66 protein-coding genes and 1 tRNA gene (1 of these 67 only partly in view) are annotated in these 51720 nt (G+C 68.7%); 22 read left to right on the top strand and 45 right to left on the bottom strand.

The genetic code is table 11. The annotated features are described in order from the left end of the window. Positions 1-1757, bottom strand: partial view of an FAD/NAD(P)-binding protein gene (locus CJZ98_RS19445; protein WP_332835044.1) — the 5' portion only. It extends 601 nt beyond the left edge of the window; 1757 of the gene's 2358 nt are visible here — the first part of the coding sequence; it begins with the start codon at positions 1755-1757; its stop codon lies off the left edge, out of view. A 275-nt stretch (positions 1758-2032) separates the two neighbouring features. On the opposite strand from CJZ98_RS19445, the gene CJZ98_RS07065 reads away from it, so the two are divergent. From CJZ98_RS07065 to CJZ98_RS07050, 4 genes are read left to right on the top strand one after another with little or no spacing between them, the layout of a single operon-like run. Then, the gene (locus CJZ98_RS07065; protein ID WP_094589818.1) at positions 2033-2644 is read left to right on the top strand and encodes a hypothetical protein; all 612 of its coding nucleotides are present in this window, start codon (positions 2033-2035) and stop codon (positions 2642-2644) included. Beyond that, positions 2631-3029, top strand: coding sequence for a DUF1622 domain-containing protein (locus CJZ98_RS07060; RefSeq protein ID WP_094589816.1), 399 nt, complete (start codon positions 2631-2633; stop codon positions 3027-3029). The genes CJZ98_RS07065 and CJZ98_RS07060 overlap by 14 nt, the downstream gene beginning before the upstream one ends. 2 nt (positions 3030-3031) lie before the next feature. Next, the gene (locus tag CJZ98_RS07055) at positions 3032-3415 is read left to right on the top strand and encodes a YidH family protein (RefSeq protein WP_094589814.1); all 384 of its coding nucleotides are present in this window, start codon (positions 3032-3034) and stop codon (positions 3413-3415) included. Positions 3416-3467: 52 nt separating this feature from the next. Continuing rightward, the gene (locus CJZ98_RS07050) at positions 3468-4331 is read left to right on the top strand and encodes a bile acid:sodium symporter (RefSeq protein WP_094589812.1); all 864 of its coding nucleotides are present in this window, start codon (positions 3468-3470) and stop codon (positions 4329-4331) included. 48 nt (positions 4332-4379) lie between these two features. Here the strand turns inward: CJZ98_RS07050 and CJZ98_RS07045 are convergent, their stop codons facing one another. After that, positions 4380-5330, bottom strand: a complete 951-nt coding sequence (locus CJZ98_RS07045) for a helix-turn-helix domain-containing protein (protein ID WP_232756293.1) — start codon at positions 5328-5330, stop codon at positions 4380-4382. A 181-nt stretch (positions 5331-5511) separates the two neighbouring features. On the opposite strand from CJZ98_RS07045, the gene CJZ98_RS07040 reads away from it, so the two are divergent. Genes CJZ98_RS07040 through CJZ98_RS07030 form a run of 4 tightly spaced genes read left to right on the top strand, consistent with a single transcriptional unit; the run spans position 5512 to position 9081 of the window. Further along, positions 5512-7023: an arylsulfatase gene (locus CJZ98_RS07040; protein ID WP_094589808.1), complete on the top strand. Its 1512-nt coding sequence runs from the start codon at positions 5512-5514 to the stop codon at positions 7021-7023. Positions 7024-7046: 23 nt separating this feature from the next. Continuing rightward, entirely contained in the window at positions 7047-8051 is a 1005-nt protein-coding gene (locus CJZ98_RS07035) for a formylglycine-generating enzyme family protein (protein ID WP_094589806.1), read from the top strand. Then, a complete protein-coding gene (locus CJZ98_RS18230) occupies positions 8048-8476 on the top strand; it encodes a hypothetical protein (RefSeq protein ID WP_157910906.1) in 429 nt (142 codons plus the stop codon). The genes CJZ98_RS07035 and CJZ98_RS18230 overlap by 4 nt, the downstream gene beginning before the upstream one ends. Further along, positions 8473-9081, top strand: a complete 609-nt coding sequence (locus tag CJZ98_RS07030) for a helix-turn-helix transcriptional regulator (RefSeq protein ID WP_198537557.1) — start codon at positions 8473-8475, stop codon at positions 9079-9081. The genes CJZ98_RS18230 and CJZ98_RS07030 overlap by 4 nt, the downstream gene beginning before the upstream one ends. 20 nt (positions 9082-9101) lie before the next feature. Here the strand turns inward: CJZ98_RS07030 and CJZ98_RS07025 are convergent, their stop codons facing one another. Both CJZ98_RS07025 and CJZ98_RS07020 read right to left on the bottom strand, forming a co-directional pair. Further along, on the bottom strand, positions 9102-9302 hold the full coding sequence (locus CJZ98_RS07025) for a hypothetical protein (protein ID WP_094589802.1): 201 nt from the start codon (positions 9300-9302) through the stop codon (positions 9102-9104). 317 nt (positions 9303-9619) lie between these two features. Continuing rightward, positions 9620-9835: a hypothetical protein gene (locus CJZ98_RS07020; protein WP_094589800.1), complete on the bottom strand. Its 216-nt coding sequence runs from the start codon at positions 9833-9835 to the stop codon at positions 9620-9622. Positions 9836-10351: 516 nt separating this feature from the next. Between CJZ98_RS07020 and CJZ98_RS07015 the strand changes: the two genes are divergently transcribed. Further along, positions 10352-11065 (top strand): pentapeptide repeat-containing protein, encoded by a 714-nt coding sequence (locus CJZ98_RS07015; protein ID WP_094589798.1) that lies wholly within the window; start codon positions 10352-10354, stop codon positions 11063-11065. A gap of 69 nt (positions 11066-11134) precedes the next feature. Here CJZ98_RS07015 and CJZ98_RS07010 read toward each other — a convergent pair whose 3' ends face one another. Both CJZ98_RS07010 and CJZ98_RS07005 read right to left on the bottom strand, forming a co-directional pair. Continuing rightward, entirely contained in the window at positions 11135-12130 is a 996-nt protein-coding gene (locus CJZ98_RS07010) for a hypothetical protein (RefSeq protein WP_157910904.1), read from the bottom strand. A gap of 50 nt (positions 12131-12180) precedes the next feature. After that, entirely contained in the window at positions 12181-12675 is a 495-nt protein-coding gene (locus tag CJZ98_RS07005) for a hypothetical protein (protein ID WP_094589858.1), read from the bottom strand. Positions 12676-12714: 39 nt separating this feature from the next. On the opposite strand from CJZ98_RS07005, the gene CJZ98_RS18225 reads away from it, so the two are divergent. The 3 genes from CJZ98_RS18225 (at position 12715) to CJZ98_RS06995 (ending at position 15294) form a co-directional block, all read left to right on the top strand. Beyond that, positions 12715-12969 carry a hypothetical protein gene (locus tag CJZ98_RS18225; protein ID WP_157910903.1) on the top strand — a complete coding sequence of 85 codons (255 nt, stop codon included), beginning with the start codon at positions 12715-12717 and terminating at the stop codon, positions 12967-12969. 140 nt (positions 12970-13109) lie between these two features. Next, positions 13110-14792 carry a mechanosensitive ion channel family protein gene (locus CJZ98_RS07000; protein WP_232756290.1) on the top strand — a complete coding sequence of 561 codons (1683 nt, stop codon included), beginning with the start codon at positions 13110-13112 and terminating at the stop codon, positions 14790-14792. Between the two features lie 169 nt (positions 14793-14961). Beyond that, positions 14962-15294, top strand: a complete 333-nt coding sequence (locus CJZ98_RS06995; RefSeq protein WP_157910902.1) for a PilZ domain-containing protein — start codon at positions 14962-14964, stop codon at positions 15292-15294. 47 nt (positions 15295-15341) lie between these two features. Here CJZ98_RS06995 and CJZ98_RS06990 read toward each other — a convergent pair whose 3' ends face one another. Both CJZ98_RS06990 and CJZ98_RS06985 read right to left on the bottom strand, forming a co-directional pair. Continuing rightward, complete coding sequence (locus tag CJZ98_RS06990) at positions 15342-15707, bottom strand: hypothetical protein (protein ID WP_094589790.1); 366 nt, start codon at positions 15705-15707, stop codon at positions 15342-15344. 23 nt (positions 15708-15730) lie between these two features. Continuing rightward, positions 15731-16411, bottom strand: coding sequence for a hypothetical protein (locus CJZ98_RS06985; RefSeq protein WP_094589788.1), 681 nt, complete (start codon positions 16409-16411; stop codon positions 15731-15733). Between the two features lie 303 nt (positions 16412-16714). Here CJZ98_RS06985 and CJZ98_RS06980 point away from each other — a divergent pair, with 303 nt between their 5' ends. From CJZ98_RS06980 to CJZ98_RS06960, 5 genes are all read left to right on the top strand, one after another. Continuing rightward, on the top strand, positions 16715-17083 hold the full coding sequence (locus CJZ98_RS06980) for an AbrB family transcriptional regulator (RefSeq protein ID WP_094589786.1): 369 nt from the start codon (positions 16715-16717) through the stop codon (positions 17081-17083). A 242-nt stretch (positions 17084-17325) separates the two neighbouring features. Beyond that, the gene (locus CJZ98_RS06975) at positions 17326-18267 is read left to right on the top strand and encodes a cation diffusion facilitator family transporter (RefSeq protein ID WP_094589784.1); all 942 of its coding nucleotides are present in this window, start codon (positions 17326-17328) and stop codon (positions 18265-18267) included. Positions 18268-18317: 50 nt separating this feature from the next. After that, complete coding sequence (locus CJZ98_RS06970; protein WP_094589782.1) at positions 18318-18959, top strand: alpha/beta hydrolase; 642 nt, start codon at positions 18318-18320, stop codon at positions 18957-18959. An 80-nt stretch (positions 18960-19039) separates the two neighbouring features. Beyond that, entirely contained in the window at positions 19040-22537 is a 3498-nt protein-coding gene (locus CJZ98_RS06965; RefSeq protein WP_198537556.1) for an EAL domain-containing protein, read from the top strand. Positions 22538-22851: 314 nt separating this feature from the next. Further along, a complete protein-coding gene (locus tag CJZ98_RS06960; RefSeq protein WP_198537553.1) occupies positions 22852-25728 on the top strand; it encodes a sensor domain-containing protein in 2877 nt (958 codons plus the stop codon). Here CJZ98_RS06960 and CJZ98_RS06955 read toward each other — a convergent pair. The 3 genes from CJZ98_RS06955 to CJZ98_RS06945 all read right to left on the bottom strand — a co-directional run bounded on the left by CJZ98_RS06955 (position 25725) and on the right by CJZ98_RS06945 (position 27054). Continuing rightward, positions 25725-26231, bottom strand: coding sequence for a PilZ domain-containing protein (locus CJZ98_RS06955; protein ID WP_094589776.1), 507 nt, complete (start codon positions 26229-26231; stop codon positions 25725-25727). The genes CJZ98_RS06960 and CJZ98_RS06955 overlap by 4 nt on opposite strands. 171 nt (positions 26232-26402) lie before the next feature. Then, the gene (locus CJZ98_RS06950; protein WP_094589775.1) at positions 26403-26894 is read right to left on the bottom strand and encodes a photosystem I reaction center subunit XI; all 492 of its coding nucleotides are present in this window, start codon (positions 26892-26894) and stop codon (positions 26403-26405) included. A gap of 43 nt (positions 26895-26937) precedes the next feature. After that, on the bottom strand, positions 26938-27054 hold the full coding sequence (locus tag CJZ98_RS06945; RefSeq protein ID WP_094589773.1) for a photosystem I reaction center subunit VIII: 117 nt from the start codon (positions 27052-27054) through the stop codon (positions 26938-26940). Between the two features lie 166 nt (positions 27055-27220). Here CJZ98_RS06945 and CJZ98_RS06940 point away from each other — a divergent pair, with 166 nt between their 5' ends. Next, entirely contained in the window at positions 27221-27754 is a 534-nt protein-coding gene (locus tag CJZ98_RS06940) for a hypothetical protein (RefSeq protein ID WP_094589771.1), read from the top strand. Here the strand turns inward: CJZ98_RS06940 and CJZ98_RS06935 are convergent. Both CJZ98_RS06935 and CJZ98_RS06930 read right to left on the bottom strand, forming a co-directional pair. Then, positions 27712-28731 (bottom strand): glycosyltransferase family 2 protein, encoded by a 1020-nt coding sequence (locus tag CJZ98_RS06935; RefSeq protein ID WP_094589769.1) that lies wholly within the window; start codon positions 28729-28731, stop codon positions 27712-27714. The genes CJZ98_RS06940 and CJZ98_RS06935 overlap by 43 nt on opposite strands. 37 nt (positions 28732-28768) lie before the next feature. Beyond that, positions 28769-29524 (bottom strand): C40 family peptidase, encoded by a 756-nt coding sequence (locus CJZ98_RS06930; protein WP_232756292.1) that lies wholly within the window; start codon positions 29522-29524, stop codon positions 28769-28771. Between the two features lie 89 nt (positions 29525-29613). Between CJZ98_RS06930 and CJZ98_RS06925 the strand changes: the two genes are divergently transcribed. After that, on the top strand, positions 29614-30594 hold the full coding sequence (locus CJZ98_RS06925) for a serine hydrolase (RefSeq protein ID WP_094589766.1): 981 nt from the start codon (positions 29614-29616) through the stop codon (positions 30592-30594). Positions 30595-30659: 65 nt separating this feature from the next. Here the strand turns inward: CJZ98_RS06925 and CJZ98_RS06920 are convergent. Together CJZ98_RS06920 and alr are read right to left on the bottom strand one after the other, a co-directional pair. After that, positions 30660-30748 (bottom strand) — tRNA-Ser (locus CJZ98_RS06920). Between the two features lie 18 nt (positions 30749-30766). After that, on the bottom strand, positions 30767-32002 hold the full coding sequence (gene alr, locus CJZ98_RS06915) for an alanine racemase (RefSeq protein ID WP_094589764.1): 1236 nt from the start codon (positions 32000-32002) through the stop codon (positions 30767-30769). A 74-nt stretch (positions 32003-32076) separates the two neighbouring features. On the opposite strand from alr, the gene CJZ98_RS06910 reads away from it, so the two are divergent. Continuing rightward, positions 32077-32580, top strand: a complete 504-nt coding sequence (locus tag CJZ98_RS06910) for an HNH endonuclease (protein ID WP_094589762.1) — start codon at positions 32077-32079, stop codon at positions 32578-32580. A 27-nt stretch (positions 32581-32607) separates the two neighbouring features. On the opposite strand, the gene prfA is transcribed toward CJZ98_RS06910, so the two are convergent. The 30 genes from prfA to rplC form a co-directional block, all read right to left on the bottom strand. After that, positions 32608-33714, bottom strand: a complete 1107-nt coding sequence (gene prfA, locus CJZ98_RS06905; protein ID WP_094589760.1) for a peptide chain release factor 1 — start codon at positions 33712-33714, stop codon at positions 32608-32610. 82 nt (positions 33715-33796) lie between these two features. Beyond that, the gene (gene rpmE, locus CJZ98_RS06900; protein ID WP_094589758.1) at positions 33797-34060 is read right to left on the bottom strand and encodes a 50S ribosomal protein L31; all 264 of its coding nucleotides are present in this window, start codon (positions 34058-34060) and stop codon (positions 33797-33799) included. Positions 34061-34107: 47 nt separating this feature from the next. Further along, positions 34108-34509 carry a 30S ribosomal protein S9 gene (gene rpsI, locus CJZ98_RS06895; RefSeq protein WP_094589756.1) on the bottom strand — a complete coding sequence of 134 codons (402 nt, stop codon included), beginning with the start codon at positions 34507-34509 and terminating at the stop codon, positions 34108-34110. Next, entirely contained in the window at positions 34506-34958 is a 453-nt protein-coding gene (gene rplM / locus CJZ98_RS06890; RefSeq protein ID WP_094589754.1) for a 50S ribosomal protein L13, read from the bottom strand. The genes rpsI and rplM overlap by 4 nt, the downstream gene beginning before the upstream one ends. A gap of 285 nt (positions 34959-35243) precedes the next feature. Next, positions 35244-36137, bottom strand: coding sequence for a tRNA pseudouridine(38-40) synthase TruA (gene truA, locus CJZ98_RS06885; RefSeq protein ID WP_094589752.1), 894 nt, complete (start codon positions 36135-36137; stop codon positions 35244-35246). 136 nt (positions 36138-36273) lie between these two features. Next, entirely contained in the window at positions 36274-36624 is a 351-nt protein-coding gene (gene rplQ / locus CJZ98_RS06880; RefSeq protein WP_094589750.1) for a 50S ribosomal protein L17, read from the bottom strand. Between the two features lie 60 nt (positions 36625-36684). Then, entirely contained in the window at positions 36685-37623 is a 939-nt protein-coding gene (locus CJZ98_RS06875; protein ID WP_094589748.1) for a DNA-directed RNA polymerase subunit alpha, read from the bottom strand. A 74-nt stretch (positions 37624-37697) separates the two neighbouring features. Next, positions 37698-38090, bottom strand: coding sequence for a 30S ribosomal protein S11 (rpsK, locus tag CJZ98_RS06870; protein WP_094589746.1), 393 nt, complete (start codon positions 38088-38090; stop codon positions 37698-37700). Positions 38091-38207: 117 nt separating this feature from the next. Further along, positions 38208-38573, bottom strand: coding sequence for a 30S ribosomal protein S13 (gene rpsM, locus CJZ98_RS06865; RefSeq protein WP_094589744.1), 366 nt, complete (start codon positions 38571-38573; stop codon positions 38208-38210). Positions 38574-38725: 152 nt separating this feature from the next. Further along, on the bottom strand, positions 38726-38839 hold the full coding sequence (rpmJ, locus tag CJZ98_RS06860; RefSeq protein ID WP_006173336.1) for a 50S ribosomal protein L36: 114 nt from the start codon (positions 38837-38839) through the stop codon (positions 38726-38728). 69 nt (positions 38840-38908) lie between these two features. After that, a complete protein-coding gene (locus CJZ98_RS06855; protein WP_094589742.1) occupies positions 38909-39469 on the bottom strand; it encodes an adenylate kinase in 561 nt (186 codons plus the stop codon). Positions 39470-39600: 131 nt separating this feature from the next. After that, positions 39601-40920, bottom strand: coding sequence for a preprotein translocase subunit SecY (gene secY / locus CJZ98_RS06850; RefSeq protein ID WP_094589740.1), 1320 nt, complete (start codon positions 40918-40920; stop codon positions 39601-39603). A 121-nt stretch (positions 40921-41041) separates the two neighbouring features. Next, positions 41042-41494 (bottom strand): 50S ribosomal protein L15, encoded by a 453-nt coding sequence (gene rplO / locus CJZ98_RS06845; RefSeq protein WP_094589738.1) that lies wholly within the window; start codon positions 41492-41494, stop codon positions 41042-41044. Positions 41495-41502: 8 nt separating this feature from the next. Next, positions 41503-42150: a 30S ribosomal protein S5 gene (gene rpsE / locus CJZ98_RS06840; RefSeq protein ID WP_094589736.1), complete on the bottom strand. Its 648-nt coding sequence runs from the start codon at positions 42148-42150 to the stop codon at positions 41503-41505. Positions 42151-42164: 14 nt separating this feature from the next. Further along, complete coding sequence (rplR, locus tag CJZ98_RS06835; RefSeq protein WP_094589734.1) at positions 42165-42530, bottom strand: 50S ribosomal protein L18; 366 nt, start codon at positions 42528-42530, stop codon at positions 42165-42167. Between the two features lie 32 nt (positions 42531-42562). Further along, positions 42563-43102: a 50S ribosomal protein L6 gene (gene rplF, locus CJZ98_RS06830; protein WP_094589732.1), complete on the bottom strand. Its 540-nt coding sequence runs from the start codon at positions 43100-43102 to the stop codon at positions 42563-42565. A gap of 15 nt (positions 43103-43117) precedes the next feature. After that, on the bottom strand, positions 43118-43519 hold the full coding sequence (gene rpsH, locus CJZ98_RS06825; RefSeq protein WP_094589730.1) for a 30S ribosomal protein S8: 402 nt from the start codon (positions 43517-43519) through the stop codon (positions 43118-43120). Positions 43520-43538: 19 nt separating this feature from the next. After that, positions 43539-44078: a 50S ribosomal protein L5 gene (gene rplE, locus CJZ98_RS06820; protein WP_094589728.1), complete on the bottom strand. Its 540-nt coding sequence runs from the start codon at positions 44076-44078 to the stop codon at positions 43539-43541. 109 nt (positions 44079-44187) lie between these two features. Beyond that, positions 44188-44544: a 50S ribosomal protein L24 gene (rplX, locus tag CJZ98_RS06815; protein WP_094589726.1), complete on the bottom strand. Its 357-nt coding sequence runs from the start codon at positions 44542-44544 to the stop codon at positions 44188-44190. Between the two features lies 1 nt (position 44545). After that, positions 44546-44911 carry a 50S ribosomal protein L14 gene (rplN, locus tag CJZ98_RS06810; RefSeq protein ID WP_094589724.1) on the bottom strand — a complete coding sequence of 122 codons (366 nt, stop codon included), beginning with the start codon at positions 44909-44911 and terminating at the stop codon, positions 44546-44548. Positions 44912-44923: 12 nt separating this feature from the next. After that, the gene (gene rpsQ / locus CJZ98_RS06805; RefSeq protein WP_094589722.1) at positions 44924-45175 is read right to left on the bottom strand and encodes a 30S ribosomal protein S17; all 252 of its coding nucleotides are present in this window, start codon (positions 45173-45175) and stop codon (positions 44924-44926) included. A 17-nt stretch (positions 45176-45192) separates the two neighbouring features. Then, entirely contained in the window at positions 45193-45402 is a 210-nt protein-coding gene (gene rpmC, locus CJZ98_RS06800) for a 50S ribosomal protein L29 (RefSeq protein ID WP_094589720.1), read from the bottom strand. A gap of 2 nt (positions 45403-45404) precedes the next feature. After that, positions 45405-45863: a 50S ribosomal protein L16 gene (rplP, locus tag CJZ98_RS06795; RefSeq protein ID WP_094589718.1), complete on the bottom strand. Its 459-nt coding sequence runs from the start codon at positions 45861-45863 to the stop codon at positions 45405-45407. Between the two features lie 16 nt (positions 45864-45879). Next, positions 45880-46608 carry a 30S ribosomal protein S3 gene (gene rpsC, locus CJZ98_RS06790; RefSeq protein ID WP_094589716.1) on the bottom strand — a complete coding sequence of 243 codons (729 nt, stop codon included), beginning with the start codon at positions 46606-46608 and terminating at the stop codon, positions 45880-45882. 18 nt (positions 46609-46626) lie between these two features. Further along, positions 46627-46980 (bottom strand): 50S ribosomal protein L22, encoded by a 354-nt coding sequence (rplV, locus tag CJZ98_RS06785; RefSeq protein ID WP_094589714.1) that lies wholly within the window; start codon positions 46978-46980, stop codon positions 46627-46629. A 4-nt stretch (positions 46981-46984) separates the two neighbouring features. Then, positions 46985-47260 (bottom strand): 30S ribosomal protein S19, encoded by a 276-nt coding sequence (gene rpsS, locus CJZ98_RS06780; protein ID WP_094589712.1) that lies wholly within the window; start codon positions 47258-47260, stop codon positions 46985-46987. Between the two features lie 35 nt (positions 47261-47295). Continuing rightward, positions 47296-48159 carry a 50S ribosomal protein L2 gene (gene rplB / locus CJZ98_RS06775; protein WP_094589710.1) on the bottom strand — a complete coding sequence of 288 codons (864 nt, stop codon included), beginning with the start codon at positions 48157-48159 and terminating at the stop codon, positions 47296-47298. 15 nt (positions 48160-48174) lie between these two features. Then, positions 48175-48477: a 50S ribosomal protein L23 gene (locus CJZ98_RS06770; RefSeq protein WP_094589708.1), complete on the bottom strand. Its 303-nt coding sequence runs from the start codon at positions 48475-48477 to the stop codon at positions 48175-48177. Continuing rightward, a complete protein-coding gene (rplD, locus tag CJZ98_RS06765) occupies positions 48470-49105 on the bottom strand; it encodes a 50S ribosomal protein L4 (RefSeq protein ID WP_094589706.1) in 636 nt (211 codons plus the stop codon). Before rplD ends, CJZ98_RS06770 begins: the two co-directional genes overlap by 8 nt. A gap of 11 nt (positions 49106-49116) precedes the next feature. Further along, entirely contained in the window at positions 49117-49764 is a 648-nt protein-coding gene (gene rplC, locus CJZ98_RS06760; protein WP_094589704.1) for a 50S ribosomal protein L3, read from the bottom strand. Positions 49765-50271: 507 nt separating this feature from the next. Here rplC and CJZ98_RS06755 point away from each other — a divergent pair. Together CJZ98_RS06755 and CJZ98_RS06750 are read left to right on the top strand one after the other, a co-directional pair. Further along, on the top strand, positions 50272-50730 hold the full coding sequence (locus tag CJZ98_RS06755) for an NAD(P)H-quinone oxidoreductase subunit N (RefSeq protein WP_094589702.1): 459 nt from the start codon (positions 50272-50274) through the stop codon (positions 50728-50730). 4 nt (positions 50731-50734) lie between these two features. Next, positions 50735-51720, top strand: a 986-nt coding sequence (locus CJZ98_RS06750; protein WP_232756288.1) for a Light dependent period protein LdpA domain-containing protein, incomplete at its 3' end; no start/stop codon positions are given.

Raw genomic sequence — 51720 nt, 5'->3', positions numbered from 1 at the left:
CGGCGCAACTCGCCGGCGGCGGTGATGTGGTCGGCGTGCAGGTGGGTCTCCAGGCAGAAACTGAGCTGCAGCCCCAGCTCCTGGAGCAGCTGCAGATCCCGCTCCAGCTGCTCCAGCACCGGATCCACCAGCGCCGCCTCGCCGCTGGCCGGGTCGGCCAGTAGGTAGGTGAAGGTGCTGGTGTCGGGGTCGAACAGCTGGCGCCAGAGGAAGGCCGGGGGAGGGGGCGCCACCGCGGGGGCGGAGACCGCGGAACCAGCACCAGACTCCGCCGCGCCCACCTGGGGCAGCACCGGCTCCACCGGCAGCAGGAAGCGCGGCAGCGAGCGCAGCAGGGTCTCGGCCAGGGCCTGGGCCTGGTGGCGCAGCTCCGGCACGGCGATCGTCTCCCACAGGTCGCCCTTGCGGGGGGAGCCGATGGTGTAGAGCACCGGCGATGGCTGCCCGCTGCCATCGGCAGGGCTGCAGGGGACAGGGCTGCCGTGGACAGGGGCGGCGAACAGGGCGCCATTGGCGGCGCTGCGCACCCCCAGACCGAGGCCATCGCTGCGCAGCAGGCCGCGCTCGCGCAACTGGCGCAGCAGGGGCTCCTGGGCGCGGGCGTAGTCGAGGGGGATGCCGGTGCAGCGGATCAGCCGGTCCACATGCACCGTTTCGCTGGTGGTGTGGCCGCGGCGGCGCAGCTGCAGGGCCAGGCGCCCCGCCTGGGGCTCGACCCGCTCCAGCCGCGCAGCCCAGAGCCGCAGCTGGCCGGCTTCGAGCAGGGCCTGCAGCTGGCGCTGCAGCGGCTCAGCGATGCGGTGGCGGTGCACATCCCAAACCACGGCGGCATGGCGCAGGAAGCGGCAGCGCTCCCGCTCCCCCAGCTGGGCCCAGAGCCGCTGGCTCACCGGCCGCAGCGCATCGATCACGGCGCGCCAGTCGTCGCCTTCGCGCTCGGCCTGGGCCACCCGCCGGCGGATCAGGCGCCAGAGGCCCAGCACGGTACCGGGGGCCTCGGCGGGATCGAGCCAGGGGGCGATCGGCCGCACCCGGCGGTGACCGTTGGGAGCATGGCCGCGGCGCGAGAGGGCGATCACCGGGCCGCGGTGGCCCTGGCCCAACAGCGACACCACCATGTCCACCATGGTCAGGCCGGTGCCCAGCAGCGCCACCGTGGCGTCGGGATCCAGATCCGCCGTGGCGCCAGCCAGCCAGCCATGGCGTTGCAGCGGATCGGACGGGGCCTCGGGAGGGATCGCGGAGTTGCCCCAGGCCAGCACCACCCGATCGACCTGCAGCTGTTCGCCGTCCCGCAGGCTGAGGCGATAGGGCGCCCCCGCCTGGGCGCCGGGTTCCAGATCCACCACCTCGGCGGTCAGGCTGCGGAAGCGGATCTCCGGCGAGGCGTGGGCGATCGCGTCCTGCAGGATCGAGCTCAGGTACAGCCCGTAGACCTGGCGGGGGATGAAGCTGCTGGCGTCCAGATCCGCCGGCAGCAGGTCCGACAGACTCTCGCGGTTGAGCTCCAGCCAGCGCAGCAGATGGCTGGGATCGCTCGGCCAGGCGCTCATCGCCCCCGCCGACACGTTGAGCAGGTGGCCCGGATCGCCAGTGCCGTAGGCCAGGCCCTTGCCGAAGCCCCCGTTGCGATCGATCAGCAACAGCTCCAGCGGCCGGGCACTGCGGCGCAGCAGGTGGCTGGCGAGCAGGGTGCCGCTGAAGCCCCCCCCACGATCGCGATCACCGGTCGATCGGCTGCTGCGCTCAAGGGCCAGGGTCCATCAGGCCGCATGCCAGCTCTGCGCCGCCATCGGCAGCGGTCAAACCGGGAACAGCCCATGGTGATGCCCGCCACGCCAGCGGCGGACGGATCCACTCCAGCGCGGGCCGGCGGACGGAGCGTCTGGCCCGAACCGGCTCCCCTGCCGCTACCCGCAAACCCAGCCGAATTCGTCGACTTTGCAATCCTCACCAGCGGCGGGACAGGGGCCTGGGAGGTCGATACGTTGCGGCACGAGGGGCGTTGGGCTCCGCTCCGCCAGGCCAGGCCATGCGTCCTCTCCCCCTTCCCCGCCCCGCTCCGGTCCTCCAGCTGCAGCGGCTGGCCGGTGGGCTGCTGGGCGCCGTACTGGGCTACGGGCTCACCAGCAGGCTGCCGGAGGTTCCCGCAAGCCTGCTGGGCGCCCTGGCCCTGGCAGCCACGGCCCAGGTGAGCCGCCGCACCGTGGATCCACTGCGCTGGTGGGGCCTGCTGGGGGCTGCCACCGGATCGGTGCTTGGCACGGCCGCCGTACTGGCGAGCCGGCTGCAGGCCAGCGCCCCCACGGGGGATGTCACGGGCCGGGCCCTCACGCTGGGCTGCTTTGCCCTGGCCGGTGGCCTGGCCGGTCGACGCCTGAGCCGGGATGCCCGGCTGGGTGGCGGCCACCCGCCGCGGGATCTGCTGCGGTCGGCCAGCGCACTCACCACCGGCATCTTCGCGGTATTGGTGACCCTCACCTTCCTGCATTCCGGCCTCGATCCCGCCCGGGCCTTCTCCAGCCGTCTGAGCACCTCGCTCACGATCCTCGTGACCGCGATCGCGGTGCCAGGGTGGCTGATCCACCTGCTGGATCAGCCACCCCTGCGCTCCCCTCACCCGCAGCCCGATGCCGATCGCTGAGAGCGCCGAAACCCTGCTGCTGGCGCTGGCCGGCACCACCCGCTTCCTGCTCGAGACCCTCTCGGTGGGAACGGTGCTCGTGGGCCTGCTGGCCTGCGCCAACCAACTGCAACGGCCCTGGCGGCGGCGTGCCCAACCCGGGCCGCCCCTGGCGGGGGTGCGACTGCGCTTCGGGGCCTGGCTGTCGCTGGCCCTGGAATTCCAGCTCGGCGCCGACATCGTCGCCACCACCACCACCCCCTCTGGCCAGCACCTGATCCAGCTGGGCGTGGTGGCGGTGATTCGGACCTTCCTGAACCTGTTCCTGGCCCGGGAGCTGGAGGCGGAGACGCGCCTGGAGCGGCAGAAGGCCCCGCCGGCCCAGGGCCCCAGTGGGGAGCCCTGACCATGGTGAACGTCGCCAACGAACTGGCCAAGGAGCGCAACCGGGCGGCCGCCGACCGCACCCTGATGGCCTGGATCCGCACCAGCCTGTCGCTGATCAGCTTCGGTTTCGGCCTCGACAAGATCATCGCCGCGATCAACGGGCGCGGCGGCGGCATCGCCCACGCCGGGCTGGGGGTGCAGCTGGTGGCGATGGGCTTCGTGACCACGGGCGTGCTCGCCCTCGCCCTGGCCACCCTGCAGCACCGGCGCTATGTGCAGCGGCTCCAGCGCGATGAAATCGTTTACCGGGACCAGCTCTCGATCGCGACGGTGACAGCCGTGCTGATCACGCTGATCGGGGTGATCGCCCTGCTGATGCTCATGGCCGGCGCCTTCACCGCCTGACCACGACCGGCCGCTTCCCCCCTCCGTTTTTTCTCCCCCCACACCCGTCGCCATGGCCCAGGCTCCCGCCCTGATCGTGAGCGTCACCCTGTTCACGATCATGTTCGCCCTCGGCCTCGGCCTGCCGGGCGATGGGCTGCGCCTGATCCGCCAGCGCTGGGGCTTGGTGCTGCGGGTGCTGGTCGGCTCGTGCCTGCTGGTGCCCCTGGCGGCCCTGCTGCTGCTGAAGCTGCCGCTGAGCTTCGCCCTGAGTCCTGCGGCGCGCCTGGCGATCGGGCTGATGGCCGTCTGCCCCAGCGCCCCCCTGATCCTGCGCAAGGCCGGCAACCAGGGCGGTGATCGCCAGCTGGCGGCGCTGCTGCAGGGCTGTGCCGCCGGGGCGGCGATCGTGTCGGTGCCGCTGATGGCCGACCTCTACAGCTCCAGCTTCGGCCTGAGCGGCTGGGACGTGGGGCCGGCGGAGGTAGCCCTGCAGGTCGGCCAGGTCCAGCTGCTGCCCCTGCTGGCGGGCCTGGCGCTCAGGCGCTGGCAGCGCCGGCTCGTTGCGCGGATCCAGGGGCCGCTCGACCGGCTCGCCAATGCCCTGCTGCTGTTGCTGCTCGTGGTGGTGCTGATCAAGACCGCCCCGCTGCTGCTGCCCTTCGTGGGCCGTGAACTGCTGGCCCTGGCCCTGATGGCGGTGATGGTGCTGGTGGCCCTGGGCATCGGCCTGCTGCTGGCCGGCCCCCAGCCGCGGGAACGCACCACCGTGGCGCTCGTGACCTCGATGCGAAATCCCGGCCTGGCCCTGCTGCTGGCCACCACCCATGCGCCCAGCCAGCCGAGCGTGAAGATCGCCGTGCTGGCCTACCTGCTGGTGACGGTGCTGCTCTCGATGCCCGTGCTGCGCTGGCAACGGCGCCAGGGGGTGGCATGACCGACACCGGGCGCGATCCCCCCTTCCCTCCTGGCGGGAGGGGGCGATCTAGGCCGCCCGCAGCCGGGCCGCCAGGGTCTCGCGCGGCAGCTCGCCGAACAGGCGCCGGTAGTCACGCGAGAAGTGCCCGGCGCTGAGGAAGCCGAAGCGGGCCGCCACCGCCGCCACCGTGGTCTGCTCGGGGGCAGCGGCGAGCAACAGGCGGCGCACCGCGTGCAGGCGCTGCAGCTTCAGGTAGGCCATCGGCCCCATGCCCAGGTGCTCGCTGAAGCCCTGAATCAGGCTGCGGCGGCTGGCGTACACCTGGTGGCAGAGCTCCTCCAGGGTGATCGGCAGGTCGGGATGGCGATGCATCCAGTCCTGGGCCACCTTCACCAGCTCGAGGCGGGCGGGAGGGCGATCGAGCCGGGCGGCGCTGCCCTGGGCCAGGGCCTCCAGCAGCAGGGGCAGCAGATCCTGCTCGATCAGCCGCGCCATCCCCGGCTCAGCCAGCCGGCCCGGGCTGGCCTCCGCCAGGCCAAACAGCTGGCGCAGGTAGCTGCGCACCCGCGCGAACCGCAGGGGCTCCACCCGCAGCCAGTTGGCGGCAAACCCCTGCTGCTCCAGCTCGCTCCAGCCGAAGCCGCCGGCCAACCGCAGGAAACGGCTCTGATCCAGCACCACCAGGACCAGATCGGTGCGGTCGGCGGTGGTGAGATGCACGTCGCCATGGCTGGCGAGCCCGAAGACCGCCGTGGACGGCAGCAAGGTGCCGTGGGAACGGCAGGAGCGGGTACCGGGGCGCGCCGCCAGATCCAGGGCCAGGATCTGATGGCCCCGCAGCTTGGGCCCGGCGACATGCAGCTGGCGATCGAGGCGGCCCCGAAGCAGCAGCAGCGGACCGACGCGCAACAGCTGCAGGGTGCTGTCCAGGGGGCCGGGCGCGAGCTGGGTGAGGTGCAGCACCAGGCCACTGGCCGTGAGGCACTCGGCCAGCTGCTCCACGCAGCCCACGGACATCACGGCCACGCCGGCACGTCGAAATGCACTTTTCGAATGTACGAACCCCTCAGCGGCAGCACACTGGCTACAGGCACCTCCGCGCCCACGGCCCGAGCCATCCCAACGGGAGGCCAGCCCCGGGGAGCCGGTGTCCCGTCAGCCCGCCTGGGCCAGCCATTCTCCCGCGGCACCTGCTCCCATGCCCACCACCAAGCCCAACATCCTCATCCTCTGGGGCGATGACATCGGCCAGAGCAACCTGAGCTGCTACAGCCACGGGCTGATGGGATACCAGACCCCGAACATCGATCGCGTGGCCAAGGAAGGGGCCAAATTCATCCACTACTACGCCGAGCAGAGCTGCACCGCCGGCCGCGCCGCGTTCATCTCCGGCCAGAGCGTGTACCGCACCGGCCTCTCCAAGGTGGGACTGCCCGGCGCCGAACAGGGCTACAAGGCAGAGGATCCCACCATCGCCGAGCTGCTGAAGCCCCAGGGCTACCGCACCGGCCAGTTCGGCAAGAACCACTTCGGCGACCGCGACGAGCATCTGCCGACGATGCACGGCTTCGACGAATTCTTCGGCAATCTCTACCACCTCAACGCCGAGGAGGAGCCGGAGCTGCGCGATTACCCCAAGGAGGACGATCCGGAGTTCCCCAACTTCCGCAAGCGCTTTGCCCCGCGCGGCGTGCTGCACTGTTGGGCCAACGGCGATGGCACCCAGCGGATCGAGAGCACGGGCCCCCTCACCCGCAAGCGCATGGAAACCGCCGACGATGAGTTCATAGTGGAGGCCAAGCGCTTCATCCGCGATGCGGTGGCATCGGGCGAACCCTTCTTCGTGTGGTTCAACACCACCCACATGCACTTCCGCACCTATGCACGCCCGCAGGATGCAGGCCGCAGCGGCCGCTGGCAGTCGGAATACCACGACGTGATGATCTATCACGACGAGTGCATCGGCAAGATGCTCAACCTACTCGATGAACTGGGCATCGCCGATAACACGATCGTGATGTATGGCACCGACAACGGGCCGCACATGAACAGCTGGCCCGATGCCGGCATGACCCCCTTCCGCAGCGAGAAGAACACCAACTGGGAAGGCGCCTTCCGCGTTCCTGCCCTTGTGCGCTGGCCCGGCCAGATTCCCGCTGGCACCAACATCCCCGGCATCTGCAGCCACCTCGACTGGCTGCCCACCCTGCTGGCCGCCGCCGGCGAGCCGGAGATCAAGGAGAAGCTGCTCACGGGCTACCAGGTGGGGGACAAGACCTTCCATATCCACCTGGATGGCTACAACATGCTCGACTACTGGACGGGCAAGACCGACAAGAGCCCCCGCAAGGAGTTCTTCTACTTCTCCGACGACGGCGACCTGGTGGGCCTGCGCTACGACAACTGGAAGTTCGTGTTCAAGGAGCAGCGCTGCACCGGCACATGCCAGATCTGGGCCGAACCGTTCGTGGAGCTGCGAGTGCCGAAGATCTTCAACCTGCTCACCGACCCCTACGAGCGGGCCGACATCACCTCCAACACCTATTGGGACTGGATGTTTGACCACGTGTTCATGCTCGTGCCGGCCCAGGCCTACGTGGGTGAGTTCCTGAAGACGTTTGCGGAGTATCCGCCGCGCCAGAAGGCCGCCAGCTTCTCCCTGGAGCGGGTGATGGAGAAACTCGAACAGGCGGCCAGCGGCGCCGGCTGATCCCATCCACCGGTCCGAGCCCCATGGCCCGATCCCAGTCCCCCTCCAGCCCATCCAAGCCAGCCCCGGCCACGGCGCAGTCCCGGCCGGGGCGCCCACCGGCCCGGGACATGGTGTGGATTCCTGGTGGCACCTACCGGATGGGCTCGGACCACCACTACCCGGAGGAGGCCCCGGCCCATCCGATGCAGGTGGAGGGGTTCTGGATGGACCGCACCCTGGTGACCAATGCCCAGTTCCAGAAATTCGTGAAGGCCAGCGGCTACCGCACCCTGGCCGAACGGCCAGCCGATCCGGCCCTCTACCCCGACGCCAGGCCCGAGCTGCTGGCCCCAGCGTCGATCGTGTTTGTGCCTCCCCCCGGTCCCGTCGGCACCGCGGATCCCTACCGCTGGTGGCAGTACATTCCCGGTGCCAACTGGCGCCATCCGGAAGGTCCCGGCAGCTCGATCAAGGGGCGAGAGCAGCATCCGGTGGTGCACATCGCCCACGAGGATGCGCTGGCCTATGCCAGCTGGAGCGGCAAGGCATTGCCCAGCGAGGCGGAGTGGGAGCGGGCGGCCTGGGGTGGCCTGGAGCAAGCGGAATTCGCCTGGGGCGATGAACTCCACCCCGGTGGCGTGCCGGTGGCCAACACCTTCCAGGGGGACTTCCCCCACCACAACAGCCTGCTCGACGGCTACGCGCGCACCTCCCCGGTGGGCGCCTTCCCAGCCAATGGCTACGGCCTGCTCGACATCATCGGCAACGTCTGGGAATGGACGGATACCTGGTATCGCGATCACGGTGTGGTGCTTCGGGATGGCGGCTGCTGCGGGGCCGATACCGCCCGCGCCGCCAGCATCGACCACAGCTCGCAGCACGGTGCGATGCCCCGCAAGGTGGTGAAGGGGGGATCCTTCCTGTGTGCTCCCAGCTATTGCCGCCGCTACCGCCCGGCCGCGCGCATGGCCCAGGGCATCGACACCGCCACTTGTCACATGGGGTTCCGCTGCATCGTGCGGGCCTGCTCGAATCCAGCACGGTGAATCCCATCGAGACCTTCAAGCGGCAGCCACTGCTGTTCGGCAGCGCCATCGCCGTCACCGACACCGACGTGGACGCGCTGGCCCACCGCTATGCGGCCAGCATGGCGCTGCGGGAGTTCGACCGGGCCAGCTGCGACGAGCCCTTTCTCTATCACGCCAGCACCGTTCAGATCGGCGATCTCACGGTGAGCACGGGATTCCACACGCCGATCCGCCTCTGCACCCAGGAGAGTTCGATCGCCACGGTGATGTTGATCCGAGCGGAGTCGTGCGAATCCAAGCCGATGGTCGCGCGATCCAGCTCGACCAGCCGCAGGATCTGCTCTACCTGCCCGGCTGCGCTTTCGAGGAGGAAACGGAGCACGTGCGCGGGGTGCTGTTCTCCCTGGATGCCGATCGGCTGGCACGCACCGCCGCTGGCATGACCGGGTTTCGCGTCAGTACCAGTAAGCTGCGGAAGCGCCTGGCGAGTCCGCACCGGCTTCAGGCCCACACGGGCGTGGAGCGGGACGTGCTGCAAACCCTGCAGCACACCTTCCCCCTGCTGGATGCCCCCGGCCTGCAGCTGGAGGGCACCCTGCCCCTGCTCGCCATCGACGACCTGATCTACCGGACTATCGCCCTGGCCCTCTGCGGCGATGTGATCCGCTCGGGGCCCGCAGGCCAGGGCCCCCGCGGCAGCACCAAGGCGGTGATCATCGATGAGCTCGTGGACTGGATCCGGGCCAACCTCGACCGGCCGATCTCCCTCTCGGATCTGGAGCAGCGCAGCGCCTATTCGGAACGCACCCTGCGCAACGCCTTCCAGAACCGTTTTGGCTGCGGCCCCAGCGAGTGGATCCGCGAGCAACGGCTCGCGGCCGCCCGGGAACGGCTCCTCAATCCGCGTCCCGACGACAGTGTGTCGACGATTGCCCAGGCCCTGGGCTACCGGCATCTCTCCCAGTTCAGCCGTGATTGCAACCGGGCCTTCGGCGTGCGCCTCTCAGACCTGCTTCGTCAGAGCCGTCAGGGCATGGGGCAGGGCTGAGCGGCGGGCAGCGCCGCGGATCAGAAGAAGAACTTCAGCCCAAGCTCGATGCCGTTCTGGTTGCTTGTGAAGCCATTCCTGCGGCTGGCCCCGTTGGAGGAGACCGTACCGAGGGAACGCCAGGCCACATCGATCACTGTGCTGTTCCCAACCGCATGACCGAGACCCAGCTGGACATTGCCGGTGAGGTCCTCGGCGCCGACCAGCGCGAAACCACTCACGTCAGTTGGGCCCAGGTTCGGCTCACCTCACCCTGCCGCTCGCGCCGGAATCCGAAGGGGCCATTGCCGCCGAGTTCCGCATTGACTCCGAGCTGGGCCCCCAAGAAACGGATGCCGGCAGAGGGGATCACCCTGACGGAACCGGTCCTGCCGGTGGCCACTTCCCGCGGCCCGAAACGGTAGCGCAGGGCGAGGTCGTTGATGCCGTTGCTCGCAGTGACATCGGCTGACCCAGTGAACAGGCCGCGTCGGGTGGTGACGGACTTCTGGGCACCCAGCTGGGGGTAGACGATGCCGGTGAGCAGACCGATGCGGCCTTACTCCAAGGAAGCGCGTGCCGAAACCACAAACTCCAGCGTGCTGAGGATCTGATCGGGGTTGAGGGTCGTGTCGGCCTGGAAACCGCGAACGGTGGTGGTGCTGTTGAGCCAGGGGAGGAAGCCGTAGAGCGCCACGGTGCCTGCCCAGCCCGTGTCGCCAAGGGATTCCTCGCTGCCTGCGGCGGCCGTGGGGGTGGCAACCACACCGGCCATGCCCGTGGGGGAATCACTCCGCAGTGCTGCTCAACGTGGTGCCGGGGGAGGTGGCGCCCGGAGAACGATCCGATGCCCTTGCTCCACGGAGCTGACCGAGGCACGCCGCGGACAGGCTCAGGGCCAGAAGTACGCGAGATGAAGTTCAATCTGGCAAGGGTTCCCGACGACAACTCCAATTGCCTGCAATCCAGCCGCTGCAATCAAGCAGCAGTAACTAAGCAGCGCAGCCATGATCAAGCAGATCCTCCTTGAAGTGGGTCATCCCTGAAGTGGATCACCATGGAATGACGCCAGCGGCAAATGGCGGCCAGACGTGCGCGGCAAGGCGTGCTCCACAGGTGGGCGTCCATGGAGGTCCAGCCGGCCATCAGGCCCCACTCCCCACCCGGATGCCGGGGTGGACATGCCGAAGCGCCAGAATCAGGCAGGCCAGAACCGCTGCGCGCGCCCTGATCCAGACAGCTGCGCCGCGACAATGCCATCTGTACTCGCATTGGATCCTTACCGCCTGCGATGACCACACCCCGTCGATCCACCTGGTATTCACGGCAGCAGCAGCGCCGGGGCTCGCCCTTCTATCGCCTGCTGGATCGCTCCTTCGGCTTCCGGCTGCTGATCGCCGCGGCCGCCTCCTTTTCCCTCCTGGCAGTGGTGCATCGCTTCGAGAATTGCCAAGGTTCAGACGCCAAGACCGCGTGCATCACGAGCAACTTCTGGGACATCGTGAGCGTCGGCAATGTGGAATCCTTCAGCATCGTGGCGGCGGCGCTGATCTACATCATGGAAGCCGGGCAACGCAAGGAAAAGGAGCACCATGAGATGCTCGACCTATTGCTCACCCAACGGGAAGCCGGCACCAGCATGAGCCTGGCCCGGATACGGGCTATCGAGGATCTCTCCGCCGCAGGACTGTGGCAGGACCATTTTGATCTCCACGACGCCAATCTCGAGGGCCTGCGGATTCCCTACAGCCGCTGGCACGGCGCCAATTTCAGCGGCGCCGTGCTGCGCCAAGCCGACCTGCGCCAGAGTGATCTGAGCAGCGCCGACTTCCACGGCGCCAACCTGAGCGGGGCGGATCTGCGGGGCGCCGACCTGAGCGATGCCGACTTCTCTGGCGCCGATCTCAGCGGTGCCGACCTCAGCGGTGCCCAGCTGCTCGGGACCCGATTCGAGGGGGCCATCCTCAACGGAACCCGCAGCGATCGGGGCCTGTTCCCCAGCTGAGCAGGGCCGGCGGCTATCTCAACCCTGTCCGGCAGACGGGCCCACCCCAGCAGGGGAGGCCCCTGGTGCTCAGGCGGCGCCAAAGGCCACCTGACAGGCCGCATTGAGCAGCTGGGCTTCCTCGAGGCTCTGGGGCTCGCGACCATCCAGCAGACCGCTGTTGCAGTCGGCACTGAGCTGGTAGCTGTTGCCATCCGCCATCACCACGAAGGTCACAGAGGAGCTGCTGGAGGGCTGCACACTGCCGTAGAGCAACTGATAGCTCGTGCTCGGCACCACGATGAATGTCTGGTTGTTGCTGATGGCGTCGTCGACGGCGTTGTTGATGATCGCCGCCGTGGCCAGGGTGGCCACCCCCCAGGCGGCGGCCCGGGCACCCCACCAGCCCCAGGCTGGGGTGGCCCAGCCGCCATACCAGCCGTAGTTCCAGGGCCTGGCCACACCCCAGCCCGGCCGGGCCCAACCGGGCCGCACATTCACGTTGTTGATGTTGACCTGGCGATTCCAGTTGCGGTTCACATCGCGATTAATCGTTCGATTGACATTCCGATTGACGTCCCTGCTGAAATCGCGGTTGAGATCGCGATTGACGTTTCGATTCAGATCGCGATTGATGTCCCGGTTGGCACCGAGATTCCGGTTGGTGCCCAGATCGCGCGTGCCGGCTCCCGGGCGATTGGTGATCGGAGTGCGGCCATTGGAGCCCAGGCCGCCACTGGGCCGCGCCAGATCGCGTGTGCCGCCGGAGGGCCGGGAGAAATCCCGCCCGCCACTGGGGCGATCAAGCGAGGGTCGGGAGGCGCTGCCACCACCCACGCTGTTGCTCCAGCCGCCGGACGGCCGACTGGCCCCCCGATTCAGGCCGCCGCCGGCCCCACCGAAGCCGCTGCTGGCCCGGCCGCCGCCGCCGCCAAAGTTGCCGCCGCCTCGGGAACCGCCACCGCCGCGTCCACCGCCACCGCCGCCACGGGCGAGCAGCTCGGCCGCGTCAGCCAGGGCACCTGAACGAGGAACCGATCCGGTGAGCACCGAAGCCCCAGCAGCCAGGGCCTGGGCCGGGAGCATGGGGGCCGCCAGCGCGCCGATGAGGAATAGGGACAACCCAGATGTCGTGTTCATTTCTTCACCAGATCACAGCCGGAGTCGTAGCAGCTGGCGGTCACGCGGCCCGTCGAATCAAACAGCACCTTGACCAGGTCACGGCCGCTGAATGTATTGGGGTTGTCTTCCCGAATACTGTTGAGGTAGTTGGGATTGATGACACAGAGATTGCGGTCATTAAAACAGACAGTGTTGGTGGAGAAGCGGGCCTGGGCGCGCTCCAGGGGCTGCCATTGCTTGAGGCTCCCATCCCAGCGCTGCATCCGCACCGGCGCTTCGGTGATCCGGATGGTTTCACTCACCGATCCGATGCGATGCCGATAGAGCGTGGCCGTGCCATCGTTCTCGGCCTCGATGGTGCAGGCCTGGGCCGGAGCGCCCTGGAGTGAGCAGCGCGTCTCAAGCTTGTAGACCACCTCACTACGAGCTGCGCTCGGACTCCAGACCATTGCTGCACCAAGGGCCGCCAGGGCGAGGGCGCAGCGGGGAACAGGCCGGGGAGATGCCATGAATCGGGAGAAAATCGGGAGGAGCAGGAGAGGCATCCGATGCAGGACACCATGCTGCTGACACCATGGCCAGGTGGCTCGATGGATCGCAACCTGGCTAGCGACATCGTTACATGGGCAGGCATCATTATGCCCAGCACACACCATGGCCGACTAACCCATGATCCGACCGGATCAAGCCATGCCGAATTGCACAACCAACCAGCCAAGGCATATCAGACCCAACCGGCATCGGCCTGGGGTAGCAATGGCATTGGCAGGACATCACCATGGCACTGGAACGGCGATGGCTGAACACCCCGGCGCTCATTGCCAACTGATTCGCTCCTCTCTGACGCCGCACATCGCACCCCATGACACCATGGCGCCCCAACTCAGACATCGGAGTGGCGCTGCCCAAGACTGAGCCCAGAGATCCCCGAGCGACCGCCGGCATGGTGTCCCTTGCACCTGGAATGACCGTGCGCGGGTCCCGGCGACCGCACCCCTGGCGGGCGCTGACCACCGTCCTGCTGCTGGGACTGGTGGCGCTGCTGGCCATCGCCCCAGCGGGCGTGCTCGGCGCCCCCCGCAAGGCCTGGACACCTCCCGGCTGCGCCGAGCACGGCGCGTGGATCACCCTGGAGGGGACCAAGGTGGTGGAACTGCGGTGGGCCGTCGGTGGCCGGGATCCCGCCGCCACCGCCGCCGAAGGCACCGCCTGGCTCAGCGGACTGGCCAGCAACCCCCTGGTGACGCCTGAATCGGTCGTGGTACGGGATGGTGACGTCTACAGCTACATCGGCATCGAGCCCCCTAACGGCGACCTCTTCCAGCGCCTGCTGAGCCTGGATGACCGGGCGGGCGAATGCTTCGGCGTGTCGCGCGCGACCCTGGCCCTGCGCTACCGCGACCAGGTCCGCGCTGCGATCCGCGCCTACCGCCAGGAGCACAGCCTGAGCTCCTGGCTCACGGGATCCGCCCTGGCGGCGCTGGTCCTGACGATCTACTTGATCTGGATCCGCTGGCAATCGCGGCTGAAACAGCGGCTGGCCAGGGCCATCCAGACCCGCAAATCGCTGCGGATCAGCGGACTGGGGCTGGCAGGCAACCAACTGCTCGAGGAGGCTCAGGTCGGCGGCCTGTTGCAGGGGCTGCTGACGGTGGCCCACTGGGCCCTGCTGGTGGTGGTCAGCTACCTGTTGGTGCCGATGCTGCTGGGCTTCTTCCCACCCACCAAGGTGATGGCGGCCGGCCTGCGCAGCCAGCTGCTGGCGGTGGTGCAGGCGGGCCTTGCCCAGGTGGTGGCGGCGATTCCCAACCTGCTCACGATCCTGCTGATCCTGGCGATCACGGTCGGCACGGTCCGGCTCAGCCAGGGACTGTTCCGGGCCATGGGCCGGGGTCGGCTGCGCTTCAGCTGGTTCTATCCCGAATGGGCCGAGCCAACTTCGCGGATCGCCACCGCCCTGATCGTGCTGGCGGGCTGTGTGATCGCCTTCCCCTACGTGCCGGGCTCCACCAGCAAGGTGTTCCAGGGGGCGGGGCTGTTTCTCGGCGTACTGGCCGCCCTGGGCTCCAGTGCGATCGCCACCAACGTGATCAGCGGCCTGATGTTGATCTACACCCGGGCCTTCCAGGAGGGCGATCGGGTCGAGATCGGGGGAGTGGTGGGCGTGGTGCAGGAGCGGGCCCTGCTGGTGACGCGCCTGCGCACCCCCCGCAACGAACTGGTGAGCGTGCCCAATGCCACGGTGATCGCCACCTCCGTAACCAATTTCAGCTTCTCGCGGCGCGAGATCGCACAACCCGTGGCGCTGGCCACCACGGTCACCATCGGCTACGACGTGCCCTGGCGCCAGGTGCACGCCCTGCTGCTTAGCGCCGCCAGGAGCGTCGATGGAATCAGCGACGAACTGGCCCCCTTCGTGCTGCAGACCTCCCTCAACGACTTCCACATCAGCTATGAGCTGACCGTGTTCGTGCGGGAGGTGGAGCGCTACCGCGAGACCCTCTCCCAGCTGCTGGCGGCGGTACAGGACGCCTTCGCCGCCGCCGAGGTGGAAATCCTGTCCCCGGGCTATCACGCCATCCGCAACGGCAACGCCAGCACGGTGCCGAAACCCCGTCAGACGTGAGGGATCTGGGGCCAGAGCCAAACAGTCCGCTTAGTGTTGAAGCCTGAACTGGCGGAAGAGAGCACTGCCCCTCCTTTCGTTTCTCAAACGCCTGACTGGAGATCGGCGCAGCCAGCCCGAGCGCCGGAGCGGTGAGCGGTCCAATGCGACCCCGCGGCGCGAGGGAGCGGTGCGGCGCAACCACGACCGTCGCGTGATCTACACCAACGCCCCAAGCGGCGACCTCACCCTGCTGGATGGCACCAGACTGCTGGCCACCCTCTGGGACATCAGCCAGGGCGGTGCCTGCGTTCTGGTGCAGGGCAACGTGACCAGCCTCAACGTCAACGACCTCTGCACCCTCACCATCAAGGAAAAGGGCGGCCGGGATGAGCTGGCGCTCAAGACGAAGGTGGCCTGGAGCTCCGTTGAAGATGCGGGCACCTATGTGGGCCTGAAGTTGCGCACGGGCGGCAAGATTCCGCCGGGCACCTTCCTGGATCGCCTGCAGCGCAGCCGCTAACCCCAACAATCAGGCCACCACTGCAGTGCCGACGGCACACCGGCCGATCAGCGGGCCATCTGGGCGGCGCTGCCGGCGGGATAGAACAGATCGCGCAGGCTCCCGGCCTGGGCCGGACAGATCTGGGGGGCGTAGTAGCGCACCGCGGCACCCTCCACCTGCTCGACGGTCACGCCCACAAAGCGCAGGCCGGCCTGCTCAAACTGGGCCTGGAGCTGCTGCTGCAGGGTTGGCACCGGCAGCGGGCGGGCGACGCTGTCACAGAGGAGCTGGGCATAGAGGCGGGCCCCACAGCCGGTTTCGCCGTAACGGGACACGCAGGGACTGGGGGATGACGGCAGGGGCGGCGGTGGCGCCAGAGCTGGGGCCGGCTGGGCCCAGGCGGAGGGCAGGCCCAACGACAGCAAGGCCATGACGGGCAGGAGCGGCGCCGGCCTCACCGAAAGGCCTCCGGTCCGCAATCCGCAAAACGTCGCACGGCCTGCTCATCAAGGCGAGGCACAGCTTCTGCACTGAGCAGGGCGGGATTGAGGCCCCGCAGATCCCGGGCAATCGCCGCCAGCCTCGCCTCGGAGCCCGACAGCAGCCGGCTGTGCTCGGCAGCCCAGGCCCCGGAACGGGCAGCTTCCTTGGTCTGCCAGGCCTGCACGGCTTGAGCGTAGCGCTCTTGATCGAGCTCCTGGTCGTAGACGGGCAGCTTGCTCAAGTCGGCCGGATCCGGGGGCTGGGGCTTGGGAGTGGGCCGGTAGACCTCACCGCGGAGCCGGTCGAGATCGGCCTGCTCCCGCCGAAACTCCGCCACCAACAGGGTGACCCGGGGACGCGTCCGCTGGCAGAACGCCAGGCGCTGGGCCAGGGCCGCGGCCTGCCGCCGGGCGACGGCGGCGCGCTCCTGGGCCAGGTGCTGCTCGACCGTGTCGAGACAACGGTTGTAGGTGTACCAGCGCTTGATCACGCCGCCCTCGCGCTGGGCCCGGATCTCGCAGCGCGCCTTGCCCTGGTCACTGACGCGCGGGGCCGGCCCCCAGCCGCAACTTCCCAGCAGCCCACAGACCAGCAGGACAAGGGCGGTCCGGGCCTGGCGCCTCGCAGCGGGTTTGAAGCAGAAACCCAGCACAGGGATGCAGGCAATGGGCAGAGAACATCCATGATCCCAGACCTGACGGCAGCGCACCAGCGAAGGCCTACGGCCCAGACAGCGTGGCAATGGCTCGGGACTCACCATCGCGGTGGCGCCAGGGTAATCAGCCTGGCTGCGATCACAGCAGTGGCCAAGATCCACGACACAGGCTTGTGCTGTAGCCAGTGCCCATGATCCAACAGCACCGCGCTTTGGAATGAGCACCACTGGCGCTGTGCAATGCATGGCGGCGGGTTGTGCATCGCAGTGATAGGTTTGTGTTGCACAGGGGGACACACCATGCTCACGGGAACCGATCTGCTGACCAAGGTCAAGGAGTTGGGCGATGCGTCCAAGTCCGATTTGGTACGCAGCTGCGGCTATGTCAGCACCAAGAAGGATGGCAGCGAGCGGCTGAACTTCACGGCCTTCTACGAGGCCCTGCTCGAAGCCAAGGGCATCAGCCTGGGTGAAACCGGTGGCAAGGGCGTCGGCAAGGGTGGCCGCAAGCTCAGCTACGTGGCCACGGTGCAAGGCAACGGTAACCTGCTGGTGGGCAAGGCCTACACCGCCATGCTCGATCTCCAGCCCGGCGATGAGTTTGAGATCAAGCTCGGCCGCAAGCAGATTCGCCTGATCCCCGCCGGCAGCACCGACGAAGAGGAGTGATCCCAGGCCAGCGATCACAGGCTTAGGTCCGCGGCCCACCGCCGCGGCTCTGCAGTTGGGCCCCGGCTTCGGTCGGGGCTTTCTGCTGGGCCTTTCTGCTGGGGCTATGTGCGGCGAATCACCAAGCCCCCGGCTCCAAACATCGCGTCAGCCATCAACATGACGAGGCCAGGACGGATCGCCAAAAGGATCACGGGACAGATCAGATGGCGGATCGGAGGACGGATCACAGGACAGATCGCATGCCCGAGCACTCCCACACCGACGTCCACCCGGCCGACATCCATCCGGCGGTGCAGATCCAGCGCCTGCCGCACCCCCACCAGCACCAGCACCGGATCGGCTCCGCCAGCGCCTTCCGCTGGAGCGTGATCCTCAACAGCGTCCTTTCCGGGCTGCAGCTGGTGATCGGATTCGGCTTCGGCTCCCTGGCCCTGGTGGGCGACGCCATCCACAACCTGGGCGATGTAGCTGGCCTGCTGTTCGGCTGGGGGGCTGAACGCCTCAGCGCCAGGCCCGCCACGCCGCGCTTCACCTACGGCTTTGGCCGCAGCACCCAGCTGGCCTCGCTGATCAATGCCGTGCTGATCCTGATGGCGGCCGCGGTGGTGATCGTCGAGGCCATTCAACGGCTCGGCAGCCCGGTGGAAGTTATGGGCCAGCCCGTGGCCGTGGCCGCCGCCCTCGGCGTGGTGGTCAACCTGCTCTCGGCCCGGCTGTTCAGCGGCGGCGGCCACCAGCACGATCTCAACCGCCGGGCGGCGATGGTGCACCTGCTCACCGACGCGGCCGTTTCGGCGGCGGTGTTGGTGAGTGCGCTGCTGGTGATGCTCACGGGCTGGAACTGGCTGGACTCGGCCACCGCCATCGGCGTGGGTCTGGCGGTGGCCTGGAGCGGCGCCAAGCTGCTGAAGGAATCGCTGGTGGTGTTGCTGGATGCGGTGCCGCCTGGCATTGATCTGGTGGCGGTCGAGCAGGCGCTGCGAGCGGTGCCTGGCGTGGTGGATGTCCACCACCTGCACGTGTGGGGCATGAGCACCTCCCAGAGCGCGCTTACCGCCCACCTGCTGCGGAGCCCCAGCGGCCTGAGCGACATGGCATTGCTGCACGAGGCCAAGGAAGTGCTGGCCCGGCTCGGCATCGCCCACAGCACCCTCCAGCTCGAACCGGGGCCGGAGGAGTAGGCCAATCGCCCCGGACTGCCTAGGTTTGGCCCCACGCCCCAGGAGCCCCCATGCACCACCCCCGCCGCGACAGCCGCCGGAGCGGCCCCAGCCGTACCCGACTCGCCTGCGTCGCCCTGGGTCTGGCCGCTCTGGCGGGCGGGCTGCTGGGCGCCCCGGGCCAGGCGGCCGAGCAGGTGGTGTTCGTGAGCGGGGCCTTCCGCCGCTCGATCCCCGTGGCCGATCTGGAACACCTGGCCAGCACCGGCCAGGCCCGAGGACTGCTGGCCGATGCGATCCGGCTGGGTCGCCAGAAGCCGGAGGCCGTCGCCCGGCTGCTCAACAAGCAGATCACCCTGCCCCTGGTGGCCACCAGCCGGGTACTCAACACCCGCATCGGCGGCGTGGCCCTGGAGCGGGTGGCCCGCATCATCTATCCGCTGCGGGCCCCGGCAGCCGGGGTCCCGGCCCTGCGCAGCGCCACGATCCTGGCCTTGAACGCCGGCAACGGCACCCTCTCGCCGGTGGGCTTCCTGCGGGCCTACCCCAGCCGCGATCTGGCCGTGAACCTTCCAGTGCTGCAGGGGGCCGTAAATCAGATCAGCTCGCTCTCCGGCGTGGTGAGCACCTTCCTGGAGACGGATCTGGGCGGCAATCTCGACAAGCCCGGCAACGGTGACAGCTCGGGCAGCACCAGCCCCCGGGCGAAGTAGTCCCCGTAGGCTGAAACCCAACCCGTCCTGAGGACGACACGACGCCGCCCCGGCCTGGTCAGAACCGCGCAATGCCGCTGATGGGCCTTCGCGACACCTGTGGGCCGTTGCTGGTGCTGTGGGCACTGCTGCTCCCCGTGGCCACAGCGGCTGTCCAGCCGGCCAGGCGGCCGTTACGGGTTGTGGTGAGTGAGTCCTTCCCGCCGATCAGCTTCGTGGATCGCCAGGGCACGATCCAAGGGCTGGTGCGGGAGCGCTGGGAGCTGTGGCAGCGCCGCACCGGCATCCCGGTGCAACTGCAGGCGATGGGCTGGCTGGAGGCCCAGCAGGCCGTGCTGGCCGGTCGCGCCGATGTGATCGCCGCCATGGCCAGGACCAAGGCCGGGGAGCAGCGCTACGACTTCACAGCGCCCTACCTGGCGCTGGCGGCCCATCTCTATTACGACCGGAAGCTGCGCGGCATCGTCGATCCGGCCAGCCACCAGTCACTGGTGGTGGGGGTCAGTGCCGGCGACGAATGCATCGAGAGGCTGAAGGCCGACAGCAGCCGACTCTTCCGCTTCTACCCGAACCACACCGCCCTGATCCAGGCGGCCCGCAGCGGCGCCGTTCATGTGTTCTGCATGAAGGAGCTGCCGGCCAACTACATCCTCAGCCAGGACGGTCTGAGTGAGACATTCCTGCAATCCCCGCCTCTGTTCACCTCGGCCATCGCCGAGGCGGTGCGCAAAGGCAATCGGGAGCTGCGCGACACCGTGGCCGCTGGCTTCAACCGAATCAGCGCGGCGGAAGCGGCCGCCATGGAGCGCAAGTGGCTGGGCACAGACATCCAGCCCCGCTTCAGCTGGCTGACCCGCCATGGGCTGGCCCTGCTGGCCGCCGCGCTGGGGATCGCCGGCCTGCTGGTGATCTGGGCCGCCACTCTCCGGATCCTGGTGCGCCGACGCACCCGCGAACTGGCCGAGGCCAGGGACGCGCTGAGCAGCACGATCGAGGCCGTGCCCGATCCCCTGATCGAGCTCTCCGCCGAGGGACAGATCCTCGCCATCCACAGCCCGCGCCGCGACCTGCTGACCCGGCCAGCGGAGGAGCAGGTGAACCACCACGTGCGAGAGGTGCTGCCGGCGAACGCCGCCACCGTGGTGCTGGAGGCCCTAGCGGAGGCGGCGCGGCAGGGCTACGCAAGCGGTCAGGAGATCGAGGTGCCGGTGCCAGGTGGAATGGCCTGGTTTGAGCTGTCGGTGACGCGACGCAAGCTGCCCTCCGATGGACAGGCCCGATTCCTGCTGCTCAGCCGCGACATCACCGGCCGCAAGCATGACGCCCAGCGGATCCAGCGCCTCAATCGGCTCTATACGGCGCTGTGCCGCTCCAACCAGGCGATCGCCCGCCAGGAGGAGCGCACCGCGCTGCTGCAAGAGATCTGCCAGATCGCCGTGACCTCCGCCGAGATGAAGATGGCCTGGGTGGGCCTGCTCAATCCCCTCGACCAGCACGTCCAGGCGGTGGCCTGGGCCGGGGCTGGCACCGAGTATCTGCGTGGCCTGAGCATCAGCACCGACCCCGACGATGCCACCAGCCATGGGCCAGTGGGCCGGGCCCTGCAGGCGAACCGGCCCCAATGGTGCCAGGACTTCCAGAACGACCCCAGCTGTCAGCCCTGGCACGAGCGAGCCCGCCGCTTCGGCTGGGGCTCGGTGGCCGCCCTGCCCCTGCATCGCGAGGGGGCCGTAATCGGCAGCATCGCGCTCTACTGCGCCGAGGCAAACGGCTTCGACGAGCAGAGCCAGGACCTGCTGATCGAAATGGCGCGCGACATCGACGTTGCCCTCGATCGCCTCAATTCCCTGGCGAACCAGCGCCGCCTGGAGCAAGACGTGGCGGCCAGTGAGGCGAAGTACCGCGAACTCACCGAGTCGATCCATGACGTGATCTGGACCCTGGATCCTGAGACGTTCCGCTACCTCTATGTGAGCCCCTCGGTGCAGCGGCTGCGGGGCTACGCGCCGGAGGAGGTGATCACCCAGTCGTTTGCGGCCTCGCTACTGCCTGAGAGCGCCCGCCGCATGGAAGACCAGATCCGGGCCGAGTTGGAGGAGTTCAAGCAGGGCCTACGCAACAGCGAGATCGTGTCGGTGGATGAGGTGGAGCAGCCCTGCCGGGATGGCTCCAGCGTGTGGACGGAGGTGGTGACCAACCTGATCCGCAACCCCGGCACCGGCCGCATCGAGCTGCACGGCGTGACGCGGGACATCACCGAGCGCAAGTTCGCCTATGAGCAGATCAAGCGCCTGGCCTACTCCGACCAGCTCACCGGCCTGGCCAACCGGGTGCTGCTGCGGGACCGCTTCCGCAACGCCCTGGGGCTGGCCCGCAAGCAGGTTGGCCACCTGGCCCTGCTCAACCTGGACCTGGACCACTTCAAGACCATCAACGACAGCCTCGGCCACTCGGTGGGCGATCGGCTGCTCATCGAGGTGGCCCGGCGTCTGGAGGCCCAGATGCACCCCGGCGACACCCTGTCGCGCTCCGGCGGCGATGAGTTTCTGCTGCTACTCCCCGACACCGACGCCGAGGCGGCGCTGGAGCTGGTGCGCCGCCTGATCCAGACGGTGGCGACGCCCTATCAGGTGAGCACCGAACCCCTTTTTCTCACCGCCTCAATCGGCATCGCCATCTACCCGGAGGACGGCACCACCATCGAAACCCTGATGAGCAACGCCGATGCGGCGATGCACCAGGTGAAGCAGGAGAGCCGCAACAGCTTCCAGTTCTTCACCCCCAGCGTGCAGCAGCGCAGCTCCCGTTACCTGCGCATCTCCAACGCCCTGCACCAGGCCCTGGAACGCGGCGAATTTGAGCTCTACTACCAGCCCCAGGCGGAGCTGAACAGCAACCGGATCATCGGGGCCGAGGCGCTGCTGCGCTGGACCTCGCCGGAGCTGGGGCCGGTGTCGCCGGCGGAGTTCATTCCCATTGCCGAGGCCAATGGCCTGATCATTCCCATCGGCGACTGGGTGCTGCGTCACGCCCTACGCGATGCCAGCCACTGGATCCGACCTGCGAGTCCCGGGCAGGCGCAACCCCTCACGGTGTCGGTCAACATCTCGGCGGTGCAGTTCCGCGACAGCGACCTGCCCGGCCGGGTGCTGCGGCTGTTAGCCGAGGAGCAGTTCCCGCCCGCACGGCTGGAACTGGAACTCACTGAAACGGTGACGCTGGACAATCCGGAGCGCGCCGTGCTGCTGATGGATCGCCTGTTCAACGAGGGCATCCAGCTGGCGATCGACGACTTCGGCACGGGCTATTCGTCGCTGAGTTACCTCAAGCGCATCCGCGCCCACAAGCTCAAGATCGACCAGTCGTTCGTGCGCGGCCTCGAGACCGACGCGGACGACCGGGCGATCGTGCTCACGATCATCAACCTGGCCCGCACGATGGGCATGCGCACGATCGCCGAGGGGGTGGAGACGCCCCAGCAGATGGAGCTGTTGCGCCGGGCCGGCTGCGATGAGATCCAGGGGTACTGGATCGGCAAGCCGATGACCAACGAGGCCTTCCTGCAGCTGCCCCTCTGAGGCGGCGCGCGGCACCCGACGCGAGATCACGGGCTGCAGGGCCGCGATGTTCTTCGCCAGGGACTGCGGCTAGCTTGAGCGGGCCATGCGGGCCAGAGTCCAACCAGCCCTGGCCGCAACGCCCATGACCCTCCACCCCCTGGGCACCCCGGCCTGCGAACCTGCGACCGGCCGGCGCCACTCCCGGAGCGAGGGCTGAGATGGGGACGGTGGCACTGGCTTTCGGGCGACCGCCACGACGACACAGAGCGTTGGGAGTGCGACCGGTGCTGCTGGGGTTCCTGGCCCTGCCCGGTGCTCTGGCTGGGCATGCCATGCCAGAGCAGGACATTTCTCGCCGGAGCCTCACCCCGCTGCCGCCCCCGCCGGAACGCCAGCGGCCGGTGAGCGCGGCGCAGGGCCAGGCAAACCTTGCTCCCCCAGGGGCGGTTCCCCTGATCGGTGGTCTGGCACTGCTCTGCGCCGGCCTGCTCGGTTGGAACGCCCAGCTGCGCCGCCATCTGCGCCACAGCGAGCAGGAGCTGCGACACAGCGAAACCCAGGCCCTCGCCACCCTCCGGGCCGTCCCCGACCTGCTGTTCGAACTGGATCGCCAAGGGCGGTACCTGACCGTGCAGGCCCTGGATCCCCAGCAGCTGGTGGTCAAGCGGGAGCTGCTGATCGGCCGCAGCGTGCACGACGTGATGCCGCCCGCCGCCGCCGCCACCTGCCTGGAGGCTCTGGCCGAAGCCGATCGGCGGGGCAGCGCCAGGGGCCACCAGATCCTGTTGCCCCTGCCGGAGGGGGAGCGCTGGTTTGAGGTGTCGATGGCCAAGAAGCCCGGCGGTCCTGGTGCGCCGGACACCTATGTGGTGATCTCCCGCGACATCCACGAACGCAAGCTCGCCCTGGAGGAACTGCAGCGCCAGATCCGCTTCTACACCATCCTCAGCCGCTGCAACGACGCCATCCTCGCCAGCCGCAGCGAGGCCGAGCTGATGCAGCGCATCTGCGACGAGGCCATCAGCACCGGGGTGCTGCGCATGGCCTGGATCGGCCTGGTGGATCCCGCCTGCGGGCGGGTGAAACCCCTGGCCTGGGCCGGCGTGGGCACCGACTACCTGACGGACATCCAGATCTCGGTCGCGGCGGACAGCCCCTACGGCCAGGGCCCCACCGGCTCCGCGATCCGCGATGACCGGCCCTTCTGGTGCCAGGACTACCAGCACGATCCGGCCACCGCCCCCTGGCATCGGCGGGGCGAGCTGTTTGGCTGGAAGGCCTCGGCCTCGCTGCCGCTGCACCGTGGGGGGGGCAACATCGGCGCCCTCACGCTCTATGCCAGCGAAGCCAACGCCTTCACCGCCAGCGTGCAGCGGCTGCTGCTCGACATGGCCACGGACCTGGAGCTGGCCCTGGATCGGTTTGCCTACGAGGCCGAACAGGGGCAGCTGCGCGAGGCGGTGCTCCAGAGCGAGCGCCAGTACCGGGAGCTCACCGAAACCATCAACGACGTGGTGTGGCGGATCGAGGCGGAGAGCCTCGGGCCGCTCTACTTCAGCCCCTCGGTGCAGCAGCTCTGGGGCTATGCCCCCGAGGAGGTGCTACAGGGGCTGCCGCTGCGGGCCTTCGGCCCCCGGTTCCGGCTCTGGCGGCAACAGCGCCAGCTCGATTACGGCCACTGGCAGGAGCGGGGCCACGGGGCCAGCCCGATCAGCCTGCCGCTCGAGGAGATAGAGCTGCGCCGCCGCGACGGCACCGCCGTGTGGGTGGAGAGCTCGATCAGCCTGGTGCCGCAGGGCTCCAGCGGCCGGCCGGAATTTCACGGCGTCTCCCGCGACATCACCTCGCGCAAGCAGGCGGAGCAGGAAGTGGAGCGGCTCGCCCACTTCGATCAGCTCACGGGCCTGGCCAACCGCGACCTACTCAACCAGGAGTTCCAGTTCGTGCTCAGCAGCTGCCTGCGGGAACAGCAGCCTGTGGCGGTGATGCTGCTCAACCTGGATCACTTCCAGGTGATCAACGACTCGCTGGGTAGCGAAGCCGGCGACCGGCTGCTGGTGGAGACGGCCCAGCGGCTGCGCCGCACGCTGCGCAGCTCCGATGTGATCGCCCGCGTGGGTGGCGATGAATTCCTGATCGTGCTGCCGAAGCTCACACCACGCGACGCGGCGATCGTGGCCACCACACTGCAGGCCGCCGTGGCCGAGGCCTGGCACGACGACGGCCACGAGGTGGTCGTGACCGCCTCGGTGGGGATTGCCATGGCCCCGGAGGACAGCCGCGACCGCGACCTGCTGGCCCGCAAGGCGAGCCTGGCGCTCCACGACGTGAAGCAGGAGCAGCCCAATGGCTACCGCTTTTTCACCGACGAGCTGCAGGCCCGCACGGCCCGCACCATGCAGCTGTCCAACGCCTTGCGCTTCGCCCTTGAGCGCGACGAATTCAGGGTGGTCTACCAACCCCAGGTGGATACCACCACTGGGGCGGTGCTCGGGGCGGAAGCCCTGCTGCGCTGGCAGCATCCGGAGCTGGGCCCGATCTCCCCGGCGGAGTTCATCCCCGTGGCCGAGCGCAACGGGCTGATCCTGCCGATCGGCAGCTGGGTGCTGGCGGAGGCGATCCACCAGTTGCAGCGGTGGATCGAAGCGGGCCTGGCACCGCCCCGCATCGCCGTGAATCTCTCAGCGCTGCAGTTCCGCCAGGCCGATCTGGCCGAACGGACCGCCACCCTGCTGGCCGGGGCCGGCGTGCCCGCCGATCTGCTGGAGCTCGAACTCACCGAGAACGCCACGATGGAAAACCCAGCGGCCGCCAGGCACACGATCCATCAGCTCGGCCTGCTCGGCATCCGCTTCGCCATCGACGACTTCGGCACCGGCTATTCCTCACTGAGCAACCTGCGCCAGCTCAAGGCCTACAAGCTCAAGATCGACGCCTCCTTCATCCGCGATCTGAACGTCAACGCCGACGCCCGCGCCATCGTGACCGGCATCGTCAACATGGCGCGGGGCATGGGGATCCGCACCTTGGCCGAGGGGGTGGAATGCCTCAAGGAGCGGCGCTTTCTGCAGCAGCAGGGCTGCGATGAGATCCAGGGCTATCTGTTCGCCAAGCCCCTGCCCCCCGAGGAGTTCATGGCCTACACCCAGCGCGAGCGGGCGGGCGCCGCCACCGTCGCCGTCCAACGGAACCAGGAGCGGACTGGCTAAGACTCACGCCCCAGATCGCTCCAGTGGTGATCGAGGTAGGCGTCGAGGAAGGTGCCCTCTGGCAGCTGGGCGCCGCCACTGAAGCAGAGCCCGAGGAAGGCATCGTGGCTCTTGCTGCCCAGCCAGCGGATCTCCACCGCCATGCTCACGCTCTCAGGCCCCACCGGGTCGTAGAGCAACACCTGGCCGCAGGCACCGCAGCTGGCCGAGAGGTGCCCCTGAACCGCCAGGCAGAGGCCGCCCTCACTGAGGTCCCAGAGGCTGCCGCAGAGCCGCTGGCCATCCTCCAGAAGCAGCACACCGCGCACCGCAGCGGCTCCGATCGGAGCCAGCCGCCGCCGGTGGGCACGCCGGTTGTGCTCGCTGCGGCGGGAGGAGCCGTCACGCCGCAAGGCCCCGTCCAGCAGGGTGTCGTGCTGGCTGGCCTGCTGCTGCTGCCGCTGACGTTGCTCCCCACCGCGGTACCGCTCACCGAGCAGGGCCCTCAGCAGCCGACGAGACATCTCACCACACCCAAGATTCGCCTGCCACAGCACAACTGGCACGGCGGCACAACCCAGTCGGGCCGCCGGGCTCCAGAGTACCGGGCGCCGCCGGGCGCGGCCATGAAAAAACCCCGCCGCAGCGGGGTTTGCAGAACGATGGGGCAGCAGGAGCAGCCCAAGAGGGGGAGGTCAGCCAACGCTCCAGACGCCACCGGCGATCTTCACCAGAGGAGCCACCACCGAAGTGCCGGCCAGGAACCAGGCGAAGGCCGCGCCGCCGGTGCCACCCAGCCAGAAGCCGCTGGCGAACTCCGCCCAGCCGGCCTTGGTGAACAGGTCAGCCGGAGGATTGTCGATGGTGGCATCAGCCGGCTGCACGTTGGGACCCGTGCCGGCGGTGCCGTAGAGGGAGAGCCCCACGGTGAGGATGGACACCAGGCCGATGGCGGCGAGAAGGCCGGCGGTGCTGGCGTAGTCGGTGTTGCGCAGGGGGCCGGTGATGGCGAAGGGCCCGTAGAGGAAGAAGCCGTGGGCAGCACCGATCTCCAAGCCGCGGCGGTTGGGCGACAGGCTGGGGCGGTAGGCCGGCAGGGCGTTCAGGAACGCCTTGGCGAAGTAGCTGCTATTGACGGGGGTGGCCAGATTGCCGACGGTCGGGTCGGCGACGGGGGTCACGGTCATCGGTGGGGAAGGTCGGTTGGCTGGGGCTGGACGCGCGGCGGAATCAGTCGCGGGCTTCAACCACGTTGAACAGCAGGGCAAAGGCCACCGCGGGGCCGAGCAACCCAACAAGGGGCACGAACACCGAGGGCAACCAGGCGGCGGCGAAATCTCCGGTCATCAGCGTGGGCCAATACAGCTACCGTCGGCACTGTACGGATCACCTCCAGAGCTGCTCTTGGGGGGCTTGGGTGGCGACATAAAAGTTCAATCCGCAGTCCCGCCCCCGCCCCATCGGCTGTCCCGCCACACCCCATCCGCCCCCTGCCCGCCCCTCGGTATTCGTCATGTCCCAGGCCCTCGGTGGCGCCGTCGTCTCCGCCGTACTGGTGGCTGCCTGGCTGCTGGGCCGCCGCCGGCCGGCGCTGATCCGCTCCACCGACACCGCGGCCGTGGCGGCCCTGAACCGGACCCAGATGGCCCTGATCGCGACGGGCGGCACCGGGGCGGCCAGCGCTCAAGCCGGCGGCGCGGCCGCAGCGGATTCGGCCGAGCCCTCCGCCGGGGACCCATCGGATCCAGAGCTCGTCCTGGGCTGGCCCCTGGAGCGCCCCCTCGATGCCCCCAGCCGCGCAGCCCTGCTGCGCCAGCTCAAGGCGGACTTCACCGCAGCAGGCACAGCCCGCCGCCGCGCCCTGGCCCGCTGCGTCGCCTGGGGCGATCGGGCCACCCTGCCGCTGGTGCAGCTGGGCCTGCGGGATGCCGATCCGGTGGTGGCTGGCCTGGCGGCCCGGGCCATGGAGGCCTTCCGCGGCCGCAGCCAGGCGGCGGTGGCGCCTCAACCGCCGAGGCTGCCCCGCAACGTCGCGCGCACCCTGTAGATCGGGCGCCCTTGGCTCTCGTGGTAGGTGCGCATCTGGAGCTCCGCCAGCAGGCCGAAGCAGAACAGCTGCACCCCGGCGATCAGGGCGAGCACCGCCACCAGCAACAGGGGGCGGTTGCCGATGTCGGCGTCCGCGAACAGCTTCTCGGCCACGAGGTAGAGGCTCAGCACCAGGCCGAGGGCGATCGAAGCGAGCCCCCAGAAGCCGAAGACGTGCATCGGCCGGGTCAGGAAGCGCTTCATAAACCACACGGTGAGCAGGTCCATCAGCACCCGGAAGGTGCGGTCGATCCCGTACTTGCTCTGGCCGAACTGGCGGGCGCTGTGGTTCACCTTCACCTCGCTGATCCGGGCCCCCTCGATGAAGGCCAGGGCGGGCAGGAAGCGGTGCAGCTCGCCGTAGAGGTTCATGTCGTCCACCAGCTCGCGGCGGTAGGCCTTAAGCGAGCAGCCGTAGTCGTGCAGGCGCACGCCGGTGACGCGGGCGATCAGGCGGTTGGCCACCTTGGAGGGCAGGAGCCGGCTCACGGTGTTGTCCTGGCGCTGGTGGCGCCAGCCGCTCACCAGGTCAAAGCCCCGCTCCAGTTCGGCCAGCAGCATCGGGATGTCGGCCGGATCGTTCTGCAGGTCGCCATCGAGGGTCACGATCACGGCGCCGCGGCTGGCGTCGAAGCCAGCCGCCATGGCCGGGGTCTGGCCGTAGTTGCGGCGCAGCAGCACCGCCACCAGCTCGGGGGTGGCAGGCGCCAGCTGCTTCAGCACCTCAGCCGTGCCGTCACTGGAGCCGTCGTCGACCAGCACCAGTTCGAAGGGGCGGCCCAGGGGCCGCAGCGCCGCCAGCAGCTTCTCCACCAGGAGCGGCAGGCTCTCGGCCTCGTTGTAGAGGGGCACCACCACTGAGAGCTCCAGGGCGGCGCCAGCCAGGGCAGTTGGGTTGGGGCTGGGGCTGGGATGGTGCGGCGGATGCTCACTCATCGGGGGCGGGCCGGATCGGAGCAACTGCCGCAGCAACTTAGGGAAGGGGGGTGCCGTCATGGCAGCGCACCACCCGACCAGCGCCACGCAGCTCCAGCCGGTAGTGCACCGACACCGGATCGCCCACCTGGGGATCGAGGCTGTCGATGCCGAGGCCGTCGCGGCCGTGCTCGCGGCCGGAGCTGTGCAGATAGCGGCCCTGGCCGAGGTACAGGCCCACGTGGCTGCAACGCTGGGGACTGCCGAAGAAGATCAGGTCCCCGGGCCGCAGCAGGGCGTAGTGGCCGGGCCGCACCGCCACGGACTGGCAGAAGCGCTCCTGTTGGTAGGCATCGCGCGGAATCCAGATGCCGGCGGCCGCGAAGGCGGTCTGGAGCAGGCCGGAGCAGTCGAAGTCGGGCCCGAGGCTGCCGCCCCACAGGTAGCGGTTGGGCCGCCGCCGGGCCGCCTCGGCGAAGGCCAGCACATGGGGCAGGCGCGCGGCGATGGCGGGCGCCGCCAGCAGACGGGGGCGGTGGGGGCCGCTGGCGAAGGCGATGCCGAGCAGCTCCTCGGCCGCCAGCCAGCCGGGGTAGCCATCCTCCAGCAGGCGCACCCGCAGGCGGCCCGGGACAGGGGAGCCGCAATCGCCGGGGGCCTGGAGCACCTGCAGGCAGCGCCCCGCCGCAGCCTGGGTGGCCAGGCCTGCCCCCCGGGGGCTGCTGCGCAGATCCAGCGGCGCGGCCAGGCGCCAGCGGCTCCCGGGCCGCAGCAGCTCGGGGGCAGCAGGCTGGCCGGGCCCCAGGGAGGCCACCAAGTCCAAGGAGCCCAGGGCCGGGGGCCCCTGGCCGGGATGCGCCCCCGCCGACATGCCTAATCTCGCCATTGCCAGCAGGGGCCGCGATGGGGTTCTACAGCCCGGATGGGGCCATGCAACGGATCCTCGCCGATCAGATTGGCGCCCTCGAGGCCCAGGGCCGCCCGGGCCTGGGCCAGCAGCTGTCGGTGACCTGGCTGCGCTATGGACACTCGCTGCGCCAGAGCGCCGCCGGCGCCAGCAGCGACTTCGATGCCGCGGGCTTCTGGCAGCGGCCCGTGGCCGGGGCGGCCTGGAACGGCGAACGCCCCCGCTATCCAGCCAGCGTCGTGAAGCTGCTCTACCTGGTGGCCGCGGAGGCCTGGCTGCAACGCCAGCTGATCGGCGAAGGCCCCGAGCTACGCCGCGCCCTGGCGGACATGATCCGCGACTCCAGTAACGACGCCACCGGCCTGGTAGTCGACCTGCTCAGCGGCACCAGCAGCGGCCCGGAGCTGCCGCCGGCCGCCTTCGCCCAGTGGAGCGCACAACGCCAGCTAGTGAACGCGTGGTTCGAGGGCCTGGGCTGGCCGGAGTGGGCCGGCTGCAACGCCTGCCAGAAGACCTGGGGCGACGGACCCTACGGCCGCGAGCGCCAGTCCTACGGGGAGCAGCTGCAGAACCGCAACCGCCTCAGCACCGACCTCACGGCCCGGGTGCTGCACGGGGTGATGGCGGGGGCGCTGGTGTCGCCACCGGCCTGCATCCGCATGCAGGAGCTGCTGGCCCGCTCCCTGGATCCCGCTGAACGGGCCGCCGATCCCGAGAACCAGGTGGATGGCTTCATCGGCGGCGGCCTGCCCCTGGATGCCCGGCTGTGGAGCAAGGCCGGCTGGATGACCCAGGCCCAACACGACGCCGCCTACGTGGAACTGGAGGGCCATCGGCCCTTCCTGCTGGTGATCTTCAGCGAGGGGAGTGAGCGGGCCCAGGACGCGACGCTGTTGCCGGAGCTGACCCGGGCCCTGGCCGCCAGCTGCCGGCTGGCGGAGGAGGCCACGATCGAGTCGTCCACGGCCACCGCCTAACCGAACAGCGGAGAACCACTCACAAGAAAACCAAGTTCCGGCAGGATCGGAACTTGGTTTTGGAACGGAGAGGGAGGGATTCGAACCCTCGACAGAAGTTGCCTCCTGTAACTCCTTAGCAGGGAGCCGCTTTCAACCACTCAGCCACCTCTCCAGCGGCTCGCAAAGCCTATCAGCCCTCGGCCCCGTCCTTGGCGAGGCGCGGCAGCCGGTGCTTGAAGCCGCAGAGGATCTCCCAGGGGATGGTGCCGCAGGTTTCGCTCCAGGCCTCGGGGCCGATGGCGGCATCCCCCTCCTCTCCCAGCAGGGTCACGACGCCACCCACATCCAGCTCCGGCACGTCGGTGGCATCGAGCACCAGCTGATCCATGGTGATCGCCCCCACCTGCCGCAGCCGCCGCCCGCCGAACAGCACCTCCAGCCGGTCGGAGAGCAGCCGCGGCACGCCGTCGGCATAGCCGATCCCCACCACGGCCAGGCGGCTGGGCCGGCGGGTGATGAAGCGATGGCCATAGCTGACCCCCACCCCAGCAGGCACCTCACGGATCAGGCTCACCCGCGCCCGCACCCGCATCGCCGGTCGCAAGGGCAGGGCGCCGCCCAGGTGGGGGCCGGGACGGTGGCCGTAGAGGGCCAGTCCCACCCGCACCAGATCGAAGTGAAGGGCGGGGCTGCGCAGGGTGCCAGCCGAATTGGCCAGGTGGCGGGTGCCGGGGTCCAGGCCCCGATCGGCCAGGGACCTGAGCACCTGCTCGTAGCGCTGCTGCTGCAGGCGGGTGAGGCCCTCATCGCCCTCGGGGGCATCGGCGGCGGCCAGGTGGGAGTAGGTGCCGGCCAGCTGCACCGCATCGAGGCCGGCGATGGCCTCCACCAGGCGGGGCCCCTGCTGCCAGTCGGCGCCGAGCCGGGCCATGCCGGTGTCGAGCTTCAGGTGGACGGCCATGGCGCGGCCGCTGCCGGCGGCGATGTTCTGGCAGAGCAGGGCCTCGCGCATGCCGCTGAGGGTGGGCATCAACTGCCAGTGCAGACAGGTGCGCAGCTCCTCGGGCTGGGTGAGGTTGCCGAGCACCAGCACGGGTGCCTCAATGCCGGCCTGGCGCAGCTCCAAGCCCTCCTGCAGGGTGGCCACCCCGAAGCAGCTGGCCCCGCCGGCCAGGGCGGCGCGGGCGACGGGCAAGGCCCCATGGCCGTAGCCATCGGCCTTGACCACCGCCATCAGCTCCGTAGCCGGCGTCAGGGCGGCCCGCAGGGCCCGGGCATTGGCCGTGATCGCCGCCTCATCCACCTCCACCCAGGCGCGCTGCCGGGGGTGGGCCCAGAGGTCGGGCAGCCGGCCGGGGAGCCGGGGCGCGGCCGGGCTGTGGGAGTCGGCGGCGGACAATGGGGGCGTGGGGAAAGGTTCGGGCATCCGGGCAGGCAGGCAGTCAGGGGCGGACGCACCGGCACGACCCCGATAGCATGCCGTGGAACCAGGGAGCTGGCATGAGCCACGTTCTCGTTCTGAATGCGTCCTACGAACCCCTCAACATCACCACCTGGCGCCGCGCCACGGTGATGCTGCTCAAGGGCAAGGCCGAGGGGCTGGAGCACCACCCCAGCCGCCACCTGCGCCCCGGCCTGCGCCAGCCCACCGTGATCCGGCTGCGTCAGTTCGTGCGGGTGCCCTACCGACCGCTGCCGCTCACCCGCCGCAACGTGTTCCACCGTGACGGCCACCGCTGCCAGTACTGCGGCCGCAGCGGCGAACCCCTCTCGATCGACCACGTGATCCCCCGCAGCCGCGGCGGCGGGGACGTGTGGGAGAACGTGACCACGGCCTGCCTGCGCTGCAACGTGCACAAGGGCAGCCGCACGCCACGCGAAGCCGGCATGGTGCTCGCCTGCGCCCCACACCGCCCCAGCAGCAGCCTGGTGTTCGAGGCCACCCGCCAGATGGAGGCGGGGCAGCACCGCGAGTGGGCGAAGTACATGCTGGGGGCGGCCTGAGCCAGCCGGCGCAGCTGTGTGAGGCCCTCAGCTACCGACGCCGGCGGCCTGTTCGGCCAGCTCCTCCAGCTGACGCCGCTGGTCTGCCGCCACGCAGGCGCCGATCAGCTCGGCGAGCTGGCCCTGCAGCACCGGTTCCAGGGAGAAGTTGCGGCCCAGCCTGTGGTCAGTGGTGCGGTTGTCCTTGACGTTGTAGGTGCGGATCTTCTCGCTGCGGTCGCCGCTGCCCACCTGGGCCAGACGGGCTGAGCGCTGCTGGGCGTTGGCCGCCGCCAGCTCCCGCTCGTAGAGCTTGGCCCGCAGGATCTCCAGGGCCCGCTCGCGGTTCTGCAGCTGGGAGCGCTCCTGGGTGCAGAACACGCGGATGCCGGTGGGCTTGTGCAGCAGGTCCACCGCCGTCTCCACCTTGTTGACGTTCTGGCCGCCGGCGCCGCCGGAGCGGGCGGTGCTGATCTCCAGGTCCGTGGGGTCGATCTGGACCTCCACCGGATCGGCCTCCGGCATCACCGCCACCGTGGCGGTGGAGGTGTGCACCCGGCCCTGGGATTCGGTGACCGGCACCCGCTGCACCCGGTGCACGCCCGCCTCGTACTTCAACTGGCTGTAAACGCCCTCGCCACGGATGGCCAGGATCAGCTCCTTGTAGCCGCCCAGCTCGGCCTCCGAGGCACTGACGGGCTGGACGCTCCAGCCCACGCTCTGGGCATAGCGCTCATACATGCGGGCCAGGTCCCCCGCCCAGAGAGCAGCCTCATCACCGCCGGCACCGGCGCGGATCTCCAGCATCACGCTGCGCTCGTCGCGGGGATCGCGGGGCAGCAGGGCCAGGGTGAGCCGCTGGGTGAGGGCGGCGCTGCGCTCGGCCAGCTCCGCCAGCTCGGCCTGGGCCAGACCCTCCATCTCCGGCTCGCCGCGATGGTCGCGGAGCAGCTGGCGCACCTCGATCTCCTGGCGCTGGAGCTCCTGGAGCTCGCCGTAGCCGAGCACCAGGGGCTCCAGCCGGGAGCGCTCGCGGGCCAGCGGCTCCAGCTGGGCCGGATCCGCCGCCACCGCGGGATCGGCCAGCTGGCGCTCCAGGGTCTCGAAGGTGCGGCAGGCGGTATCCAGCCGGTCGCTCAGGAACGTGGCATCCATGGCGGAGTGGCGGGTGACAGCAAAAAGCCGGATGCCCGTGAGCACCCGGCCGAAGGGCTGGAGATCAGCTGGTGGCTGGAATTCAGGCCTCGGCTGTGGCCGCGTCCTGCTTGGCGTCGGCCGCCTTGGCATCGCTGGCGCCGGCCATGCCGTACTTGCGCATGAAACGGTCCACCCGACCTTCGGTATCCAGAATCTTCTGGGTGCCGGTATAGAAGGGGTGGTTGCCGCTCCACACGTCGACGTGCAGCTCGGGGCTGGTGGAGCCGGTGGTCATCACCACCTCTCCGTTGCAGATCACCTTGGCATCGGGATACCAGGTGGGATGGATGTCGGCCTTCGGCATGGCGGGGTACGGCTGAATACGGAGCTGAAAACGGAAAAGACCGGCAATCAGCGCTTGGAGAACTGGGGAGCCTTACGGGCTTTCTTCAGGCCGTACTTGCGACGCTCCTTGGCGCGCGGGTCACGGCTGAGGTGCCCTTCAGTCTTGAGGGGCTTGCGGTTCTCGGGCGACAGGTCGCACAGGGCCCGGGCAGCGCCCTGCTTGATGGCATCGGCCTGGCCGGTGAGGCCGCCGCCGCGCACGTTCACGAGCAGGTCGTACTCGGTGGCCAGACCCAGGGTCTGCAGGGGGGCCTTGACGGCCGCCAGGTAGACGGGATTGTAGTTCAGGTAATTGTCACCGGGGCGGCCATTGATGGTCACGGTGCCGGTGCCGGGAACGACGCGAACACGGGCGACGGCGGTCTTGCGGCGGCCGGTTCCCCAGTAGACGACTGTGTTGGTGCTCATTGGGCGGAGGCGGCGGGATCGAGGGCGAGAACCTGGGGCTGCTGGGCGGCGTGGGGATGCTCGGCGCCCTTATAGACCTTCAGCTTGCGGAACAGCTGGCGGCCGAGGGCGTTGTGGGGCAGCATGCCCTTGACGGCCTTCTCGATGATGCGCTCCGGCAGGCGGGCCTGCAGGTGGGCGAAGGTCTCGGTCTTCATGCCGCCGGGCCGGCCGGAGTGACGGCGGTACACCTTCTGGGTGTTCTTGTTGCCGCTCACCCGCACCTTGTCGGCGTTGATCACCACGACGAAGTCACCCGCGTCGATGTGGGGGGCGTAGTTGGGGTTGTTCTTGCCCCGCAGCACGGAGGCCACTTCACTGGCGAGGCGACCGAGGGTCTGATCCGCCGCATCCACCAGATACCACTGGCGGGAGGCGGGATCCTGAGGGGGGACGAGAGTCTTGTTCATCGCGCCGGCGGGCCGGATCGGGTAGCGCGCCGTGGCTGGACGGATCTGCTCTGGAAACCAGGCGGATCGGGGTCCGGGCCGACGGGGCTGGACAGGGGAACGGCAGGGGCACCCGATCGCTCGGGTGACAGAAGCTCGTCAAGCGACCTTACCTCTTCGGTGGCGAGCACCTTGAGCAAAGTCGACGAGGCCGGCCGGGATCGCAGTCCTGGCCGGGTTCTGGGGAGAAACTGCCCGCAGCGATCAGCAGGGGCAGGGTGCTCTGGCCTCCCGGCGCCGGAGCCTTCAGCCTTGCGGCTGGGACGCTCCGGCGGCTGGAGGATCAGAGCACTCCAGCGAATACCGCGGTTGACCATCATACCAGGCGGCTCGGGGGAAGATCTCGTGGGGATAGCCCACCCGCAGCAGGCAGAGGCCCTGGGGGGGGGCCGCCTCCTTCACCTCCGAGCGGGCGCGGCTGCGCCAGCGCCGCTCGAAGTCCGCCAGGGCCAGGCGGCCCTCCCCCAGCGCCACCAGCTGGCCCATCACCAGCCGCACCATGCCGTAGAGGAAGCCACTGGCCTGGAGTTCCACCGTGATCAGATCCCCGCAGCGCTCCACGCTCACCTCCTGCAAGGTGGTGCGCGAGTGGGAACGACTGCTGCCGGCCCGCTCGAAGGCGGCGAAATCGTGCTCACCCAACATGCCTTCCAGGGCCCGGCGCATCAGGCCCTCATCCAGGCGCACCTGGTAGCGGTGCCAGCTCCAGGGGGCCAGGAACAGGTTGGGGACCCGGGCGTTGTGGAGGGTGTAGCGGTAGCGGCGGTAGGTCGCAGAGAAGCAGGCATGCCAGTCGGACGGCACTGCGGCGGCGGCCCGAACCCGGATGCTGGCCGGCAGGCGGCCGTTGAGGGCGGCCGCCCAACGCTGGGCAGGGATCGGGCCAGCCGCATCAAAGTGCACCACCTGGCCGGCGGCATGGACACCGCTGTCAGTGCGCCCGGCCGCTACGGCCAGCGCGGGCCGCTGCGGATCCAGCTGGGCGATGGCGCCCTCCAGGGTCTCCTGCACGCTGGGGTCGCGGGGCTGGCGCTGCCAGCCGCAGTAGGCGGCGCCGTCGTATTGGAGGCAGAGGGCAACCCTAGCCAGGGGGCCACCCCCAGGGGCCGGGGCTGCCGAAGCAGGGACCAGGGACGGCATGGACGGCGGGGCGGAGGGCCAGGGGCCGCGAGGCGACCGGTGGCCAGGGCGAACCCTGGCCATGAAAAAAACCGCGATGGGCCGAAAGGCCATCGCGGTCCAGAGCGGGATGCTCGCGGGCTAGAAGCCCAGCGGGTCAGACCAGCTCGATGATCGCCATCTCGGCGTTGTCGCCGCGACGGGGCACGGTGCGGATGATGCGGGTGTAGCCGCCGTTGCGGTCGCCGTAGCGCTCCTGGGCCTTGTCGAACAGGGCGTGGACCAGTTGCTTGTCGTAGATGTAGCCAATGGCGCGGCGGCGGGCGGCCAGGCTGCCCTCCTTGGCCAGGGAGATCATGCGCTCGGCCTCGTCACGCAGGGCCTTGGCGCGGGCCTTGGTGGTGGTGACGCGACCCTCGCGGATCAGCTGGGTGGTGAGACCCCGCAGCAGGGCCTTGCGTTGGTCGGCGGGGCGTCCCAGCAGGGGGACTCGGCACTGGTGTCGCATGGGAGGAGCGGTGAAGCGTTGACGGGTGGAAGAGTCGAGTCGAGTGGCGGAAGCCCCGGCTCAGGCGCTGGTGCGGCTCTGGGGCAGGGAGATGCCGATGCGCTCGAGGGCCTCGATCACCTCATCGGCCGATTTGGAGCCGAAGTTCTTGATCTCCAGCAGGTCCTCGTAGCTGAAGCCCATCAGGTCGGACACGGAGTTGACCTGGGCGCGCTTGAGGCAGTTGTAGGCGCGCACGGAGAGGTTCAGTTCCTCAAGGGGAATCTGGGCCTCGGCGGAGGGCTCGGGTTCCAGGCCGGGCTCGTCGGCCACGGTCAGGCTGGCCAGGGGCTGGAACAGGGCGATCAGCTGGTTGGCCGCCTGGGCCATGGCGTCGTCGGGGCTGACGGAACCGTCGGTCTGGATCTCCAGGCGCAGCCGTTCGCGGGCGGAACCGCCCTCGCCCACGGCGGTCTCATCCACCGTGTAGTTGGCGCGGCGCACCGGCATGAAGACGGCATCGATCTGGAGCAGGTCGATGGCGCTGCTGTCCTCGTGGCGGCGATCCACGGGGCGATAGCCGACACCCCGCTCCACGTGCACTTCCAGCTCCAGGCTGTGGCCCTCGGCCACGGTGGCGATCGGCCGCTCGGGATCGATCACCTGCACTTGGGAGGAGAACTGCAGGTCGCTGGCCGTCACGGTGGCGGGGCCGTTGACCACCAGGCGGCCAATCTCGAGCTCGCGGCTGCGGCTATGGACGGTGACGTCCTTGCAGTTGAGCAGGATGTCGAGCACGTCTTCGCGCACACCCGGCACGGTGGCGTACTCGTGGTTCACGCCGGCGATGCGCACGGCGGTGATGGCGCTGCCCTCCAGGGCTCCCATCAGCACGCGACGCAGGGAGTTGCCGAGGGTGATGGCCTGGCCCCTCTCCAGGGGCCCGATCACGAAGACGCCCGTCTGGGAGCGGTCGTCAGCGATCTGATGCTCGACCCGATCGATCTGGTACTGCAGCACGGTCTGAAGCTCGGAAAGTATGGATAGGGCCCGGCTGGGCATGGGCCGCGACGCGCTGGGCGCGGGGCGTCGGATCAGACCCGGCGACGCTTGGCGCGGCGGCAGCCGTTGTGGGGCAGCGGGGTGACGTCGCGGATCAGGGTGATCTCCAGGCCAGCCACCTGCAGGGCGCGGATGGCGGTCTCACGGCCGGAGCCGGGGCCACGCACCAGCACTTCGATCTGGCGCATGCCCTGTTCGAGGGCGCGGCGGGCGGCGGCTTCGGCAGCTGTCTGGGCGGCAAAAGGGGTGCCCTTACGGGCGCCCTTGAAGCCGCTGGCGCCGGCGGAGGACCAGGAGATCACCTCGCCAGCGGTGTCGGTGATCGACACGATCGTGTTGTTGAAGGTGCTCTGGATGTGCGCCACACCGTTGGGCACATTGCGCTTCGCCTTCTTGGCGCCGGATTTCTTGGCGGGCTTTGCCATGGAGTAGGCCCTGCAAGGGCAGGGAGGTGATCGGGGGACTGACAGGGGAATCGCCCTGGTGACGCCCGGTGCCCATCGGGCACTGCGGCGGCAGGGCGAAGGGGAAGCAAGAAGGGCTTACTTCTTCTTGCCGGCAACGGTCTTGCGGGCGCCGCGGCGGGTGCGGGCGTTGGTGCGGGTGCGCTGGCCGCGCACGGGCAGGCCGGCGCGATGGCGACGGCCGCGCACACAGCCGATGTCCTGCAGACGCTTGAGGGCCATGCCCTCCTGGCGGCGCAGGTCACCCTCGAGGGTGAAGGACTCGGCGGCGCCGCGCAGCTTCTGCACGTCGGCGTCTTCAAGGTCCTTGACGCGGGTGTCGGGGTTGACGCCGGTCTTGGCGAGGATCTTCTTGGCCCGGGTCAGGCCGATCCCATACACATAGGTGAGAGCAATCTCGATCCTCTTGTCACGAGGAATGTCGACACCGGCAATCCGAGCCACGTAAAAAACGATCGGGTGGGCAGAGGGGAGGCCAACGGGGTTGGGCTCAGGGGAGGCTCCCGAGGGGGTCGGGGCCAGGGGAGACCACGGAAGGGCGAGGTCTCAGGGATGGCCCGGAAGTTCCGGACCAGCGGACAAGGCTCAGCCGGGGATCAACCCTGGCGCTGCTTGTGCTTGGGGTTGGTGCAGATGACCATCACCCGGCCGTGGCGGCGAATCACCCGGCACTTGTCGCACATTTTCTTGACCGAGGCGCGCACCTTCATGGGGGCGGTCTCTCCGAATTTCCAAACGACGACCTTATCACATGGGTCAATTACGGCGGACCAGGCGGCTCAGGTGAGCAGGGCCGCGATCCGGGCCTCAATAGCCTCCACAGTGCCGGCGGCCTCGACGGCCTGGAGCAGCTGGCGCTCGCGGTAGTAAGCGATCAGGGGCGCGGTCTGCTCGCGGTACACCTCCAGGCGATGGCGGATCACGGCCTCGTTGTCGTCGGCGCGGCCGCGGGAGAGCAGGCGCTCAATCAGCACCGCATCGTCGAGCTCCATCAGGACCACGAGCTGGATCGGCTGGCCCAGCTCGTCGAGCAGCTGGCCGAGGGCCTCGGCCTGGGCCAGGTTGCGCGGGAAACCATCCAGCAGCCAGCCGCCACCACCGGCCGCCTGCTGCTGCTCGAGGCGACTGCGCACGATCGCCAGCACCAGGGCATCGCTCACCAGCTCGCCGCGGGCCATCACGGCCTCGGCCTCCTGGCCGAGGGCGCTGCCCGCCTGGACCTCGGCCCGCAGCAGATCGCCGGTGGAGAGGTGCAGTAGGCCCTGGGCAGCGGCCAGGCGCTGGGCCTGGGTGCCCTTGCCGGCGCCGGGAGGACCGAGGAAGAGGAGGCGTTGCGTCATGGGGAGGGAAGAGAGACGGGAATCGGGGATGCCGGCCGGGATCTTGGGCAGCGGCAGTTCAAGGGCAGCAGAGGTTCAGACGCGTCAGCAGATGGGAGACCCACACCCGGTGGGCCCTGGGCACTGCGGTCTCACTGACGCACCATGCCCTCGTAGCGCTGGGAGATCACGTAGGTCTGCACCTGCTTGGCGGTGTCGATCGCCACACCCACCAGGATCAGCAGCGAAGTGGCACCCAGGCCCTGAAAGGTCTTGACCTGGGTGGCCGACTCCACCGCCGACGGGATGATCGCCACCGCGCCGAGGAACAGGGCCCCCAGCAGCGTCAGCCGGTTCTGGACGCTGGAGAGGTAGAGGGCCGTGGCGGAGCCGGGCCGCACGCCGGGCACGGCCACGCCCGAGCGCTTGAGGTTGGTGGCGATGTCGATCGGGTTGACCGTGAGCGAGGCGTAGAAGAAGGAGAAGCCAACGATCAGCGCGAAATACAGCAGCGCATAGACCCAGGGGGTGCTGCTGTTGGGGCTGAGATAGCCGGCCAGCTTGATCAGCCAGGGCGCTTTGGCCATGTTGGCGATCGTGAGCGGCAGGAAGACCACCGCCGAGGCGAAAATGATCGGCATCACGCCGCCGGCGTTGAGCTTGAGCGGCAGGTAGCTCTGGCGGGCGGCCAGCAGGTTGGCGCCGCCAACCTGGCGCTTGGCACTCACGATCGGGATGCGGCGGTTGCCCTCCTGCACGAAGATGATGCCCACGATCGTGACCAGGAACACCAGCACCAGCACCACGATCCCGCCCACCGTGCTGCGGTCACCGCTCTGGGCCAGCTCGATGGTGGAACCGAGGGCCCGGGGCAGGGTGGCCACGATGTTCAGGAAGATCACCAGCGAAGCGCCCTGGCCGATACCGCGCTCGGTGATCACCTCGCTGATCCACATCACCACCATCGAGCCGGTCACCAGGGCCACGGCGGTCTGGGTCACGAACACCAGATCCGGCGTGCCGGCGGTGGCGTAGGGCCGCAGGATCAGGGCGAACACCACGCTCTGGAGGATGCCCCAGCCCAGGGCCACGTAGCGGGTGTACTGGGCGATCTTGCGGCGCCCGGCCTCACCCTCGTTCTTCTGGAGATCCTCCAGCTGGGGGATGGCGGAGGTGAGCAGCTGCAGGATGATCGAGGCGTTGATGAACGGCAGGATCCCCAGGCCGAACACCCCCAGGGTCGAGATGCCGCCGCCGGTAAAGATGTCCAGAAAGCCGATCAGCTGGCCGCCACGGGCGATGAAGTCCTGGAAGGCGACCCGGTCGATGCCGGGCACGGGGATGTAGATCCCCAGGCGAACCAGCAGCAGCAGGCCCAGGGTGATCAGCACGCGATCGCGCAGGCCCTTGGCCTGGATCAGCTGGCTGAGAATTTCTCCGGCACTGGGGTTGCGACCCCGGCTGACGAGCATGGCGAAGAGGGGCGGTGGAGGTGGAAGAGCAAAACAAAAGAGCCGCCTGCAGGGCCAACGGCACTGTCAGACGGCTCTGACCCTAAGGGGTCTGAAGAACGGGAGAGATCGGACCGATGGCTCAGATCTCTTCGACGCTGCCGCCGGCGGCCTCGATCTTGGCGCGGGCGCTGGCGGTGAAGGCGGCGGCCTGAACCGTGAGTTTCACGGACAGCTCACCGTTGCCGAGCACCTTGAGGGGGTGCTTGGGGCTGGTGACCAGGCCCTCTTTGACCAGGGTGTCGATGTTGACGGTGCTGCCGGCCTTGAGGTCGGCGAGCCTGCCCACATTGATCACCGTGTAGTTCTTCGGGTTGATCAGGGTGAAGTGCTTGAGCTTCGGCACCCGGCGGTAGAGGGGCATCTGACCGCCCTCGAAGCCCGGACGGGTGGGGCGACCCGAGCGGGACTTCTGACCGCGCATCCCGAAACCGCAGCTGGCACCCTGGCCGGCGGCGATGCCGCGGCCCTTGCGGAGCTTGCGGCGACGGGCCCCGGTCTGGGACTTGAGGGACTGGAGATTGAGCGTTGTCATGGCGGGCCTCAGGAGTAGATCTGCTCGAGGGAGATGCCCCGCTCCTTGGCGGTCTCCTTGTGGGTGCGCAGGCCGTTGAGGGCGTCCACGGCGGCCCGGGCGTTGTTGAGGGGGGTCTTGGAGCCCAGGCGCTTGGCAAGCACGTTCTTGATGCCGGCGAGCTCCAGCACCGTGCGGATGGAGCCGCCAGCGATCACACCGGTACCAGGGGCAGCGGGGCGGATCAGCACGCTGGCGGCGCCGTCACGGCCGTTGCCGAGGGTGGGGATCGAGGAGTGGCGGGTGAGGGGCACCTTGACCAGGTGCTTCTTGCCATCGGCCACGCCCTTGCGGACGGCACCGATCACATCGCCGGCCTTGCCAACACCCACTCCCACCTGGCCCTTCTCGTTGCCGACGACAACGATGGCCCGGAAGCTCATCTTCTTGCCGCCCTTGACGGTCTTGGAGACCCGGCGGATCTGCACCACGCGCTCCTGCCACTCGGAGTCGCGCTCCTGACCGCGACGGTTGTCGCGGCCCCGACCGCCCTTGCGGTCACCACCCCTGCCGTCACCGCGGCCACCGCGGCGCTCCTGCTGGCCTTCGGCCGCGGCAGGAACGTCGGAGGCGGCGGGCACCGCGTTGGACTGAACTTGATCGTTGGTTTCCGTCATGGTGAGAGCAGGGATCAGAACTGAAGGCCCGCTTCCCGGGCGGCATCAGCCAGGGCCTTGACCCGGCCGTGGTACAGGTTGCCGCCGCGATCGAAGACCACCTGCTGGATGCCCTTGGCAAGGGCCCGCTTGGCGACCAGCTGACCAACGGCGACGGAAGCGTCAGAGTTGGAACCAAGCGTGAGGCTGGTGCGGAGCTCCTTGTCGACGGTCGAGGCGGAACACAGGGTGTTCTGGGCCGCGTCGTCGATGACCTGGGCGTAGATGTGATTGTTGGAGCGGAACACGGCGAGCCGGGGGCGAACCGCGGTGCCGGCCAGATGGCGACGCAGGCGGCGGTGCCGCTTCTGGGTCTGCTGCTTGCGAGTAAGGGACGACATTGGGGTACTGGGTAACGACGCTCAGGCAGACCTCATTTCTTACCGGTCTTACCGGCCTTGCGCAGGATGCGTTCGCCCTCGTACTTGATGCCCTTGCCCTTGTAGGGCTCAGGCGGACGGATGGCGCGCACCTTGGCGGCTTCGTTGCCCACAACTTCCTTGTCGGCACCGGACACCAACACGGTGGTGTTGCCGTCAACGGCGAAACTGACACCCGCGGGGGGATCCAGCTCCACCTGATGGCTGTAGCCGGCGCTCACCACCAGCTTCTTGCCCTGGACAGCGGCGCGGTAGCCCACGCCGACGATCTCGAGCTTGCGGGTGAAGCCGTTGCTGACGCCCTCGACCATGTTGGCCACGAGGGTGCGGCAGAGGCCGTGGCGCTCCCGGGAACGGCGGCTGCCGTTGACGGGGCTCACCACCAGGGTGTTGCCGTCCTGGGCGATGGCGACGCCATCGGGGAGGGTGCGGCTCAATTCCCCCTTGGGACCCTTCACGGTCACGTCGAGCCCGTTGAGGCTGACGGTGACCGCGTTGGGTACGGGAATCGGCGCTTTACCAATACGAGACATGGGTTGACCTCCCTATCAGTAGACGTAGCAGAGCACTTCGCCGCCGACGCCCTGCTTGCGGGCATCGCGGTCGCTCATCACACCCTTGGAGGTGGAGATGATGGCCACGCCGAGGCCGCCAAGAACCTTGGGCAGCTGGCGGGTGTTCTTGTAAATCCGCAGGCCGGGCTTGCTGACGCGCTGCACGGTGCGGATGGTGGGTTGGCGGTGCTTGCCGCTGTACTTCAGCTCGAGCACGAGGTGCTTGAGAACGCCTTCACCTTCTTCGGTGATATCAGCGATGAAGCCCTCCTGCTGCAGCACGTTGGCGATGCTGCGGACGATGCGGGAGGCCGGCACCTTGGTGGTCTGGTGACGCTTCTCACTCGCATTGCGGATGCGGGTGAGCAGGTCGGAAATCGGGTCGTGATTAGCCATGGTCGGATCCGAAGAGGGCTCAGTTGCTCTGGAACGGCATTCCCATCTCGCGCAGGAGGGCGCGGCCCTCTTCGTCGTTACGGGCGGTGGTCACGATGGTGATGTCCATGCCCCGGATGGCATCGATCTTGTCGAAGGAGATCTCAGGGAAGATGATCTGTTCCCGGATACCCAGGGTGTAGTTCCCCCGACCGTCGAAGCTCTTGGCACTCACGCCGCGGAAGTCGCGGATGCGGGGGAGGGCGAGGTGGATGAGGCGTTCGAGGAAGGCGTACATCCGATCACCGCGGAGGGTGACGGCCACACCAATCGGCATGCCCTGACGGATCTTGAAGCCGGCGATGGCCTTCTTGGCGCGGGTCACCACGACCTTCTGGCCGGTGATGGTGGCCAGCTCCACGATCGAGGCCTCGAGGGCCTTGGCATTCTGGGCGGCTTCACCGAGGCCCCGGTTGACGGTGACTTTCACCACCTTGGGGACTTCGTGGATATTCGAGAGATTGAGATCCTTGAGCAGCTTGGGCTGGATCTTCTCCCGATAGTTCTGTTTGAGGGACATGACGGGGGGAAGGGGTTGCGCTTCTGGGCGTTGTCAGAAGGCGGACAGGGACAGAAGGGAAGAGAGGCGGATGTAGCGGAGACCGATCAGGGGCCTGGGGTGAGAAGACTCAGTCCAGGATCTCGCCGGTCTTCTTGAGGCGGCGCTTCTTGGTGCCGTCCTTCTCCACCACGATCTCCACACGGCTGGTCACCTTCTTCTCGGTGGAATACAGCTGCACGTTGGAGGCATGCACGGAGGCTTCCTCGGTCACGATGCGACCGGATTCGCCCTCCTGGGTGGGCTTGACGTGGCGGGTGCGCAGGTTGATGCCCTGCACCACCACGCGGTTCTCGTAGGGCAGGGTGCGCAGGACCTCACCGGTCTTGCCCTTGTCCTTGCCGGCGATCACCTGGACGGTGTCGCCCTTCTTGATGCGCATCTTGATGCGCACCTGGGCCTTGGCCTTGGGGGTGGCAGTCGCCATCTCAGATCACCTCCGGAGCGAGGGACACGATCTTGGTGAAATTGCGCTCGCGCAGTTCGCGGGCGACAGGACCAAAGACGCGGGTGCCCTTGGGGTTGTTGTCGTTGCCGAGGATCACGGCGGCGTTGTCGTCAAACCGGATCGAGTTACCGGTGTCGCGGCGCAGGGTGGCCTTGGTGCGCACCACCACGGCCTTGACCACGTCCGACTTCTTGACGCCCATGTTGGGCATCGCATCCTTGACGGCGGCCACGATCACGTCGCCCACGTGGGCATAGCGACGGTTGGTGCCCAGCACACGGATGCACTGGATCCGCTTGGCGCCGCTGTTGTCAGCGACGGTGAGGAAAGTTTCCTGTTGAATCATCGGGAGTCTTCCTCAGCTGGCGCTGGTATTGGAGAGAACCTCGGCCACGGCCCAACGCTTGGTGCGGCTGAGGGGACGGGTTTCGGTGATGCGAACCCGATCGCCCACCTTGACGGCGTTGGTCTCGTCGTGGGCCTTGTAGCGGGTGGTGCGGCTCACCGTCTTCTGATAGATGGGATGGGGGAAGCGGTTTTCCACCGCCACCACCACCGTTTTGTCCATCTTGTCGCTGACGACGGTGCCGACCCTTTCCTTGAGTGCCATGACTGGTATGGGGGGAATCAGGAAGCGGCGGAGCGCTGGCGCTCGGATTGCACCGTCAGCAGCTGGGCCAGCTTGATGCGGGCGGCCTTGAAGCGGTGCGGCGTTTCGAGCCGGCGGGTGGCCTGCTCGAAACGCAGGGTGAACAGTTCGCGGCGGGTGCCGTCGATCTGGGCGGTGATCTCCTCGCCGGAGAGCTTGCGCAGTTCGGCGATGTCGGGACGTGCCATGGTCAGGACTCCACGGTGGCGACTTCTGCGACCTGGGCGGCCTCTTGGTCAGCCAGGCTCAGAAACTTGGTCTTCAGGGGCAGTTTGTACTGCGCCAGGCGCATGGCCTCCTTGGCGATATCGGGGGTGATTTCGGCACCACCCATCTCAAAGAGGATGCGACCGGGCTTGATCACGGCCACCCAGAATTCCGGGTTGCCCTTACCGGAACCCATCCGGGTCTCGGCGGGGCGCATGGTGACCGGCTTATCTGGGAAGATCCGGATCCAGATTTTCCCGCCCCGCTTGACATGGCGGGTCATGGCACGACGGCAGGCCTCGATCTGGCGGGAGGTGATCCACCCGCACTCTTGGGCCTGGAGCGCGAAGTCACCGAAGGCAATGGTGTTGCCTCGGGTGGCGATGCCGCGCATGCGGCCGCGCTGCTGCTTGCGGAATTTGACGCGTCTGGGACTCAGCATGGTTCAGGCCTCCTGATCACTCTTCGTTCGAACGGTCTTCGAACTGTTGGGGCCGCCGGCTGGTGCGGCGCTTGGGTGCCGCACCCACGGGCACCTTGTCCTGCTGACCAGGAAGGACTTCCCCCTTGAACACCCACACCTTGATCCCCAGCACCCCGTAGGTGGTGGAGGCGACCTTGGTGGCGTAATCGATATCGGCGCGGAGGGTGTGCAGGGGCACACGGCCTTCGCGGGTCCACTCGGTCCGGGCGATCTCGGCGCCGTTGAGGCGGCCGCTCACCTGGATCTTCAGGCCCAGGACGCCGGCGCGCTGGGCGCGCTGGACGGTCATGCGGAGCACGCGGCGGAAGGCCACGCGCTTCTCCAGCTGCTGGGCGATGTACTCGGCCAGCAGATAGGCGTCGGCATCGACGCGCTCCACTTCGACCACGTTGATGCGCACCTGACGGCTGGCATCCCCGACGGTTTTCTGAATACCGGCGCGCAGTTCCTCAATGCCGCTGCCCTGACGGCCCACGAGCACGCCGGGACGGGCGGTCTTGAGCTCGACCTCGAGCTGGTCGGCCTTGCGGGCAATCAGCACATCGCTGATGCCGGCGGCGCCGTACTTCTTGTGGATGAACTTGCGGATCCGATCATCCTCCTGAAGGAGGGTCGGATAGGTCTTGCTGGGGGCGTACCAGCGGGACCGGTGCTCCTGGGTGATCCCCAGGCGCAGGCCGGTTGGATGGATCTTGTGTCCCATCGTTCGGTGTCCTCGGGATCAGGCGGAAGGAGCCACAGCAATGCTGATGTGGCAGGTTTTTTTCTGAATCGCATAGGCGCGACCCTGGGCGCGGGGGCGGAAGCGCTTCAGCACGGGACCCATGTCGGCCGTGGCCGCAGAGATCACGAGGTTGGCGGGATCCAGACCCAGATTGTTCTCGGCGTTGGCCACCGCGGAGCGCAGCACCTTGGTGATCGGGCCGGTGGAGCGGTAAGGCATGAACTCGAGCATGATCAGCGCATCGCGATAGGAGCGACCGCGGATCTGATCGAGCACCCGGCGCACCTTGGACACGGAGCCACGGATGTAGCGGCCATGGGCCTGAGCCGTTTGGTTGGAGCTGTTAGCCATGTCCTCAGCGGCCTCCTTTCTTGTCCTTGATGTGGCCCCGGAAGTTGCGGGTGGGCGCAAATTCCCCGAGCTTGTGACCCACCATCTGCTCCGTCACATAGACGGGAACATGGGCCTTGCCGTTGTGAACGGCAATGGTGTGGCCGATCATCATCGGCAGGATGGTGGATGCCCGCGACCAGGTCTTGATCACGGACTTGTCGTCGGCGGCGTTCTGCTTTTCAACCTTGCGGAGCAGGCTGTCGGCAACAAACGGGCCTTTTTTGAGTGAACGTCCCATGGCGGTTTAAGCGGAAAGCAAAGCGGTGTGGTTCATCAGGAATCGCGTCCGCCACGGCTCCGCTTGGAGGTGCGGCGACGTTTCCGGAGCACAAACCGATTGCTGGGTTTGTTCCGCTTGCGGGTCTTGAGGCCGAGGGCCGGCTTGCCCCAGGGGGTCACAGGGCCGGAGCGACCGATCGGCGCGCGACCCTCACCACCACCGTGGGGGTGGTCGCAGGGGTTCATCACCGAGCCGCGCACCTGGGGACGACGACCGAGCCAACGGCGACGGCCGGCCTTGCCGAGGCTGGTGTTGCGGACTTCGGCGTTGCCCACTTCGCCGAGGGTGGCGTAGCACTCACGGCGCACCAGGCGCACCTCGGTGGAGGGCAGCTTGAGGGCGACGTAGTCACCTTCTTTGGCCATCACCTGGGCGCTGGCGCCGGCGGTGCGCACCATCTGGCCGCCGCGACCTGCATACAGCTCCACGTTGTGAACGCTGGAGCCAAGGGGAATGGCCGAAAGGGGCAGGGCGTTGCCGCTTTCGATCGGGGACTCGGGACCCGAGACCACCGTGGAGCCGACGGCCACCCCGGCCGGAGCCAGGATGTAGCGCTTCTCGCCATCGGCGTAGAAGAGCAGCGCCAGACGGGCGTTGCGGTGCGGGTCGTAGTGGATGGCGGCCACCTTGGCCACCACGCCGTGCTTGTCGCGACGGAAGTCGACGAGGCGATAGAGGCGCTTGTGGCCGCCGCCGCGGTGGCGGCAGGTGATCACGCCGCGGTTGTTGCGGCCTTTGCGCTGGTGCTTGGCCACCACAAGGCCGCGCTCGCGGCCCCGGCCGGTGACTTCGGCGTAGTCGCTGGCGACCCGGGTGCGGGTGCCAGGCGTAATCGGGCGGTACTTACGGATTCCCATGTCAGTTCAGACCCCTCAGGACTCAGGGAACAGCTGGATGGCACTGCCATCGGCAAGGCGCACCACCGCCTTCTTCACCTGGGCGCGCTTGCCGGCGAAACGGCCCACACGCCGGGTGCGGCGCGGGGGGTTCATGGTGCTGATCCCGACGACCTTCACATCGAACAGCTGTTCGACGGCGGCCTTGATGTCGGGCTTGGCAGCCCGGTGGTCCACCTCAAAGGTGTACTGGTTTTGCTCCAGGGCCCGGGTGGCCTTCTCGGTGATCAGCGGCCGGCGGATCACATCCGCGAGCCGGCCTGCAAAACGTTCAGCCATCGCCGTAGACCTCCTGAATCTTCGCGAGTGCTTCCTCGCTCACCACCAGGGCGTTGGCGTGGAGCAGATCGAACACGTTGAGCTGATCGGCGGCGATCAGCTTCACCTTTTCGAGGTTGCGCACCGAGCGGCGCACCACCTCACTGGGGGCATCCAGCACCACCAGCACCTTGGAACCTTCGGCAATGCCGAGGCGGCCGAGGGCGGCGGTGATTTCTTTGGTCTTGGGGGTGTCCAGGCCAGCGGCGAAACCCTTCACCACGGTGATGTCCGCAGTACGGCTCACCAGGGCGGTGCGCAGGGCGAGGCGCCGCTCCTTGCGGTTCATCCCCAGGTTGTAGGTGCGGGGCTTGGGCCCGAACACCACACCACCACCGGGACGCAGCGGAGTGCGGATCGAACCCTGGCGGGCACGACCGGTGCCCTTCTGCTTGTAGGGCTTGCGGCCGCCACCGGCCACTTCGGCGCGTGTGAGGGTACTGGCGGTGCCCTGACGGGCATGGGCCAGCTGGCGCACCACGGCGCGGTGCACGAGGTCCTTGGCGGAACTCTCCTTGGCGACTTTCAGGTCGAGACTGGCGGAACCAGCCTCCTTGCCTTGCCAGTCGCGAACGACGATGGTTGTCATCTCTGTCCTCCTCAGTTCGCGGCTTTGGCGCCCACCCGCTTGGCGGGGAGGATGTTCAGCAGGGTGCCCGGCTTGCCGGGAACCGAGCCCTTCACCACCAGCAGATTGCGCTCGGTGTCCACCTTGAGAATCACCAGCCCACGGGTGGTGATCTGCTTGCCGCCGTAGCGGCCCGCCATGCGCTTGCCGGGGTAGACACGGCCGGGGGTGGTACCGGCGCCGATCGAACCGGGCTCGCGGTGGTTCTTCGAACCGTGGGTCATCGGGCCGCGGCTGAAGCCGTGGCGCTTCTGCAGGCCGGAGAAGCCGCGACCAATGGTGTCGCCGCTCACATCGACTTTCTGGCCCGCCTCAAAGGCGGCCACGGTGACATCGCTGCCGAGTTCCAGACCGTCGACGCTGTCGACGCGGTACTCCTTCAGGTGACGCAGGGGCTCGCTGCCGGACTTGGCCAGGTGACCCTTAGCCGGCTTGTTGACGAGCTTCTCGCGAATGTCACCGAAGCCCAGCTGGACGGCGGTGTAGCCGTCGGTGCTGTCGGTTTTGAGTTGGGTGATGCGGCAGGGACCCGCCTCGATCACGGTGACCGGGATGGATCTGCCTTCGTCGTCGAAGAACTGGGACATGCCCAGTTTCTTCCCAAGAATGCCGATGGACATAGGAAGGGGAACAACGCCAGCAGGACCACCACTGCCCTCTGCGACTGCAGTCAGCAATGGTGTGGGCTGAATCGGCGCTCACGGGCTGACCCGGCGGGGCGTGGCGCTCAAGCGAGCGCGGCGGCAGAAACCGGGGGAGCTAGCGGCATCGAAGACAGCGGGCTGGGACTTGCTCGACCGGACCAGGCAATCCCCGAGGGGACCGGATTGATCTGCAGGGGAGGAATCGCCGAAGCGGTTCTCCCGAGGTCAGTCCTGGCGCGTGGAGCAGTTTCCCGGCGGTGACTCCTGCGCCGATCCCGAAGGAGGGCTGGGGAGGCCGCACTGGCCTGGGAAGGTCGCCACCACTGGCGACCTGGTGCAGTGCGCTGGAGGCCCGGCTAGCGGACGGGCACAGTTGCAGTTGCACAAGCGAAGATGGTACCGCATCGACCCAGCTCCTCCTCCAGGGGGGAACCAAAGACCGGGGCCCAGCTGCCAGACTGACGCCAGCGCTCTGCTGCCTGCATGCCCCTGCTGCTCACCGGTCGCGGATTTCGCCAGGAACTGGAGCAGGCCGGAGCCCTGGCCCTCTACGCGCCCCTGGAGGGCGGCAGTGAGACCCGGCTGCTGCGCCGGCTGCGGGCCGCAGGGTATCGGGCCCAGATGACCTCAGCCCGGGGCCTGGGCGATCCGGAGGCCTTTTTGCTGCAGCTGCACGGCGTGCGGCCACCCCACCTGGGCCACCAGAGCGTGGGCCGGGGGGCGGCGGTCGGTGAGGTGCACATGGCCGCGCCGCAACTCGGAGCCCTGCTGGAGGGTGACGCGCCGATCCTGCTGTGGCTGCTCGAGGGCCAGGTGCTCTCCAGCGCCGAACTGGCGGCCCTGGTGAACCTGACGCGGCGCGAGCCGCGGCTGAAGATCGTGGTGGAGATGGGCGGCGCCCGGGCCCTGCGCTGGCAGCCCCTGCAGCAGCTGGTGGGCTGAGGCCTTGGGCGCCGTTGCGGCCCCCCCGCCCCTGGCCGGCGCACCGGACTCCCCCGAGCAGGCCCTGGCCGCTGGCCGCTGGGTCAAGTTGATTTGCGGCGCCGGCAACCAGGACCTGGCCTCCATCGAGGACCTCTGCGCCATTTACGCCCTGGCCGGGGTCCACTGCATCGACGTGGCGGCCGACCGGGCCGTGGTCGCCGCCGCCCGCCGTGGCCTGGCTTGGGCTGCCGAGCAGGAGCAGCCGCCAGCAGAGGGCCGTCCGGAGGCCCCGCGGCCATGGCTGATGGTGAGCCTCAGCGACGGTGAGGACCCCCACTTCCGCAAGGCCCGCTTCGATCCCGCTCTCTGCCCGCCCGACTGCCCACGCCCCTGCCAGCGGGTCTGCCCCGCCCTGGCCATCAGTGCCGACGGCGGCGTGATCCCTGAGCGCTGCTACGGCTGCGGCCGCTGCCTGCCGGCCTGCCCGCTCGGGCTGATCGGCGAAGTACATCAGATCCTCGCGGCCGAGGCGGTGGCGCCGCTGCTGGCGGAGCTGCGCCCCGACGCCGTGGAGCTGCACACCCAGCCCGGCCGCCTGGAACCCTTTGCGCGGCGCCTCGAGCAGGTGCGAGCCAGCGGCGTGCCGCTGCGGCGCCTGGCGGTGAGCTGCGGCCTGGAGCGGGGGGCCGCGGGGCCAGAGGCGGCCCAGCCCCGGGCGGCTCTCACGTCCCGACAGCTGGCCGCCGAGCTGTGGCAGCGCTTCGCCCTGGTGCGGGCCGCCGGACTGCGGCCGCTCTGGCAGCTGGATGGCCGGCCGATGAGCGGCGATGTGGGGGCCGGCACCGCGCGAGCGGCGGTGGCCCTGCTGGCGGAGCTGCAGGCCTGGGCGCCCCCGGGCCCCCTGCAGCTGGCGGGAGGCACCAATGGCCGCAGCCTGGCCCTGCTGCCCCCCGGCGACCGGGCCGCCGGGGTGGCCTTCGGCAGCGTGGCCCGTCGCCAGCTCCAGCC

This window comes from Vulcanococcus limneticus LL, from assembly GCF_002252705.1.
Lineage (GTDB): Bacteria > Cyanobacteriota > Cyanobacteriia > PCC-6307 > Cyanobiaceae > Vulcanococcus > Vulcanococcus limneticus.
This window is presented reverse-complemented; position numbering and strand designations above follow the sequence as displayed.

What these genes read in the sequence shown, in the direction of transcription:
- CJZ98_RS07000 (WP_232756290.1), top strand. Translation starts at nt 13,110, where the DNA reads ATGGTGTCCCTTGCACCTGGAATGACCGTGCGCGGGTCCCGGCGACCG.
- secY (WP_094589740.1), bottom strand. Translation starts at nt 40,920, where the DNA reads ATGCTCGTCAGCCGGGGTCGCAACCCCAGTGCCGGAGAAATTCTCAGC.
- CJZ98_RS06965 (WP_198537556.1), top strand. Translation starts at nt 19,040, where the DNA reads ATGGGCCTTCGCGACACCTGTGGGCCGTTGCTGGTGCTGTGGGCACTG.
- CJZ98_RS07035 (WP_094589806.1), top strand. Translation starts at nt 7,047, where the DNA reads ATGGCCCGATCCCAGTCCCCCTCCAGCCCATCCAAGCCAGCCCCGGCC.
- CJZ98_RS06970 (WP_094589782.1), top strand. Translation starts at nt 18,318, where the DNA reads ATGCACCACCCCCGCCGCGACAGCCGCCGGAGCGGCCCCAGCCGTACC.
- CJZ98_RS06960 (WP_198537553.1), top strand. Translation starts at nt 22,852, where the DNA reads ATGCCAGAGCAGGACATTTCTCGCCGGAGCCTCACCCCGCTGCCGCCC.
- CJZ98_RS06855 (WP_094589742.1), bottom strand. Translation starts at nt 39,469, where the DNA reads ATGACGCAACGCCTCCTCTTCCTCGGTCCTCCCGGCGCCGGCAAGGGC.
- rpsH (WP_094589730.1), bottom strand. Translation starts at nt 43,519, where the DNA reads ATGGCTAATCACGACCCGATTTCCGACCTGCTCACCCGCATCCGCAAT.
- rpsE (WP_094589736.1), bottom strand. Translation starts at nt 42,150, where the DNA reads ATGACGGAAACCAACGATCAAGTTCAGTCCAACGCGGTGCCCGCCGCC.
- CJZ98_RS06910 (WP_094589762.1), top strand. Translation starts at nt 32,077, where the DNA reads ATGAGCCACGTTCTCGTTCTGAATGCGTCCTACGAACCCCTCAACATC.
- rplN (WP_094589724.1), bottom strand. Translation starts at nt 44,911, where the DNA reads ATGATTCAACAGGAAACTTTCCTCACCGTCGCTGACAACAGCGGCGCC.
- CJZ98_RS06755 (WP_094589702.1), top strand. Translation starts at nt 50,272, where the DNA reads ATGCCCCTGCTGCTCACCGGTCGCGGATTTCGCCAGGAACTGGAGCAG.
- CJZ98_RS06950 (WP_094589775.1), bottom strand. Translation starts at nt 26,894, where the DNA reads ATGACCGTGACCCCCGTCGCCGACCCGACCGTCGGCAATCTGGCCACC.
- CJZ98_RS07055 (WP_094589814.1), top strand. Translation starts at nt 3,032, where the DNA reads ATGGTGAACGTCGCCAACGAACTGGCCAAGGAGCGCAACCGGGCGGCC.
- rpsC (WP_094589716.1), bottom strand. Translation starts at nt 46,608, where the DNA reads ATGGGACACAAGATCCATCCAACCGGCCTGCGCCTGGGGATCACCCAG.
- CJZ98_RS07015 (WP_094589798.1), top strand. Translation starts at nt 10,352, where the DNA reads ATGACCACACCCCGTCGATCCACCTGGTATTCACGGCAGCAGCAGCGC.
- CJZ98_RS07005 (WP_094589858.1), bottom strand. Translation starts at nt 12,675, where the DNA reads ATGGCATCTCCCCGGCCTGTTCCCCGCTGCGCCCTCGCCCTGGCGGCC.
- CJZ98_RS07050 (WP_094589812.1), top strand. Translation starts at nt 3,468, where the DNA reads ATGGCCCAGGCTCCCGCCCTGATCGTGAGCGTCACCCTGTTCACGATC.
- rplE (WP_094589728.1), bottom strand. Translation starts at nt 44,078, where the DNA reads ATGTCCCTCAAACAGAACTATCGGGAGAAGATCCAGCCCAAGCTGCTC.
- CJZ98_RS06980 (WP_094589786.1), top strand. Translation starts at nt 16,715, where the DNA reads ATGCTCACGGGAACCGATCTGCTGACCAAGGTCAAGGAGTTGGGCGAT.
- rpsS (WP_094589712.1), bottom strand. Translation starts at nt 47,260, where the DNA reads ATGGGACGTTCACTCAAAAAAGGCCCGTTTGTTGCCGACAGCCTGCTC.
- CJZ98_RS06940 (WP_094589771.1), top strand. Translation starts at nt 27,221, where the DNA reads ATGTCCCAGGCCCTCGGTGGCGCCGTCGTCTCCGCCGTACTGGTGGCT.
- rplM (WP_094589754.1), bottom strand. Translation starts at nt 34,958, where the DNA reads ATGAACAAGACTCTCGTCCCCCCTCAGGATCCCGCCTCCCGCCAGTGG.
- CJZ98_RS07030 (WP_198537557.1), top strand. Translation starts at nt 8,473, where the DNA reads ATGACCGGGTTTCGCGTCAGTACCAGTAAGCTGCGGAAGCGCCTGGCG.
- rplV (WP_094589714.1), bottom strand. Translation starts at nt 46,980, where the DNA reads ATGGCTAACAGCTCCAACCAAACGGCTCAGGCCCATGGCCGCTACATC.
- rpmJ (WP_006173336.1), bottom strand. Translation starts at nt 38,839, where the DNA reads ATGAAGGTGCGCGCCTCGGTCAAGAAAATGTGCGACAAGTGCCGGGTG.
- rplC (WP_094589704.1), bottom strand. Translation starts at nt 49,764, where the DNA reads ATGTCCATCGGCATTCTTGGGAAGAAACTGGGCATGTCCCAGTTCTTC.
- CJZ98_RS07040 (WP_094589808.1), top strand. Translation starts at nt 5,512, where the DNA reads ATGCCCACCACCAAGCCCAACATCCTCATCCTCTGGGGCGATGACATC.
- rplB (WP_094589710.1), bottom strand. Translation starts at nt 48,159, where the DNA reads ATGGGAATCCGTAAGTACCGCCCGATTACGCCTGGCACCCGCACCCGG.
- CJZ98_RS06935 (WP_094589769.1), bottom strand. Translation starts at nt 28,731, where the DNA reads ATGAGTGAGCATCCGCCGCACCATCCCAGCCCCAGCCCCAACCCAACT.
- CJZ98_RS07020 (WP_094589800.1), bottom strand. Translation starts at nt 9,835, where the DNA reads ATGGCCGGTGTGGTTGCCACCCCCACGGCCGCCGCAGGCAGCGAGGAA.
- rpsQ (WP_094589722.1), bottom strand. Translation starts at nt 45,175, where the DNA reads ATGGCACTCAAGGAAAGGGTCGGCACCGTCGTCAGCGACAAGATGGAC.
- rplO (WP_094589738.1), bottom strand. Translation starts at nt 41,494, where the DNA reads ATGACAACGCTCAATCTCCAGTCCCTCAAGTCCCAGACCGGGGCCCGT.
- CJZ98_RS07045 (WP_232756293.1), bottom strand. Translation starts at nt 5,330, where the DNA reads ATGTCCGTGGGCTGCGTGGAGCAGCTGGCCGAGTGCCTCACGGCCAGT.
- rpmC (WP_094589720.1), bottom strand. Translation starts at nt 45,402, where the DNA reads ATGGCACGTCCCGACATCGCCGAACTGCGCAAGCTCTCCGGCGAGGAG.
- rplR (WP_094589734.1), bottom strand. Translation starts at nt 42,530, where the DNA reads ATGTCGTCCCTTACTCGCAAGCAGCAGACCCAGAAGCGGCACCGCCGC.
- prfA (WP_094589760.1), bottom strand. Translation starts at nt 33,714, where the DNA reads ATGGATGCCACGTTCCTGAGCGACCGGCTGGATACCGCCTGCCGCACC.
- rplQ (WP_094589750.1), bottom strand. Translation starts at nt 36,624, where the DNA reads ATGCGACACCAGTGCCGAGTCCCCCTGCTGGGACGCCCCGCCGACCAA.
- rpsK (WP_094589746.1), bottom strand. Translation starts at nt 38,090, where the DNA reads ATGGCAAAGCCCGCCAAGAAATCCGGCGCCAAGAAGGCGAAGCGCAAT.
- rplF (WP_094589732.1), bottom strand. Translation starts at nt 43,102, where the DNA reads ATGTCTCGTATTGGTAAAGCGCCGATTCCCGTACCCAACGCGGTCACC.
- rplP (WP_094589718.1), bottom strand. Translation starts at nt 45,863, where the DNA reads ATGCTGAGTCCCAGACGCGTCAAATTCCGCAAGCAGCAGCGCGGCCGC.
- CJZ98_RS18225 (WP_157910903.1), top strand. Translation starts at nt 12,715, where the DNA reads ATGCAGGACACCATGCTGCTGACACCATGGCCAGGTGGCTCGATGGAT.
- truA (WP_094589752.1), bottom strand. Translation starts at nt 36,137, where the DNA reads ATGCCGTCCCTGGTCCCTGCTTCGGCAGCCCCGGCCCCTGGGGGTGGC.
- CJZ98_RS06925 (WP_094589766.1), top strand. Translation starts at nt 29,614, where the DNA reads ATGGGGTTCTACAGCCCGGATGGGGCCATGCAACGGATCCTCGCCGAT.
- CJZ98_RS07060 (WP_094589816.1), top strand. Translation starts at nt 2,631, where the DNA reads ATGCCGATCGCTGAGAGCGCCGAAACCCTGCTGCTGGCGCTGGCCGGC.
- CJZ98_RS06770 (WP_094589708.1), bottom strand. Translation starts at nt 48,477, where the DNA reads ATGGCTGAACGTTTTGCAGGCCGGCTCGCGGATGTGATCCGCCGGCCG.
- CJZ98_RS07010 (WP_157910904.1), bottom strand. Translation starts at nt 12,130, where the DNA reads ATGCTCCCGGCCCAGGCCCTGGCTGCTGGGGCTTCGGTGCTCACCGGA.
- CJZ98_RS06990 (WP_094589790.1), bottom strand. Translation starts at nt 15,707, where the DNA reads ATGGCCTTGCTGTCGTTGGGCCTGCCCTCCGCCTGGGCCCAGCCGGCC.
- rpsI (WP_094589756.1), bottom strand. Translation starts at nt 34,509, where the DNA reads ATGAGCACCAACACAGTCGTCTACTGGGGAACCGGCCGCCGCAAGACC.
- CJZ98_RS07065 (WP_094589818.1), top strand. Translation starts at nt 2,033, where the DNA reads ATGCGTCCTCTCCCCCTTCCCCGCCCCGCTCCGGTCCTCCAGCTGCAG.
- CJZ98_RS06945 (WP_094589773.1), bottom strand. Translation starts at nt 27,054, where the DNA reads ATGACCGGAGATTTCGCCGCCGCCTGGTTGCCCTCGGTGTTCGTGCCC.
- CJZ98_RS06975 (WP_094589784.1), top strand. Translation starts at nt 17,326, where the DNA reads ATGCCCGAGCACTCCCACACCGACGTCCACCCGGCCGACATCCATCCG.
- CJZ98_RS06955 (WP_094589776.1), bottom strand. Translation starts at nt 26,231, where the DNA reads ATGTCTCGTCGGCTGCTGAGGGCCCTGCTCGGTGAGCGGTACCGCGGT.
- rpmE (WP_094589758.1), bottom strand. Translation starts at nt 34,060, where the DNA reads ATGCCGAAGGCCGACATCCATCCCACCTGGTATCCCGATGCCAAGGTG.
- alr (WP_094589764.1), bottom strand. Translation starts at nt 32,002, where the DNA reads ATGCCCGAACCTTTCCCCACGCCCCCATTGTCCGCCGCCGACTCCCAC.
- rplX (WP_094589726.1), bottom strand. Translation starts at nt 44,544, where the DNA reads ATGGCGACTGCCACCCCCAAGGCCAAGGCCCAGGTGCGCATCAAGATG.
- rplD (WP_094589706.1), bottom strand. Translation starts at nt 49,105, where the DNA reads ATGACAACCATCGTCGTTCGCGACTGGCAAGGCAAGGAGGCTGGTTCC.